The following is a 55,480-nucleotide window of genomic DNA, read 5'->3' on the forward strand; positions in this document are numbered from 1 at the left end:
TCCTGGGCGACGGTTCGGGCAACGGCTTCCGCTTCCAGCGGCTGAAGGACAAGCTCGGCAACCGTTCCAACGCCTCCTCGGAGGTGGAGTTCGTCAATGCGATCGGCGAGATGGTCGGCGACCCGGGCGCCGGCGTGAAGACGATCATGGACATGGTGACGCTGACCCGGCTCGACTGCGCGGTCGCGTCTTCGGCGCTGATGCGGGCAGGGCTCGCCGAGGCCGTGCACCACACGCGCCATCGCCAGGTGTTCGGCTCCAACCTGATCGACCAGGCGCTGATGCAGCGGGTTCTGGCCGACATGGCGCTCGATGTCGCTGCGGCCACGGCCCTGTCGTTCCGGCTGGCGCGCTCCTTCGACGAGGCGGCCAGCGATCGCGGCGAGGCGGCCTTTGCCCGCGCCATGACGCCTGTGGTCAAATACTGGGTCTGCAAGATCGCGCCGGCGCTGCTTTACGAGGCGATGGAATGCCTTGGCGGCAACGGCTATGTCGAGGAAGCGCCGCTTGCCCGCTATTATCGCGAGGCGCCGGTCAACGCGATCTGGGAGGGCTCTGGCAATGTCATGGCGCTCGACGTGCTGCGCGTGCTCGGCCGCGCGCCCGGCCTGTTCGAGGAAGTGCTTGCCGGCATCGACCGTGATCTCGGCACCGGCGGGCGCGGCACCATCGGCGTATTGAAGGCTGCCATGCAGGTCGCCGCGACCGACCAGGGATCGGCGCGGCTGCTCACCGAACAGCTTGCGCTGTCGGCCGCGGCGGCGGAGCTTCGCCGGCTGGGAGCAGGGAGGATCGCCGACGCCTTCGTCGAAACGCGCCTCGGCGGCCAGTGGCGCACCACCTACGGCATGCTCGATTCGCGCCACGACGCGCGCATGATCATCGACACGCTCTACCCGCCGGTGACGTGATCCGGCTTTAAATCAAAGAGCATGTTGCCGAGAACCGCTTCGCACTTTCGGCATCATGCTCCAAAGCTGATTGCCGATCTGTGGATAGCTGTTAACCTTAACAAATGGTTTCCATTGCGGTGGGCTGCTGCAAGGCCCAATCTCCGCCTGCTGGAGTAGGGAAAGGTTAACCATGACGTCCCGGGCTCCGCCAGCGGGAAGCATATGCGGCACGTGTTGAGCTCAGTTCTGGCCTTGCATTGGGCGGTGGTTTTCGCCCTGCTTGCCTATATCTGCATGGACGGCAGCCGCGGCTTAGCGGCGGCACTTGGTGTGCTTGGCCTCCCGGTCCAGGCCAACCGGTTTCCCGGGCTTGAAAATGTTGCCGTGCTGGCGCCGCTTTCGATCGCGCTCCTGACCGTCGCGGTGTTGTTCTGCTGGGCCTTCGTCGAAACGCTGCTGAACGCGGCGGCAAGGCCGGACGCGGGCGAGAGCGTGGCGCGGATCGCCTTCATCGCGGCATCGTTCCTCCTTTCGCTGATCCTCATCGGCGGCGTGGCGCAAGGCATAAACGGCCTGTTCATGATTGTCGCCATCCAGATGACGGCGCTGCTTGCTTCCTACGTCGCCGTGCTGGCCGAACGCCGCTCCACCTTCGCTGCGATGAATTTGCCCGAGGGCGATGTTCGCGCCGCCTCGCGCATGGCGATGGGCGCTGCGCACAGTTCGCTCCTTTCCCGCATATCCGGCCGTCCGGAAAGCAAGCCAGGAGGCAGCCGCTGATGCGCACGATATTCACACTCTGGGCTGCTCCAATGGCCATCTTCTGGGGATGGTTCTTCCTGTCGGCCAACGATATGAATTTCGGCTACGTGATGCTGAGCCGACAGGTGCACGATTTCGCCTTCCAGCTTTATGGCCAGATGCTCGGCATCGATCCGGCTATCATCCCGGGCATGGTGGCGCGGACCTGCGTTTTCGACTTTTTCCTGCTCATGGGGCTCTGGGCCTTCCGCCGCCGGCGCGACATCGCCGCATGGATAAGGCAGCGCCGGCAGGGCGATATCAGTTCCGATCGGCTCGGCCGAGCGACTGAAGCCGGTCCAACGCTCCCTGCAGAATAAAGGCGGCGGCCGCCGAATCGATCTTGCCGGCGCGCTTCCTGCGCGAGAAATCCATCTCGATCAGTGTCCGCTCGGCCGCGACCGTGGACAGCCGCTCGTCCCACAGCACGAAGGGCAGGTCGGAAAGCGGCGCCATGTTGCGGACGAAGGCGCGCGATTTTTGCGCACGGGGTCCTTCCGACCCGTCCATGTTGACCGGAAGGCCGAGCACGATCGCGCCGACATTGTCCTTATCGAGCTGAGCGAGCAGTTGGGCGGCATCGGCTGAGAATTTCTTGCGCAGGATGACCGGGCGCGGGTGGGCGAAGGACAGGCCGCGGTCGGAAACGGCCACGCCGATCGTCTTGTCGCCGAGATCGAGCCCAGCGAGCGTCTTGCCGCCGGCAAGCCGCTCCGGCAGATCCTCGATTGAAATAATGCCCAAACGGCTTTTCCTGACATCCAGGCGCCACACATCCTTTTGACGGTGGAGAGCGCCGCGCTACTTTCAATTTGCAGCCAGCGTTCTATCCTTCGACAACGGAAAAATCGAGGAAGCATTCATGAAACTGACTTGGTATGGACATTCGGCATTCCGCGTCGAGACCAAGGACGCCACCATTCTCATCGACCCCTATCTGGTCGGCAATCCGTCCTGGACCGGCGGCTGGGAAGGGCCGGCGGAAGGCGTGACCCACGTTCTCCTGACCCATGGCCATAACGACCATGTCAGCGGCTCGGTCGAGGTGTTGAAGAAAAGCGGCGCCATGCTGGTCGCCAATTTCGAGATCTGCATGTTTCTCGTCGGCCAGGGCGTCAGCGGCGACAAGATCAATCCGGGCAATATCGGCGGCACCGTCGATTGTGGCTCGTTCACCACGACCTTCGTCCAGGCGCTGCACTCATCCTCTTTCGGCGGCGAAGGCGGCAGCAATACCTATCTGGGGAACCCGGGCGGGCTCGTCCTGCATTTCCCCGAAGACAAGACGCTCTACCATATGGGCGACACCGACATCTTCTCCGACATGGGCCTGATCAACGAGTTGCACGAGCCGAAGGTCGGCATCGTGCCGATCGGCGACCGCTTCACCATGGGCGGCGCGGTGGCGGCCCTTGCCTGCCGCCGCTTCTTCGGCTTCGATACCGTCGTTCCCTGCCATTTCAGGACCTTCTCGATGCTCGACCAGACCGCCGACAAGTTCGTCGCCGGCATGGAAGGCTCGGGCGTCAAGGTGGCGCTGCCGGAGATCGGCAAGGCGATCACCATCTGAGCCGCGCTCTCTGAAAGCGCGTTGCGATCGTTCGATCCGCTTCATGCAGCTCGGGTTTTGGTTACGGATGACTTGTCTCGAAGCCGGCTCCCACTTCAGGAGATCTGCTTCAGGCGACGCTGGGGCTGGCCGCGGCCCCAACATGATCCATGTTGCGCGCCAAGCGCCGCGCCGCTATAGCCCGCACTGGTTTTTCCCGAGGCGATAGAACATGTCCGTTGATCTTCAGACCGTGAAGCGCGTCGCGCACCTTGCCCGTGTTGCGGTGAGCGAGGAGGACGCCGAGCGCATGACCGGCGAATTGAACGCCATCCTCGGCTTCGTCGAACAATTGAACGAGGTCGATGTTTCGGGCGTCGAGCCGATGACCTCCGTCACGCCGATGGAGATGAAGAAACGCCACGATGTCGTCACCGACGGCAACAAGCCCGCCGACATCGTCGCCAACGCGCCGGCAACGGAAGAGAACTTCTTCCTCGTTCCGAAGGTGGTGGAGTAGGCCGTGGCTGTCGAGATCGCCGTCGAAACGCCTTTGCAGGACGACGTGCGCGCGCTGGTCGCCGAGCTCAATGCCGCGCTGCTCGAGCTGACGCCGCCCGAGCACTGCTATCATCTCACTGTCGAGCAGATGGCGGGCAAGGATACGACGGTGTTCATCGCCCGCGACAACGGCCTTGCCGTCGGCTGCGGCGCGCTCAAGCGCCATGATGATGCGGTCGGCGAGGTCAAGCGCATGTATACGCGGCCTTCGCATCGCGGCCGCAAGATCGGCGCCGAGATCGTCGGACGGGTCGAGGCGCTTGCCCGGCAGGAAGGGCTGACGCGCCTGGTGCTTGAAACTGGCGATCGGCACCCCGCCGCCTGGACCGTCTATGAGCGCGCCGGATTCTCGCGTTGCGGACCGGTGCTGGATTATCCCGACTCCGAGTGGTCGGTGTTTTACGAAAAGAGCCTTGCCCGATGAGCGATCTCACACATCTCACCATTTCCGAGGCCCGCGCCAAGCTGCGTGGCAAGGAGATCACCGCGGCCGAGATCACGGAGGCCTATCTTTCGGCGATCGATCGCGCGAATCCCGTGCTCAATGCCTATGTGGCCGTCACAGCCGACAAGGCGCGCGACATGGCGAAGAGTTCCGATGCCAGGCTCACCAAGGGCGAGGGCGGCGCGCTGGAGGGCATTCCGCTCGGCATCAAGGACCTGTTCGCCACCGAAGGCATCCACACCCAGGCCTGCAGCCACGTGCTGGACGGCTTCAAGCCGCGCTACGAATCGACCGTGACCAGCAATCTTTGGGCAGACGGCGCGGTGATGCTCGGCAAGCTCAACATGGACGAGTTCGCCATGGGCTCGTCGAACGAGACCTCCTATTACGGCCCGGTGATCAATCCGTGGCGGCGCTCGCGCCTGCAGACCACGGTCAAGCCGACCATCCATGACGGCGGCGGCGGCTTCGTCGTGCCCGGCGGCGTCGAGCAGAGCCGCACCTACGACAACATGCAGCTGGTGCCGGGCGGCTCGTCCGGCGGTTCGGCAGCGTCCGTAGCCGCTTTCCTGTGCGCCGGCGCAACCGCCACCGACACCGGCGGCTCGATCCGCCAGCCCGCGGCGTTCACCGGCACGGTCGGCATCAAGCCGACTTACGGGCGCTGCTCGCGCTGGGGCATCGTCGCCTTCGCTTCCTCGCTCGACCAGGCCGGGCCGATCGCGCGCGACGTGCGCGATGCCGCCATCCTGTTGAAGTCGATGGCGTCCGTCGATCCGAAGGACACGACCTCGGTCGACCGCCCGGTGCCGGACTATGAAGCGGCGATCGGCAAGCCGATCAAGGGCATGAAGGTCGGCATTCCGAAGGAGTATCGCGTCGAGGGCATGCCCGAAGATATCGAGGCGCTCTGGCAGCAGGGCATCGCCTGGCTAAAGGACGCCGGGGCCGAGATCGTCGACATCTCGCTGCCGCACACCAAATATGCCTTGCCGGCATATTACATCGTGGCGCCCGCCGAGGCCTCGTCGAACCTCGCCCGCTATGACGGCGTGCGCTACGGCCTGCGCGTGCCCGGCAAGGACATCGTCGACATGTATGAGAAGACACGCGCCGCCGGTTTCGGCCGCGAGGTCAAGCGCCGCATCATGATCGGCACCTATGTGCTGTCGGCGGGCTATTACGATGCCTATTACCTGCAGGCGCAGAAGGTGCGCACGCTGATCAAGCGCGACTTCGAGAACGTCTTTGCCGCCGGCGTCGACGTCATCCTAACGCCCGCGACCCCATCGGCCGCCTTCGGCATCGCTGACGAGGACATGGCCTCCGATCCGGTGAAGATGTATCTCAACGATATCTTCACCGTGACGGTGAACATGGCGGGCCTTCCCGGCATTTCCGTGCCGGCCGGCCTGGACGGCAAGGGTCTGCCGCTCGGCCTGCAGCTGATCGGCCGCCCGTTCGACGAGGAAACGCTGTTCCAGACGGCCAACGTCATCGAGCAGGCGGCGGGCAAATTTCAGCCGGAAAAGTGGTGGTAGTGTCGTCCCCTCCGACAAGAGGGTGAGGGATGTTCTACTATCTTTCGAAAATCTTCTGGTTCTTCGGCCAACCGATCAACCTGGCGATCTTCCTGCTGCTCGCCGGCCTGTTGGCAGCGCTGTTCGGACGCCGCCGGCTGGCGGCAACGGGCAGCGTGCTCGGCATCGCGATCCTGGTTCTTTCAGCCTGGACGTCGGTCGGCGCGATGATGCTCAATCCGCTGGAAGAACGCTTCCCCAAGCCGCCACTACCTGAAAAGGTCGACGGCATCGTCGTGCTTGGCGGCGGCTTCGAGGGCGCCATCAATCTCGTGCGTGGCGGCTATGAGCTGAACAGCGGCGGCGATCGCATGGTGGAGACGGCGATCCTCGCAAGGCGCTTTCCGCAGGCGAAAATAGTCGTGTCCGGCGGCAATGGCTCGCTTTTCCTCGACGGCGAGGGCGATGCGGATACGGCACCGCGCCTGCTAAGCGCGCTTGGCGTCTCCGCAGATCGCATGATCCTCGAGGACAAATCGCGCAATACCTACGAGAACGCGGTGTTCTCGCGACGGCTCGTCGAGCCGAAGCCGGGCGAGACCTGGCTGCTGATAACCTCTGCTTTCCACATGCCGCGCGCCAAGGCGCTGTTCGACAAGGCAGGTTTTGCGACCATCCCATGGCCGGTCGATTATCGCACCTCGGGCAAGGAAGGCGTCGGATTCTTCCGCGACAATCCGGTCGACTCGGTGCAGGCGACCACCATCGCTGTCCGCGAATGGATCGGGCTTTTCGCCTACCGGCTCTCCGGCAGGATCGATCAGTTCTTTCCCGGACCGGGCGGCTGACCGAGCACGGCCTGCCGCGCCGCCGAGAAGAATTGGCGGCGCACCAGCACGGCCAGAAGCACCAGCGTCGACACCACGAACACGATCGGGTCGACGAACCAGCCGAGATAACCGATCGAGAAGAAGACGGCGCGCAGGCCGGAGTTGAAGTGCTTGCCGGCGAGCACGTTCATGCGCGTCGCCCGCCACACCGCCGTTTCGCTGACCGGATTGCGCGAAGCCGGGCCATGCGGGGTCGGCACCGCGCCGATCAGGATCGAGCAATAGTTGAACAGCCGGTAGGCCCAGCCGAACTTGAAGAAGGCAAAGGCGAGAATCAGCACCAGGCCGAACACCTTGGTCTGGAAGGCTTCGCGCGACGAAGCCGCGCCGAAGGGCAGGTCGGCCAGAACCTGCAGCACGCGGTCGGAGGCGCCGAGCAGGGCAAAGCAGCCGCCGAGCGCGATCAGGGAAGACGAGGCAAAAAAAGCGGTGCCTTGCTGCAGGCCGCCCATGATGGCGGTGTCGACGATGCGGATTTCGCGCTCGGCCATATTGCGCATCCAGGCCTCGCGCTGGGCGTTCATCGCGGTCGTCAGCGAGACGCGGCTGATCAGCCTGCCGTCAGAGGCCTGCGTATGCAGCACCCAGACGACCAGGAAGAAGGTCAAAGCCGCCAGATCTGCCATTGAAAGGTGGAGTGAGTCGCCCATGCGTTCTTGTAACACGGGCCGAGCCGGCGCTTCGACAGGGGCGTCCAAGCTGTCGGCAGCGATGTCGCTGGCAGAGCAAACAAGGTCGGTAGCCGCCGCGCCGCAATTTGCAAAACAGCGGAAACATCCCGGGAATTCCTATATGTAAGCCTTGATCGGCCTCCAGGAGACAACGGCCCCGTGTTCCTTTCGGTTTTCGACCTGTTCAAGATCGGCATCGGCCCATCGAGCTCGCACACGATGGGCCCGATGACGGCCGCGCGCCGGTTCCTCGACGAGATCCTGACCGGCGATTGGCCACGGCCGGCCGGCGTCAAGGTCGATCGCATTGGCGCCAGCCTGCATGGCTCGCTTGCGTATACCGGCATCGGCCACGGCTCGGACCGCGCTGTCATCCTCGGCCTGGCAGGCCAGACGCCGCAGACGGTCGACCCGGACGAGGCCGACGGCATCGTCGCGCGCATCGGCGCGGAGAAGCGGATTTCACCGCCAGGGCACCCGACATATCGTTTCGATCCCGCCAAGGATCTTGCGCTCGACCGCAAGACACCGCTGACCGGCCATGCCAACGGCATGGCCTTCTATGCCTATGACGCATCCGACCGGCTGCTGCTCAAGCGCATCTACTACTCGATCGGTGGCGGCTTCGTCGTTTCCGAGGAAGAGCTGCAGCGCATCAAGGCCAAAGGCTCGGTGACGACCGAGGGCAAGAAGGTGCCGTATCCGTTCAAGAATGCCGTCGAGATGCTGGCGATGGCGGCAAAGAGCGGGCTTTCGATCGCCGAGATGAAGCGCGCCAACGAAGAAAAGCACATGTCGCGCGAGCAGCTCGACGAAGGCCTCGACGCGATCTGGGGCGCGATGAAAGGCTGCATCGACCGGGGCCTGTCGCAGGACGGCATCATGCCGGGCGGGCTGAAGGTGCGCCGCCGCGCGCGGCAACTGCATGACAAGCTGCAGGAGCAGTGGCAGCAGAACCGCCCCAATCCCTTGCTCGCCAATGACTGGCTGTCGATCTACGCCATGGCGGTCAACGAAGAGAATGCCGCCGGCGGGCGCGTTGTGACTGCGCCGACCAACGGTGCTGCCGGCACGCTACCGGCGGTGCTGCGCTACTGGCTGCATTTCCATCCCGAAGCCGACCAGCCGAGCATCCGCGACTTCCTGCTGACCGCTGCTGCCGTCGGCGGCATCATCAAGTCCAACGCCTCGATCTCAGGCGCCGAAGTCGGCTGCCAAGGCGAGGTGGGTTCCGCTTCGGCCATGGCGGCGGCGGGCCTGTGCGCCGTCATGGGCGGCACGCCCGAGCAGGTCGAGAATGCCGCCGAGATCGCGCTCGAGCATCATCTCGGCATGACCTGCGATCCTGTCGGCGGCCTGGTGCAGGTGCCCTGCATCGAGCGCAACGCGCTCGGTGCGGTGAAGGCCGTGACGGCCGCCTCTTTGGCCATCAAGGGTGACGGCACGCATTTCGTGCCGCTCGACGCCGCGATCGAGACCATGCGCCAGACCGGCCTCGACATGAACGAGAAATACAAGGAAACCAGCCTCGGCGGCCTGGCCGTGAACGTGGTCGAGTGCTGAGGCCTTACCGAGAGCCCAGACTGGCCCTGTGGAGAAGTCGCTCAAGACGTTGACGCGTCGACCCTTGCGGCTAAATCTTGGGGCATGTCACTCAATCTCATCAAACTGTGTGTCGGCTGCGATAGCGTCGAGGACCTCGAGGAGTGGATCGCCTTCCGTCTCGATGAGCGGCGTCGCGCGGGCGAGCCGGCCGAGCATTGGCACACCACGCGCATGGTGCCGACGCGCGGCGGGGAGATCACCGATGGCGGCTCGCTCTATTGGGTGATCAAGGGCAGCGTGCAGTGCCGGCAGCTGATCACCGAGATCAGGCCCTTTACAGACGGCGAAGGCATCGGCCGCTGTCATCTGGTGCTCGATCCCGAGGTGGTGCGCACCGACTGGCAGCCGCGCCGAGCCTTCCAGGGCTGGCGTTATCTCAAGCCCGCCGATGCGCCGGCCGACCTCGGCAAGGGCAGGGCGGCGCTCGCCGAGATGCCGCCGAAGCTCAGGCTGGAACTCGCCGAACTCGGTCTGCTCTAACGCGGCTTGAGTATTGTCCCGGAGCTGGCCCTTCGGCTCGCCCGATGTGGGACTTGCAAGCGCGGGAGCTCGGTCCCATCCTATTCTATGCTCAGTCATTTCCGTGGCAGTGCTAATCGATGGGCGTGATCCTTGTTTTGGCAGCGGTGCTCGTGGTGCTTTTCGGCGCCGCGTTGCTCTTTGTGCGCGCGGATGCGGCAAGGATGGCCGACGGTCTGAGATCGCTTGGCCCTGCCTTCCTTGGGCTGGTCGGCGCGCCCATGCTGATCTTCGGTCGCAGCCTAATCGGCGGACTGCTTCTGCTGGCAGCGCTGGCCTGGGTCGGCTGGATACGCACGAGGCGGCCGGCGGCAAGGGCGGCGGCGTCCAAGCACTCGACGGTGCGCACCGCTGCGCTCGAAATGGACCTTGACCACGACAGCGGCAAGCTCGAGGGGCTTGTCCTGGCCGGACGTTATGAAGGCAAGATGCTGGGAGCAATGGGGCTGACGGACCTGCGCCAGCTTCATGGCGAGCTCAGCCCCGATCTGGAGAGCCGCCAGCTTTTAGAGACGTATCTTGACGGCCGTTTTCCCGTCTGGCGCAAGGACGCGCAGCCGCACGGTGGCGAAGGGCTGGGTGTTGCGCCAGGTGCGGGCGCCATGACTAAGGAGGAGGCCTACAAGGTCCTTGGTCTTGAAGCGGGGGCTGCCGCGGCGGATATCCGCAAGGCGCACCGCCGCCTGATGCAGCGCTTGAACGCCGATGTCGGTGGCACGTCTGTCCTGGCGGCGCGGATCAATGAAGCCAAGGATGTCTTGCTCTCCAATCACGATTAGTCTCCTTCGACGCCGGACCTTCCGGGAGATTTCAACGGCCGCCTACTGCTCGACGGCGTAGCACGAGATTTTCTTCCGCTTCAGCGCATCGCAGGCCTTCCAGGCGGCGTCCTTCGAGCCGAAGCCGCCGAAGCGGGCGCGATAAAAGGTGGTGCCGTCCTTGTCGAAGGCGACGGTGAAGCCCGATGCATCCGCCAGGACCCTCGGCGCCTGCTTGGCTGTCTGGTCGAGAAGGCTCTGAGCTCCAGATTTCGTGGGCGAGGATGCAACCTGAACCACCCAGCCGGACGGCACCGACGACGTCTTGACCGGATCGATCGCCGGCGCGGCAGGCGCCGGCTCGGCATAGGCGGCGACGCTGGTGTCCTCGGATTTGGGAGCCGGCGCCATGGCTGCTACCGCGACAGTCTTGACCTTCCTGGCCTGGAGCACCGGCTTGGTCTCTTCCGCGACCTGCTGGGTGTCGTCCTCGACGTCATCGGCTGAGGCAACGACAGCGTCATCCGTTGCCGGCTTGGCGTCCGGCGTCGGCGCGTCATGCTTGGGCAGGAAAACCTTGGCCAGCGTCTTAATCGGGTTGTCGTTGCCCTTGGCGATGAGATCGCCGCTGCCGCGCGTCGAGGCGCGCGGCAGATAGGTGTTGATCAGCGCGGCCATCTGGTTGTCGCGGCTGCGCCCGGAGGCGCCGCCCATCACCACCGCGACGAGGCGGCGATCGCCATCGGCGACGGAGGAAACGAGGTTGAAGCCCGAGGCGCGGGTATAGCCGGTCTTGATGCCGTCGACGCCCTTGATGCGGCCAAGCAGGCGGTTGTGGCCGTTGATGCGCTGGCGGCCATACAGGAACGAGCGCTGAGAGAAGTAGCCGTAATATTGCGGGTAGTGCTCGCGCAGCGCGATGCCCAGCATCGCCATGTCGTGTGCCGTGGTGAACTGGCCGGGGTCGGGCAGACCGTTGGCGTTGCGGAAGACGGTGCCGTTCATGCCGAGCTGGCGCGCCTTGGCCGTCATCATGCGGGCGAAATTGTCTTCGCTGCCGCCGAGCATCTCGCCGAGCGCAGTGGCCGAGTCGTTGGCCGACTTGGTCACCATCGACAGGATCGCCGTCTCGACCGGAACCGAGCCGCCGGCGCGCACGCCAAGCTTGGTCGGAGGCTGGGCCGCGGCATGCGCCGAGTACGGCACCGGCGTGCTCTTGCTGATCCTGCCTTTCGCCAATGCCTCGAAGGTGAGGTAGAGCGTCATCATCTTGGTGAGCGAGGCCGGATAGCGCCGGCCGTTGGCATCGGCCGAATAGAGCACCTTGCCAGTCTTGGCGTCGACGACAATGGCCGAGGACCTTGCGGCCATCGCTGACGCCATATCGGCGACGACAACCGTCACCGCGAGCGCGGCGATCATGATTGCCTTGAGGGAGAAAGATTTGGAGACAAGCCCCGACAACGCCTGACGCACCGCTACAACCCTGAAATTTTCGTTGCCCCGGAGGCGGCTAACGGAGTGCCCACCTCGCTTCCGGCCAAGCTATCGCGCCCAGCGTTACCAATCCGTTTATGGTAACCGTCGCGTTCACTATTTTTCGGCAAATCGAGCTTCTCTTTAATCGAATTTTATCGGCCGCCGGCCTCGAAGCCCATGCGTGCCAAGGGATTCTTGACTTTTGTGCGTTGCACAATATATTGGAGTGCATTGCACAAGGGCGCCCGGGGCAAAAAGGGCGTTTCAACCAAAGGGAAGTATGAAATGACCCAGACCTATGAGGACTTCGCGAAATACGGCAAGGAGTTCACCGACACCGGGCTGAAGAGCTTTGCGTCGCTCACCAAGGGCGCGCAGGCGATCGCCACCGAAGCCGGCGAATACACCAAGAAGAGCTTCGAGGCCGGCAGCGCCGCCTTCGAGAAGCTGTTCTCGGCCAAGTCGATCGAGAAGGCCGTCGAGATCCAGGCCGATTACGCCAAGCAGAGCTATGAGAGCTTCGTGGCCGAGGCCAGCAAGATCGGCAACCTCTATGCCGAGCTCGCCAAGGAAGCTTACAAGCCGTTCGAATCGGTGGTCGCCAAGGCGAAGTAATTTCGTCCGGCAATAGCCGATACGGCCAGCCGGCCTACGGAAAGGACCCGGTCGCGGAAACGCGGCCGGGTTTTTTCATGCGCGGTCGCAACCCAACGCACCTTGCAGCATTCACGATTGAGAAATTCGCTGAGGTTTGCCCACCTAGCCATATTGTCAGCTAAACAGAAGGGCTTAAAATCGTCCATCGAGAACCTACATGTTGAACTCGCATGAGGATTCGAAAAGGCTGGACTACGTGACGATCGGTTTGACTGCCACGACAGACGTCGTGCGAATGCAAGGTGACGGAGACCGCAACGATCCCGGTCGCGGCACCGCTGTCATCACACGCACCAAAACCAAGACCAAGAAGCCCAGTCTCTACCGGGTCCTCATCCTGAACGACGACTACACTCCGATGGAGTTCGTCGTTCACGTCCTGGAACGCTTTTTCCAAAAGGACCGCGAAGCCGCCACACGCATCATGCTTCATGTTCACAATCATGGAGTGGGCGAGTGCGGCATCTACACATTCGAGGTGGCCGAGACCAAAGTGTCCCAGGTCATGGATTTCGCCCGACAGAATCAGCATCCGCTGCAATGCGTGATGGAGAAGAAGTGAGGTAACATGCCGGCTTTCTCCCAAGGCCTGGAAAAGGCGCTACATCAGGCGCTGACATTCGCCAACGAGCGGCATCATGAGTATGCGACGCTCGAACATCTGCTGCTCGCCCTGATCGACGACACCGAGGCGGCCGCCGTCATGCGCGCCTGCAACGTCGATCTCGACGAGCTCAAGCATACGGTTCTCACCTATATCGACACCGAGCTCGACAACCTCGTCACCGGTTACGACGAGGATTCGAAGCCGACGGCAGGCTTCCAGCGCGTCATCCAGCGCGCCGTGATCCACGTGCAGTCGTCCGGCCGCGAGGAAGTGTCCGGCGCCAATGTGCTCGTCGCCATCTTCGCCGAGCGCGAGAGCCACGCCGCCTATTTCCTGCAGGAACAGCAGATGACCCGCTACGACGCGGTCAACTACATCTCGCATGGCATCGCCAAGCGCCCAGGCGCTTCGGAATCGCGCACGCCGCGCGGCGCCGAGGACGAGCAGGGCGGCCAGAACGGCGCCGAGCCGCAGGAAGAGGGCGGCAAGAAGAAGCAGCAGGACGCGTTGACGGCCTATTGCATCAACCTCAACAACAAGGCGCGCGCTGGCAAGATCGACCCGTTGATCGGCCGCGACAGCGAGATCAACCGCACCATCCAGGTGCTGTGCCGCCGTTCCAAGAACAACCCGCTCTATGTCGGCGACCCTGGCGTCGGCAAGACGGCGATCGCCGAAGGGCTGGCCAAGCGCATCGTCGAGGGCGACGTGCCGGAAGTGCTGCAGGACGCCACCATCTTCGCGCTCGACATGGGCACGCTCTTGGCCGGCACCCGTTATCGCGGCGACTTCGAGGAGCGGTTGAAGCAGGTCGTGAAGGAGCTCGAGGACTATCCGGGCGCGGTGCTGTTCATCGACGAGATCCACACCGTGATCGGGGCCGGCGCCACTTCGGGCGGCGCCATGGATGCGTCGAACCTTCTGAAGCCGGCGCTGTCGTCCGGCGCGATCCGCTGCATCGGCTCGACCACCTACAAGGAGTTCCGCCAGTTCTTCGAGAAGGACCGCGCGCTGGTGCGGCGCTTCCAGAAGATCGACGTCAACGAGCCGACCATTGAGGACGCCATCGAGATCATGAAGGGCCTGAAGCCCTATTTCGAGGAGTTCCACAAGGTCCGCTACACCAGCGAAGCCATCAAGGCCTCGGTCGAGCTGTCGGCCCGTTACATCAGCGACCGCAAGCTGCCGGACAAGGCGATCGACGTGATCGACGAGACCGGCGCCTCGCAGATGCTGGTGCCGGAGGCCAAGCGCAAGAAGACGATCGGCATCAGGGAGATCGAGGCGACGATCGCCACCATGGCGCGCATCCCGCCGAAGACGGTTTCGGCCGACGACGAGAAGGTGCTGCAGGGCCTCGATGTCGAGCTGAAGCGCGTCGTCTACGGCCAGGACACCGCGATCACCGCGCTGACCTCGGCGATCAAGCTGGCGCGCGCCGGCCTGCGCGAACCGGAGAAGCCGATCGGCTCCTACCTGTTCTCAGGGCCGACCGGCGTCGGCAAGACGGAAGTGGCCAAGCAGCTTGCCGCCTCGCTCGGCGTCGAGCTGATCCGCTTCGACATGTCGGAATATATGGAACGCCACACCGTCTCGCGGCTGATCGGCGCGCCTCCCGGCTATGTCGGCTTCGACCAGGGCGGCCTGCTCACCGACGGCGTCGACCAGCATCCGCATTGCGTGCTGCTGCTTGACGAAGTCGAGAAGGCGCATCCGGACCTGTTCAACATCCTGTTGCAGGTGATGGACCACGGCAAGCTGACCGACCACAACGGCAAGCAGATCGACTTCCGCAACGTGATCCTGATCATGACCACCAATGCGGGCGCGTCGGATGCGCAGCGCGCGGCGATCGGTTTCGGTTCGACCAAGCGCGAAGGCGACGATGTCGAGGCGATCAACCGGCTGTTCACGCCGGAGTTCCGCAACCGTCTCGACGCGATCATCCCGTTCGGCTCGCTGCCGGTGCCGGTGATCCATCAGGTGGTGCAGAAGTTCGTCATGCAGCTCGAGGCACAGCTCTCCGAGCGCGGTGTCACCTTCGACCTGTCGCCGGACGCGATCGCCTGGCTGGCCGACAAGGGTTATGACGAGCGCATGGGCGCGCGTCCGCTCGGCCGCGTCATCCAGGAGCACATCAAGAAGCCGCTGGCCGACGAGGTGCTGTTCGGCAAGCTCAAGAAGGGCGGCACAGTGCGTGTCACCGTCGAGAAGAAGGAAACCGGCGAGTCCGGCCTGAAGCTCGAATCGCTCGCCGACGAGTCGCCCGTGCAGCCGAAGAAGGAAGAGCCGGAAGACGCGCCGAAGCCGAAAAAGGCGGTGGCCAAGAAGCCTGCGCCCAAGAAGGCCGTGGCGCAGAAGCCGGAGCCGAAGGGCAAGGACGGCAACAAGCGCAGCCTTGTGCCTCAGCTGCCGCGCAAGGGCTGACAAGCGCTCGCTTGAAATACAAAGGCCCCGGAAACGGGGCCTTTGTCGTTGAAGGGAGCACCGCATGGAAGCCGGACGGATCATCATCCTCAACGGCGCGCCGCGCTCGGGAAAGTCGAGCATCGCCGTAGCGATCCAGGAGACGTTCGAGGGCGTGTGGATCAATCTCGGCGTCGATGCCTGCGCCCATGTCACGCCGCCGCGGCTGCGTCCGGGGATCGGCCTGCGTCCCGGCGGCGAACGCCCGGACATCGAGGCTTTCGTGCCGCTGCTCTACGCCGCGCTTTACGAGGCAATAGCGGCTCACAGCCGGCTTGGGCTCAATGTCGTCGTCGATATCGGTCACCACGACGCCTATTCCCGCCCGCTGAACATCCTTCCCGAATGCGCGCGGCGTCTTGCCGGCCTGCCGGTCCTGTTCGTCGGCGTCCGCTGTCCGATCGAGGAGATCCTGCGAAGGCGCGCCGCAGATGGGGCCAACACGCCATATGTGATGGGCTCGAAGGATGATCCTGTACCGCTGCCCGTCCGCCTCTGGCAGGAGGAAGTGCACAAACCCGGCCTCTATGACCTGGAAGTCGATACGTCGCGGCTCAGCCCGCAGGCATGCGCGGAGGTAATCCGGGAGAGGCTCATTGCAGGACCCGAGCCAACGGCCTTCCGGACATTAGCGGGCCTGTCGACCCGCTGAGCGCGCGGTTCAGCTTCCCAGCGCCGCCCGAATCTTGTTGGCGTTCTCGGCCAGCACCTCCGGCTTCTCCATCTGGCCGGAATGCGGCTTCAACGGTACGCCCTCGAAGCGCGGGACGACGTGGACATGGAGATGGTAGACGGTCTGCCCGGAAGCCGGCTCGTTGAACTGCATGATAGTGACGCCGTCGGCGTCGAAGGCCTTTTTCACCGCGACCGCGACTTTCTGCACGACGCCAAACAATGGTCCGAACGTTGCCGGATCGGCGTCGAGGATGTTGCGCGACGGCGCTTTGGGCACCACCAGCGTGTGGCCCGTGCCTTGCGGCATCACATCCATGAAGGCGACGACTGCGTCATCCTCATAGACGCGCTGCGAGGGAATCTCGCCGCGCAGGATTTTGGCGAAGATGTTGCCGGGATCATAGGCTTCGGCCATGGGGTGACACTCCCAATTGCATTCGCCGTCCGGTGTAGCGAAGCCGCCGACGGGCGGCAAGGCGCTCAGGCGAGATCGACCATGCCCGCTTCGACAAGAGCCCGGTGGAAGCGTTTCTTGCGCAGCGATTCGTTTGCGAAATAGGGTGCGGCACAGTCCGCACTTTGGGCCACATGCACCAGGCCGGCGTCATTTGCTTGGCCATCACTATCGGCGGCTCTCGTACGCACGCGCTGCTATTGCATGGGCATCCAGGTTTGTTGTCTGATGCGGTAACCGGGTGTGTTCCACCGTTTCACAGAAACGGCGAAACGCACTATCTCTTTGTTTTTACGCAATTCCGGACGGAAAACCGCTCACACTTTTCCTGGAATTGCTCTAGGACGGAGCAATCATGAAGTGGGTCGTCGCCGGTTGGCTGATGTTCATCGTGTCGGCGCTGTTCTTCATCGCCGCGGCATGGCGCGCGGGCGATCTGCTGGCGCTTGCCGGCGCGGTGCTATTCCTGGTGGCCTGCTTCTCGTTTCTGGTCCCGATCGCGGCCGGCAGGGCGGACTGACCGCGCGCCCTTATTCGCTTAGATCCTTGCGAAAGGGCGTGTGCTCTTCGAGATATTCGCCCATGCGCTCGACCTCGCGCCGCTCGCGCCTGAGATAGTCTGCGACGGCATTGCGTAGACCGGGATGCGAGATGTAGTGCGCCGAATGCATGGTCACCGGCCGGTAGCCGCGCGCCAGCTTGTGCTCGCCTTGCGCGCCTGCCTCCACCACCTTGAGCTTGCGTTCGATGGCGAAGTCGATCGCCTGGTGGTAGCAAACCTCGAAATGCAGGAAGGGGTGGTCCTCGATGCAGCCCCAGTTGCGGCCGTAGAGCGCATCGGAGCCGATGAAGTTGATGGCGCCGGCAATGTAGCGGCCGTTGCGCTTTGCCATCACCAGCAGAATGTCGTCGGCCATGCGCTCGCCGATCAGCGAGAAGAATTGCCGGTTGAGATAGGGCCGGCCCCATTTGCGGCCGCCCGTATCCATGTAGAAGGCGAAGAAATCGTCCCAGGCGCTTTCGGTGATGTCCTTGCCGGTCAGCCAGTCGATCGAGATGCCGTCGACCAGCGCCTCGCGACGCTCCTTCTTCATTGCCTTGCGCTTGCGTGAGGCAAGCGTGGCGAGGAAGTCGTCATAGCTGGAAAAGTCTTCGTTGAAGAAATGGAACTGCTGGTCGGTGCGATGCAGGAAGCCCGCCGCTTCCAGCGTCGCGACGTCGGGCTCGTTGGCGAAGGTGACATGCGCGGAAGAGACGCCGAGCTTGTCGGTCACGAGCTTCAGGCCTTCCGCCAGCCCGGCTCTCACGGCACCTTCATTCTCGCCTTTGCTGGCCAGAAGGCGGGGGCCGGTGACCGGCGTGAACGGCACCGAGCATTGCAGCTTGGGATAGTAGCGCCCGCCGGCGCGCTCGAAGGCGTCCGACCAGCCGTGGTCGAAGACATATTCGCCCTGGCTGTGCGATTTGAGATAACAAGGCACGGCGCCCAGCAGCTTGCCTTGCACAGTCTCTAGCCTGAGGTGGTGGCCTTGCCAGCCGGTGCGCCGGACAGCACATCCGGAGTCCTCCAGCGCGCTCAGAAAAGCGAATGAAACGAGTGGGTTGTAGCCGTTTTCTTTATCGTCGCGTGTAGTGCCGGCAAGGCCGTCCCATTCCTCGCAGGTGAACGCGCCTATGCCTGCCGCGACGCGGATCGCATAGTCCGCGTTCGCTGCCCGTCCATCATCTTCGTCACCCTGATCCATGGGGCTTATTTAAGCGTCCTCAAGGTGGCTACAAGTCACGTTTCGGGCATTCCTCAGGCGACCTTGACCAGATCGGGCTCAAAGCCCTCGAAGGTCATCTGGTCGGCATATTTGAAGGTGAGGTCGACAGCCGGCTGGTCATGCACGGTCCAGGTGATGACGGGCATCTTCAGCTTCTCGCGCACGAAGCTGACGAAGGGGTTGGGCAGGTCGCCGGCGGCGTAGGAGGTGAAGGCGAGGTCGTGCGCGAGCATGGCGAAATGCGCTTCGATCAACTGATTGTCCCGGCCATAGGCGGTCAGCCCGCCGGGGATGCCCGGCGCGTCCTTGGCGAAGTCGCGGATCAGCCAGTGATCGAACGACATGATCGCCACCTTGCCCGTGTAGCGCTTGAGCAGCCGGCCGACGCTCGCCACCAGGCCCGCGTCATGACCGGGAACGCCTTTCAACTCGACCACCAGCGGCACGCGGCCGTCGATCAGGTCGAGCGCTTCCTTGAGCGTCGGCACGTGGTCCTTGGTGCCGCCGATCCTGAGCGTCGCCAACTCGGCGGCGGTGCGCTGCCAGACAAATCCGTCCTGGCCGGTCAGGCGTTTCAGGTCGCCGTCATGGATGATGACGGGGACGCCGTCGGACGAGATATGAACATCGCATTCGATGGCGTAGCCGCGCTCGGCCGCCGCGGCGAAGGCAGACAGCGTGTTCTCCCAGCGGGTCTTGTTCATGTCGTGGAAGCCGCGATGTGCGACAGGCTGAGCGACCAGCCAGGAAAGATCGGTCATCGTGAACCCTCACTCGACTTCGAAGATCGCTTCGATCTCGACCGCGGCGTTGAGCGGCAGCGAGGCGGTGCCGACGGCGGAGCGAGCGTGCTTGCCGCGCTCGCCGAGCGCTGCGACCAGGAAGTCGGAGGCGCCGTTGGCGACCAGATGCTGCTCGACGAAGTCCGGCGCCGAGGCCACGAAGACCGTGATCTTGACCAGGCGGCGGATCTTTTCGAGATCGCCGAGCGCCGCCTTGGCCTGCGCCAGGATGTTGATGGCACAGAATTTTGCGCCTTCCTTGCCGGCGGCGGTGTCGATGTCGCGGCCGAGCAGCCCGCTTGCCTGCAGCTTGCCGTCCTTCAGCGGCAGCTGGCCGGCGGTGAAGAGCGTGTTGCCGGTGCGGCAATAGGGCACGTAGTTCGCGGCGGGCGCGGCGGCGGCCGGAATAGTGACGCCAAGATCGCTTAGCCGCTTTTCGATTGTTTCGCTCATTGGTTTTCCCTATTGCTGAAAGACGCCGCGTTGGCCGGGCCGAAATTGCTATTTTTGCCTCGCTTCCGCCACGACTTTTTTTAAGCTGGACCATCTTTACCTGCGGCCTGCCTCGCGGCCGCGACGATCGGAGCAACGCATGCGCGCAACGCGCCTTTTCCTCGCCGCCGCCTGTATCTCGGCAGCGTTCCCGTTGGCGCCGGCCTTTGCGGTGCCCGCGCTGCAGGCGCATCGCGCCGTCTACGACCTGACGCTCAACAAGGCCTCCGACCGTTCAGGCATAACCGGCATCACCGGCCGCATGGTCTACGAGTTCAACGGCTCCGCCTGCGAAGGCTATACGGTCAAGTTCCGCTTCGTCACCCAAATCGTCACCAATGACAACACCAGGCTGACCGACCAGCAGACGACCACTTTCGAGGACGCCGAAGGCAAGACCTTTTCCTTCGTGACGAAATCCTTTGTCGACCAGAATCTCGACAAGGAGGTCAAAGGCACGGCCACCAGGGAAGCGAAGGGCCTCAAGGTCGATATCGACAAGCCGGAGAAGAGCAGCCTCGAGCTCGCGGCCACGCAGTTTCCGACCCAGCATCTGGTCGAGCTCATCGGCAAGGCCGAAAAAGGCGAGAATTTCTACCAGACCAACCTGTTCGACGGCTCCGAGGACGCCAACAAGGTGATGACCACCACCGTCATCGTCGGCAAGAAGGCTGAATCCGACAAGACGGATCCGGAAGCGCCGGCGCTGGCCAAGCTCGCCTCCGACAAATACTGGCCCGTCGACATCGCCTATTTCGACGATACAGACAAAAGCGGCGAGGAAGTGCCGGAATACCGGATCAGCTTCAAGCTGCACGAGAACGGCATCACACGCGACCTCGTCATGGACTATGGCGACTTCTCGATGACCGGCAAGCTGGTGAACCTGTCGCTGTTCGACCAGACCAAGCCTTGCCCCGCTTCGAAATAGCAGCGTCCCAACGGTAGGCGATCAGGCTTGCACGCTTCGCTTCAACTCGCCATGTGTCGGGATGACGAAGTGCGGCGAGCCTGATGGCGGTCTATGTCGATGCGGCGATCTGGAAATGGGCCGGCCACCGCTGGTGCCATCTCCTTGCCGACGACACGGATGAGCTGCACCGCTTCGCCACCGAGCTCGGCCTCAAGCTTTCCTCCTATCAAGGCCCGCCCAAGACGTCGGCGCCGCATTACGATATCACCGGCTTCGAGCGCGACCGCGCGGTCCGGCTCGGCGCGATCGAATGCAGCCGCGAGGAGATCGTCGCGATCTTTCGCCGCGTCAGGGTGCCGAACGGCAAGGTAAAACGCTGAGTTTTGGGCGGATCGCCGCAGGCGAGGGCGTTTTCCGGCGCGCGGCTTGCGTTTATGGGACTTCCCCTCTATATGCGCGCTCATTCCACACACGGACTTTGGTGTCTGCCCGGGAGAAATCCGGCTGAAACCTCCGGTGGCATCAGGACATCCCGTCCGAAATGCCTGTGTCCGTGGAGGCCAACCGGAAAGGAACTAAAGAATGGCTCTGCCAGATTTCAGCATGCGCCAGCTTTTGGAAGCTGGTGTTCACTTCGGCCACCAGACCCACCGCTGGAACCCGAAGATGGCGCCCTACATCTATGGCGCCCGCAACAACATCCACATCATCGACCTGTCGCAGACCGTGCCGCTGCTGCACCAGGCCCTGAAGCAGGTTTCCGACACCGTCGCCAAGGGCGGCCGCGTGCTGTTCGTCGGCACCAAGCGCCAGGCGTCCGACATCGTCGCCGACGCCGCGCAGCGTTCGGCCCAGTACTATGTCAACTCGCGCTGGCTGGGCGGCATGCTCACCAACTGGAAGACGATCTCGAACTCGATCCAGCGCCTGCGCAAGCTCGATGAGACGCTCGCCGGCGAGGCCCAGGGCCTCACCAAGAAGGAGCGCCTGAACCTCGACCGCGAACGCGAGAAGCTCAACAAGGCTCTCGGCGGCATCAAGGACATGGGCTCGACGCCGGACCTGATGTTCGTCATCGACACCAACAAGGAAGCGATCGCCATCCTCGAGGCCAAGCGCCTCGGCATCCCGGTCGTGGCCATCATCGATTCGAACTGCGACCCGGACAAGATCGACTTCCCGATCCCCGGCAATGACGACGCGGCCCGCGCCATCCAGCTCTATTGCGACCTGATCGCCAAGGCCGCCATCGACGGCATCGCCCGCCAGCAGGGCGCGCTCGGCGTCGATATCGGAGCCTCGGCCGAGGCTCCGGTCGAGCCGGCGCTCGACACTCCGGCTGCCGAAGCTCCGGAAGCTTGATTATGAAGGCCGGATCCCGGCCTTCATCTTTCCAATAAGTTGGCGCGCTAAAGCGCTTTTGCCGAGCGCATCACCCGAGTCCCGGTTGGTGCGTCGGCGCATTTGAGACAAAGAGGCGACAATGACAATTTCGGCTGCACAGGTCAAAGAACTCCGCGACTTGACCGGCGCGGGCATGATGGACTGCAAGGCGGCGTTGAACGAGACCAACGGCGACATGGAAGCGGCTGTCGACTGGCTGCGCAAGAAGGGTATCTCGAAGGCCGACAAGAAGGCCGGGCGCACTGCCGCGGAGGGCCTGATCGGCGTCGACGCCGGCGTGCGTGAAGCCGCGGTCGTGGAAGTCAATTCCGAGACCGACTTCGTTGCCCGCAATGCGGCCTTCCAGGAAATCGTCGCCAACGTCGCCAAGGTCGCGCTCGCCTACGGCACGACCGAGGCCGTTGCCGCCGCCAAGTATCCGGGCTCCGACAAGTCGGTTACCGACACCATCAAGGACGCGGTCGGCACCATCGGCGAGAACATGGGCTTCCGCCGTTCGGCCAAGCTCACCGTGCCGCATGGCGTGGTGGCGACCTATGTCCACAACGCGGTTGCCGATGGCCTGGGCAAGCTCGGCGTGCTGGTGGCGATCGAGACCACCGGCAACGAGCATGCGGCCAACGCCTTTGCCCGCCAGGTGGCGATGCATGTCGCCGCCAGCAACCCGGTCGCGCTGACCGCCGAGGAAGTCGACCCGGCGCTCGTCGAGCGCGAGAAGGCGATCTTCTCCGACCAGGCGCGCCAGTCGGGCAAGCCGGAGGCCATCATCGAGAAGATGGTCGAGGGCCGCCTGCGCAAGTTCTATGAAGAGGTCGTGCTTTTGAAGCAGGCCTTCGTGCTCAATCCCGACATCACCGTCGAGAAGGCGCTGAAGGATGCCGAAAAGGAGATCGGCGCTCCGGCGAAGATCACGGCCTACCTGCGTTACGCGCTGGGCGAGGGCATCGAGAAGGAAACGACCGATTTCGCGGCGGAAGTCGCGGCCGCGGTCAAGAAATAGCTCCGATCCGGGGAGCGCCTGGCGTTCCCTTAAGGTGAAGAGCTCACGAACTCAGGCAACTCGGCCGGGTGTCCGCATGGATGCCCGGCCGATTTCTTGTGCGGTGTCGATAAAGGCCCTGAGCTTCGGCGCCATCGACGCGCGGCGCGGGAAGTAAAGGAAAAGGCCGGGCTCCTCGATCGCCGTCTGCGGAAGGATCTGGACGAGGCGACCGGCGGCAAGGTCGGCGCGCACCAGCGGCTCGAAGACATAGGCCAGACCGACGCCGGCCAGCGCCAGATCGATGGCGCCAAGCGAATCCGTGACGGTGGCCGTGCCACGCGTTTCGACGACGACGTCCTTGCCTTTGTCGTTCAGGTCCCAGCGGTAAAGCGCGCCTGATCGAACCAGCCGGTAGCCGATGCAGTTGTGATTGGCGAGATCGGCCACGTCGCGCGGACGGCCGTGCTTTGCGACGTAGCCGGGAGAGGCGACGATCACGGCTTTGAACGGCGGCGTCATCCTGACGGTGACCATGTCCTGCGCGATCATCTCCCCCAGCCGGATGCCGGCGTCGAAACCTTCGCCGACGATATCAATAAGTCCCTGGTCGGCAACGATCTCGACCGTCACATCGGGGTAGCGTTCGGCCATGGCTGCGATCACCGGCGTCACCGCTAGGGGGATCGCGATGTTGGAGGCGTTGATCCTGAGCAGCCCAGCCGGCCTTCCCTTCACGCCGCGGATGCGGTCCATCCGCTCGGCGATGTCCTGCAGGGCAGGGGCCGCCGTCTCCACCAGCGCCTTGCCGGCTTCCGTCAGCGAGACGCTGCGTGTCGTGCGGGCAAAGAGCGGCTGGCCGACGCGCTCTTCCACCAGCCGCACCGCATGACTGACGGCGGACGGGCTCATGCCCAGCTCAGCCGCGGCAAGCGCGAAGCCGCCGCGCCGCGCCACGGCGACGATGACCGGCAGGTGTGTGAGCAGATCACGATCCATTCATGAATGATATCGCACAGTCTTTGCGAACAATGCAATCTTATCGATGCCCCTGAGCCAGCTCATATTGGCGTCAACACATTGGCGGCGGGCTGATGCCAAGGGAGAAACGAAATGAACGCGTTGAGACATGTAACTTTTGCAACAGGCATGGCGCTGGCGCCGGTCGATGCCGGCGGCGCCGAACCGGCCGGCTGGCAGGCGCTTGCCGACGAGCGCGCCGTCATCCGCATCGCCGATGCCATCGACCGCGCGGTGGATGCGCAGGATTGGAAGCTGGCGCGCAGCTACTTCGCCGACCGCGTCACCGCAGATTTCAGCAGCTTGTCCGGGCAGCCTGCGGCCAACATCGCCTCCGACGATCTGATCGGCGCCTGGGCGGGCAACCTCAAGGGCAGCAAGACCAGCCTGCATCTGCGCACCAACCATCAGGTCGCACTCGAAGGCGGTGCCGCGACCGTCCGGTCCAACGGCTATGCCTGGAACCGGATGGAAGGCAATGGCGATCCGCTCTGGGAAGTCTGGGGCACCTATGAGCACCACCTGACGCGCTCGGCTGCCGGCTGGAAGGTCGACGGCTTCACCTTCCGCATGACGCATGAGCGGGGCAATCCCTGGGTCAAGGCGACCCCCGGCCAGTGACCGGCAGCAAATCAATTCAGAATCGGAAGACCACCATGACCATGACCTATTACACGCTCGGCAACAGCGGCCTGCGCGTCAGCCGGCTTGCGCTCGGCACCATGACCTTCGGCACCGAGTGGGGCTGGGGCGCGGACAGGGATACCGCCCGCGCAATGTTCGACGCCTATGTCGAAGCGGGCGGCAACTTCTTCGACACGGCCGATCTCTACACCGGCGGCACCGCCGAGACCTGGCTCGGCGAACTCGTCGCCGAGCGCGGCCTGCGCGACAAGGCGGTGATCGCCACCAAATTCACCATGAATTCCGAAGCCGGCAATCCCAATGCCGGCGGCAACGGCCGCAAGAACATCATGCGGGCCGTGGACGCCTCGCTGAAACGGCTCGGCACCGACTATATCGACCTTTACCTTCTGCATGTCTGGGACAGGATCACTCCGGCGGAGGAGGTGCTGCGCACGCTGGACGATCTCGTTCGCGCCGGCAAGGTGCGCCATATCGGCCTCTCCGACGTGCCGGCCTGGTATGCCGGCCGCGCCCAGGCGATCGCCGAACTGCGCGGCTATGAGCCGGTCTCGGCGCTGCAGCTCGAATATTCGCTGGCCGAGCGCGCGATCGAGCATGAGTATGTGCCTTTCGCCACCCGTCATGGCGCGGGCATCATGGTGTGGAGCCCTCTGGCCAGCGGCCTGCTCAGCGGCAAATACAGGCCGACCCAAGCTGGAAACGCCGGTAGGCTTGACGGTTTCCGCAACACCACGCATCCCGGCTTCCAGAAGTTCAGCGACCGCAATTGGGCGATCGTGGCGGAGCTCGAGAAGGTTGCGGCCGAGCTTGGCCGCAGCATGGCCCAGATCGCGCTCAACTGGGTGGCGACGCAGCCAGGCGTCGCCTCCGTCATCCTTGGAGCGACGAAGCTCAACCAGCTCGACGACAATCTCGGCGCGCTCGATCTTTCGATTCCCGCCGAGCTTCGCGCCCGGCTGGAAAAGGTCAGCGCCACGCCCGCGCCGTTCCCGCATTCCTATTTCGGCTCCGAGGTCCAGGTCCGGGTGACCGGCGGGGCCGTCACCGGCGACAAGCCCGCCGGCTATTGGCCACCTGTCATGATCGAAGGCGAGGCGGTCAGCATCTCAAGTAACTGATCAGAAGACGGCAACTGATCAAAAGGCGGCAACCGACCGAAAAAGCCTGGAATTTTGCACGAGGGCGCGGCGTGACATCGCCGCGCCCTTCGTGTATCGGGTCAACCCGTCATGACAGCATCGCCGGATGAAGCGGGGGCGGTTCGCCTCCAAATTTGCCGCGCCGAGATTTCGAGGAATGAGATGACGGTGAAGCCCCTCTATCGACGTGTCGTGCTGAAAGCGTCCGGCGAAGCGTTGATGGGCGAGCAGCATTTCGGCATCGACGTCTCCGTGGTCGACCGCATCGCCGCAGACATCGCCGAGGCGCGGGCGCTAGGCGTCGAAGTCGGCGTCGTCATCGGCGGCGGCAACATCTTTCGCGGCGTGGCCGTCGCCTCCAAGGGCGGTGACCGCGTCACCGGCGACCACATGGGCATGCTCGCCACCGTCATCAACTCGCTGGCGCTGCGCACGTCGCTCAACAAGATCGGCGTCGACGCCATCGTGCTTTCGGCGATCGCCATGCCGGAACTCTGCGAGAGCTTTTCGCAGCGCCAGGCGACAGCCTATATGAACCAGGGCAAGGTGGTCATTTTCGCTGGCGGCACCGGCAACCCGTTCTTCACCACCGATTCGGCCGCGGCCCTCCGCGCCGCCGAAATCGGCGCCGATGCGCTGTTCAAGGGCACGCAGGTCGACGGGGTCTATTCGGCCGACCCCAAGAAGGACCCGAACGCTGTCCGCTTCGACCGGATCAGCCACGCCGAAGTCATCAAACGCGGGCTTGCGATCATGGATACGGCAGCGATTGCACTTGCGCGCGAAAACAACATTCCGATAATCGTCTATTCGATCCACGAAAAAGGTGGTTTCGGCGATATTCTGAGGGGTGGCGGCCATTGCACGGTCGTCACGGACAAGTAACAGGCGTCTGGATCCGTTAAGCGACTACGGACCGCGGACCAACAACGAAGCAGTGAACCCGGCGAACGGGTCGAGGAGATGATCATGAGTGGCGAGTTCGAAGACCTGAAGCGACGCATGGATGGGGCGATCGCCGCCTTCAAGCACGACCTGGCTTCGCTGCGCACCGGCCGGGCCTCCAGCAATCTGCTCGACGCCGTCCAGGTGCAGGCCTATGGCACGGCGATGCCGATCAACCAGGTCGCCAATGTCTCGGTGCCGGAGCCGCGCATGATTTCGGTGTCGGTCTGGGACAAGTCGATGGTCAGCGCGGTCGACCGCGCGATCCGCGAAGCCAATCTGGGCTTTAACCCGATCGTCGACGGCACCACGCTCAGAATTCCGCTGCCCGAGCTCAACGAGCAGCGCCGCAAGGAACTGGTCAAGATCTCGCATGGTTATGCCGAGAACGCGCGCGTCGCGGTGCGCCATGTCCGCCGCGACGGCATGGATTTCCTCAAGAAAGCTGAGAAGGACGGCACCATCAGCGAGGACGACCAGCGCAAGCGGTCCGACCAGGTTCAGAAGCTGACCGACGAGATGATCAGCAGCATCGATCACCTGCTTTCCGATAAGGAAGCTGAAATTATGCAGGTTTAGGGTCGGGTTTTCCGGCTCGAAAGCGAGATCATGACAACGCCCGCGCATGTCGCGATCATCATGGATGGAAACGGACGCTGGGCCAAGGCGCGCGGCCTGCCGCGCCTTGCCGGGCACCGCGCCGGCGTCGAGGCCCTGCGCAAGACGGTCCGCGCCGCGCCAGAGCTCGGCATCTCCTATCTGACCGTCTACGCCTTTTCCTCGGAGAACTGGTCTCGGCCGAAATCCGAGGTCAGCGACCTCATGGGTCTTTTGAAGCTGTTCATCCGCCGCGATCTCGCCGAACTGCATCAGAACGGGGTGCGGGTGAGGGTGATCGGCGACAAAGAAGGTTTGCAGCCCGACATCAGAGGCCTGCTGCAGGAGGCCGAATCCCTGACCGCTGGCAACGAAGCGCTGACGCTGGTGATCGCCTTCAACTATGGCGGCCGCGACGAGATCGTGCGCACCGCGCGCAAGCTGGCGGATGCCGTCGCGCGCGGCGACATGGCGAGCGACGCGATCACGGCCGAAAGCTTCGCGGCGTCGCTCGACACGAAGGGCATTCCCGATCCCGAGCTGGTGATCCGGACCAGCGGCGAGCTCAGGCTGTCGAACTTCCTTCTCTGGCAGGCTGCCTATAGCGAGCTTGTCTTCCTGCCTTGCTATTGGCCAGACTTCAGCCGCGAGCATCTGGCCGACGCCTTGCGCGACTTTGCCGGCCGTGAACGCCGCTTCGGCGGCCTCGCCGCCCGCGATGTCGCGCTTTAGGCGCTGCCGCGAATGAGCAATCTCCAGCAGCGCGTCATCTCGGCAATCGTGATGGCGGCTCTGACGCTTGCGCTCACCTGGCTCGGCGGATTGCCGTTCCGGCTGTTTTGCGGAGGAATCGCGGCGCTGATCTTCTATGAATGGACGCGCATGGCGCGCCGCGGCAATGGCGTGGCGCTCGGCTTCCTGCCGGAAGCGCTGATTCTGATCTTCATCGTCGCGCTGGTCGCCGGCCTGCCGGCCTTGTGGCTGCTCCTCCTTGTCGCGATCCTTGTGGCGGTCGCGGCCATAGCCGCTCGGATCCGGGGGGCTGCGCCGTGGGAAGCCTCCGGAGTGGCCTATGCGGCTCTTTCCGGCTTTTCGCTCGCCTATCTCCGTGACGACAATCATTCCGGGCTGATTGCCATTCTCTTCCTGTTCGCCGTGGTCTGGGCGACCGACATAGCGGCCTATTTCGTCGGCCGCGCGGTCGGCGGCCCGAAGCTCGCGCCATCGATATCGCCCGGCAAGACGCAGAGCGGCGCGCTGGGCGGCGCGGTCGGCGGCGTTATCGCCGGAGTTTTGCTCGCAATCGCGGCCGGCGCCGGCAATCTCGTCCAGCTTGGCCTCGTCGCGCTGACGCTCTCGATCGTTTCGCAGGTCGGCGACCTGTTCGAATCATGGGTCAAGCGCCGGCACGGCGCTAAGGATTCCAGCAATCTCATCCCAGGCCATGGCGGCGTCATGGACAGGGTGGACGGGCTTGTCGCGGCCGCGTTCGCGCTGTACGTCATAGGCTGGATCGCGGCGGGCGCCGAGCATCCGGCATTGGGGCTGTTTCCAAACTGAACGACGCAGCAGTAAGGCGAAAAATGGCCCGGGCCACGGATTCGCCCGGATTGCTGCCACAGTCGCGGTGGAATGTCGCGTGCGGGCGAATTTGAGGGCATGACTTGAACGACATCTTTCACGCGGTCTTCAGCACACAGGGCTTCGTCCTTGGCACGCTCGTGCCGTTTCTGTTCGTGCTGACCGTGGTCGTGTTCGTCCACGAGATGGGCCACTACCTGATCGGCCGCTGGTGCGGCATCGGCGTGAAGGCCTTTTCCATCGGCTTCGGCCCTGAGCTCTTCGGTTTTTACGACCGCCGCGGCACGCGCTGGAAGCTTTGCGCCATCCCGCTCGGCGGCTACGTCAAATTCGTCGGCGACATGAATGCGACGTCGAGCCAGCCGAGCACGGAAGAGCTCGAATCGCTGACGGAAGCCGAGCGGGAGGTCGCCTTTCACACGCAGCCCATCTGGAAGCGCGCCGCCACTGTCGTCGCGGGACCGCTGTTCAATTTCCTGCTGACGATTGCCGTGTTCGCGGTGCTGTTTTCCCTCTATGGCCGTCCGGTCCTGGAGCCGACGGTGGCCGAAGTCACCGCCGGCAGCCCGGCGCAAAAAGCCGGAATCCAGCCGGGCGACCGATTCGTCAAAGTCGACGGCAGCAAGGTGGAGACCTTCGCCGACGTGCAGCGGCTGGTTTCCGGCCGGGCGGGCGACGCCATCACCTTCACCATGCAACGCGACGGCAAGGAAATCGACGTCACGGCGACCCCGGAGCCCATGGAACAGCAGGATGCGCTGGGCAACAAGGTCAAGGTCGCGGTGATCGGCGTCGTCAACAATGCCGAGCTCGGCCAGCCGCGCCTGATCTCCTACACGCCGGCAGGCGCCGTGGTGGCGGCGGTCGAGGAAACCGGGCATGTGATCGAGCGCACCGGCCAGTTCCTGCAGCGGTTTGCGCTTGGACGCGAGGACAAATGCCAGTTGGGCGGCCCGATCAAGATCGCGAAGATGTCGGGTCAGGCAGCCAAGCTCGGCTTCGAGTGGCTGGTGCAGCTTGTTGCATTTCTGTCAGTCGGAATAGGATTTCTCAATCTCCTGCCGATTCCCCCCCTCGACGGCGGCCACCTGTTGTTCTACGGCGTGGAGGCCGTCATAAGGCGGCCCGTTTCGGAGCGGACGATGGAGATGGCCTACCGGACCGGGCTGTTCCTGGTGCTCGGCTTCATGGGCTTCGTCTTTTGGAACGATCTGTTTGGGTGCTGAAATCATGAAGAAATTTGGCTTCAGCGCCGGTCATATTGAGATGCCGTTTACCATGCGTGGGGATATGCGTGACGCGAAAGCCACGCGGTACGGTTAAGTAAATACAAATTAACCGGGAGCCTTGCGTGTAGGGAAAATCCGGTTAATACGGTAAGGGAAAATACCGCACGTCCGGTTTTCTCGCCGTGGGGACTACGAGAAAAAGGTACAAAAGCCCGATGAAGGCAGCATCCAAGTTTCTGAGCGCCGCTTCCGCGGCGGCTTTGTCCGCCGCTCTGGTCGTGCCAGGCGCGCTCGCAGTGCAGTTGACCGCCACATCCGTGGCCGAGGCCGCGGTCATCTCGCGGGTCGAGGTCAGCGGCAACCAGCGCGTCGACGCGGAGACCATCCGCAATTACATCTCGATCAAGCCGGGCAAGCCTTTCTCCAGCTCCGATATCGACGATGCCGTCAAGGCGCTGTTTGGCACTGGGCTGTTTTCCGATGTCCAGATCAACCAGGTCGGCTCTAGCCTTGTCGTCAAGGTTTCCGAGTACAAGGTCGTCAATCAGGTCCTGTTCCAGGGCAACAAGAAGATCAAGGACAACGCGCTCCAGGCCGCTATCCAGTTGAAGCCGCGCGCGACCTTCTCGCAGCAGGCGCTCGATGCCGATGTCGAATCGATCAAGACCGCCTACAAGCGCATCGGTCGCGACGATGCGGCCGTGACCACGCAGATCATGGATCTCGGCGACAACCGCGTGAACGTGGTCTTCAACATCAACGAAGGCGGCCGCACCCAGATCGCGGCGATCAATTTCGTCGGCAACCACGCCTATTCCAGCCGCCGCCTGTCGGACGTCATCAACACCAAGCGCTCGTCCTGGCTGTCCTTCGTGCTGCGCGACGACGTCTATGACGAGGACAAGCTGCGCGCCGACCAGGAGCTGCTGCGCCGCTTCTACTACAATCACGGCTATGCCGACTTCCAGGTCGTTTCGGCCGTCGGCGAGCTCGACGACACCACCAACAAATACACGGTCACCATCACCGTGCAGGAAGGCGATCGCTACACATTCGGCGACGTCAGCGTGGAAAGCACCATCCCCGAGGTCGATTCGAAGTCGCTGGAATCGGTCGTCGAAACCCATAAGGGCGATGTCTACAACGCCAAGGACGTCGAGGATTCGATCGTCGCCTTGACCGAGAAGGTCGCGGGCTCGGGCTACGCCTTCGCCCAGGTGACGCCGCGCGGCGACCGCAATTTCGAGAACCACACCATCTCGGTCGTCTACACCATCGACCAGGGCACCAAGGCCTATATCGAGCGCATCGAGATCCGCGGCAACGACCGCACGCGCGACTATGTCATCCGTCGCGAATTCGATGTCAGCGAGGGCGACGCCTTCAACCAGGTTCTCATCCAGCGCGCGAAGAAGCGGCTGGAAAACCTTGATTACTTCCAGTCCGTCGACATTTCGACCGTTCCTGGCTCGGCTCCGGACCAGGTCGTGCTGGTGGTCAACGTGGTCGAGAAGTCGACCGGTGAATTCTCGGTCGGCGCCGGCTATTCGACCGGCGGCGACACGCCCGGCCCGTCCGTCGAGGGCTCGATCACGGAGCGCAACTTCCTCGGCCGTGGCCAGTACATCAAGCTGTCGGCCGGCGGCGGCAGGCATTCGCGCGACTTCGCCGTTTCCTTCACCGAGCCTTACTTCCTTGGCCGGCGCATCGCCGCGGGCTTCGACATCTACAAGTCGACCCGCCAATACGATCACTATGATACGGACACAACCGGCGCGACCGTTCGCTTCGGCCTGCCGATCACCGACAGCATTTCGACGCAGTTGGCGTATAACATCTCGCAAGAGAAGTATTCTCTCGCCGACGGATGCGTGACCAACGGGATCTACGACCAAACCAAGTGCACCATCTCCCAGGCAATTCGGGATGGCGTTGCAGAAAGCCCTTGGCTCAAGTCATCGGTCAGCCTCGGTCTGGTCTACAACACGATCGACGATATGAAGAACCCACATGAAGGGCTTTATGTCACCGGTACGACCGAGTTTGCTGGTTTGGGCGGCGACGCCAAATGGGTCAAGGTGACCGGGCGCGCAAGCGTCTACCAGACTTTGTCCGAACAGCTCGATGTCGTCGGCCTGGTTTCGGGCGGCGCAGGCTACCTTGCAGGCTACGGCAACGGCGATCTGCGTATCTTCGATCTCTTCCAGAGCAACGATCGCATGATCCGCGGCTTCGAATATGGTGGCATCGGTCCGGTTGCTGGCGACGGCAGCGGTGATCATCTTGGCGGCACGACTTATTTCAATGCCTCCGCAGAAGCCCAGTTCCCACTTCCGGTCATTCCGGAAAGCTTCGGACTGCGTGGCGCCGTCTTTGCGGATGCGGCGACGCTTTATGGCAACAAGCTTGAGGGCGTAAATCCGGATTCGGTCGGCATGAAGCTGCGCGCTTCGGTCGGTGTCGGTCTGATGTGGGCTTCGCCGTTCGGCCCCATCCGCATCGACTATGCGATCCCGGTCAAGAAAGAGTCGACCGACAACGTGCAGGAATTCAACTTCGGTATCGCGACCCGCTTCTAATTTCGTGGTTGCGATGGTTCCGGGCCGGCTGACGGCCCGGAGTGGACTTATCCGACCCAGCTGGATATTGCTTCTGGAATGACCGATCCGGTGTTCTTCGCGCCTTCACGCCGGTATACGGCTGCCGAGGTCGCGAATCTGACCGGCGCCAGCCTGTTCGATTCCGCGCAGGCCGAAATTGCCATCGAGGCGCTGGCTCCCGCCAACGAAGGTGGCAACGGCGCGCTCGTCTTTGTCGACGGCAAGCGCAATTTCGCGCTTATGCCGTCGCTCAGGGCGGCCGCGGTACTGTGCCCAGCCGATTTTGCGAGCAAGGCGCCGCCGGGCATCGCCGTGCTCATGCATCCGCGTCCGCAACAGGCTTTCGCGATGGTCGGACGCCTGTTGTTTCCGCAAGCCGCGACTCCGGGGCCGATGACCAGCGAAACCGGCATATCGGCGCATGCGTTCATCGATCCGTCCGCGCATGTCGAGGAAGGGGCGATCGTCGAGGCCGGCGCCGTGATCGGCCCAGATGCGTCCATCGGCAGCGGCACGGTCATTGCGCCCCACGCCGTTGTCGGCCGTTCGTGCCAGATCGGTCGCGACGGCTACATCGGCCCCGGCGCCAGCATTCAATATGCGCTTGTCGGCAACCGCGTCATCATCCATGGCGGCGCGCGGATCGGCCAGGACGGCTTCGGCTTCGTCGGCGGCGCCAAGGGGCCTGAACGGGTGCCGCAGATCGGCCGCGTCATCATCCAGGACGATGTCGAGATCGGCTCCAATTCGACCGTCGACCGCGGCGCCATGTCCGACACCATCATCGGCCAAGGCACCAAGATCGACAATCTGGTGCAGATCGCCCACAATGTTCGCATCGGCCGCAATTGCATTATAGCCGGGCTTTCGGGTATTTCCGGTTCCGTCGTCGTCGGCGACAACGTCACCATGGGGGGCGGTGTCGGCCTCGCCGATCATCTGACCATCGGGCCCGGGGCCAAGCTTGCTGCGAGAAGTGGATTCATGAACAACGTGCCGGCAGGCGAGGTCTGGGGAGGTTACCCGGCGCAGCCCATGGCGGAAGCCATGCGCGAGATAGCGATGCTGCGCAAAATGGCCAGGACGCGCAAGCAAGGCGACGGAAATGGCTGACATGGTGGCAACGACACTCGAGGCGGTCGACATCATGGGGCTCATGAAGCTCCTGCCGCACCGTTATCCGTTCCTGCTGATCGATCGCATCGTCGATATCGACGGCGACGAGTCCGCCGTCGGCATCAAGAACGTGACCATCAACGAGCCGCATTTCCAGGGCCATTTTCCCCAGCAGCCGGTCATGCCCGGCGTGCTCATCATCGAAGCCATGGCTCAGACAGCCGGTGCGATATGCATCCGCAGCCTCAACACCGAGAAGCCGTCGCTGGTTTATTTCATGACCATCGACAACGCGAAATTCCGCAGGCCGGTGGTTCCGGGGGACCAACTCAGGATCCATGTCAAGAAGATCAAGAAACGCGGCAACCTGCTGAAATTCGCCTGCGAGGCGATGGTTGACGGCGCGAAAGCCGCCGAAGCCGAGGTTTCAGCCATGATGGTTACCGGCTGACGGTACAAAATGCTCATGAAAGTCGAGACATCCATTCATCCTTCCTCGGTCGTCGAAGAAGGAGCCCGGCTCGGCAAGGGCGTCCGCATCGGACCCTTCTGCCATGTCAGCGCCGATGCAATTCTCTCCGACCGCGTCGAACTGGTCAGCCATGTATCGGTGATGGGCGCCACGACCATCGGGGCCGGAACGAAGGTCTATCCGATGGCGACGCTCGGCGCGCCGCCGCAGAACACCAAGCACAAGGGCGGGCGCACCACGCTCGTCATCGGCGAGAACTGCACCATCCGCGAAGGCGTGACGATGCATGTCGGCACCGATTCCAGTCGTGGCGAGACGAGCGTCGGCGACAACGGCAATTTCCTCGCCTACGCCCACATCGCCCATGATTGCGTCGTCGGCAAGAACGCAACCTTCGCCAATGGCGCGACGCTTGGCGGCCACTGCGAGATCGGCGACAATGTCTATATTGGCGGCCTGACCGCCGTTCACCAGTTCGTGCGCGTCGGCGACAACGCCTTCATCGGCGGTTGCTCGGCGGTGGTCGGCGATATCATCCCCTATGCGATCGCCGCCGGCAACCGCGCCAAGTTGCGCGGCCTGAACATCATCGGGCTCAAGCGGTCCGGCCTGCCGCGCGCGGAAATCTACCTGCTGCGCAAGGTTTATCGGTCGATTTTCGACCGTTCCCGGAGCGTCGCCGAAAATATCGAGCTCGCCAGGGCGGAATTCGCCTCCTCGTCTCCCGCCGCCACGAAGATGATCGACTTCATCGCCAGCGGCGGCAAGCGTCACTATGCCATGCCGCCGTTGAAGGGCGGCGGCGATGATGACAGCGGCGATGACGAGGTCTGAGCGAGCCGCATCAGGGTTACAACTCGCGCCGGGCTCCAGGGTCGGCATCATTGCCGGCGGCGGCAGCCTGCCGGTCGAAGTGGCGGAGGGGCTTGCGCGGCAGGGACATTCGCCTTTCATCATCATGGTCGAAGGCGAGGTCGATCGCGAGGCGGATTTCGCAAGGTATGAGCAGGCGACGCTCGCGCTGGAGAATGTCGGATCCCTGGTTCCGCTGCTGAAACGCCAGGATATCAGCCATCTGGTTCTGGCCGGCGAGATCCGGCGCAGGCCACGGCTGGCCAGGATCCGCCCAGCCCTTGGCCTGCTGGCGATAATCCCTTCCGTGATCTTGGCGCTGGCGCGCGGCGATGACGGGCTTTTGAAGGTCATCACACGCGGATTGGAGAGGCGGGGCATCACGGTCGTCGGCGCGCATGAGTTCGTGCCGGAACTCGCCGCCGGCAAGGGCACGCTGACGGTCACGGCGCCAAAGCAATCGGACTGGCGCGACATCGAGGCCGGCCGCGCGGCGGCCAAGGCCATCGGCGCGCTGGACATCGGACAGGCGGCGATCGCGATCGGCGGGCGGGCGATAGCGCTCGAGGGGGTGGAGGGCACGGCCGCGCTGCTCGAGCGGACAAGGGAATTGCGCGGCCACGGCAGGCTAGCCGGCAAGACGCGCGGCGTCCTTGTCAAATGCGCGAAGCCCGGCCAGGAGCTGCGTGCGGACCTCCCCTCGATCGGCCCGCAAACGGTCGAAGCCGCGCATGCCGCCGGACTGGCCGGCATCGCCCTGGAAGCTGGCCGCTCGCTCATTCTCGAAGGCCCGGAAACGCTGGCGCGCGCCAATGCGCTTGGCCTGTTCATCGTCGGCCTGCCCGCAACGGAGTTGGCTGATGGGGAGCCGGCTAATGGCCGCTGACAAGCCGCTCAAGCTCGCGATCGTCGCCGGCGAGGAATCCGGCGATCTGCTCGGCGCCGACATCGTGCGGGCGCTTGAGCGCACGACCGGTCGCAAGGTGCAACTTGTGGGCATTGGCGGCCGGCATCTGCAGCAGCTGGGGCTGACGCCGCTTTTCGAAGGCAGCGAGATCGCCCTGATGGGTTTCAGCGCGGTGCTGCGCGACCTGCCACGGCTGATGCGCCGGATCGGCCAGACGGCGGCGACGATCGCGGCGGAGCGGCCGGATTGCCTCGTCACCATCGACAGCCCGGACTTTTCGCTGCGCGTCGCAAAAAAGGTCCGCGCAACGGCGCCGGCCATCCCGATCGTCCACTATGTCTGCCCAAGCGTATGGGCCTGGCGGCCGGGCAGGGCGGTGGCGATGAAGCCGTATGTCGACCATATCCTGTGCATCCTGCCGTTCGAGGTGAAGGCGCTCGCCCGTCTCGGCGGCCCTCCTGGCACCTATGTCGGTCACCGGCTGACGCAGGATCCGGGCGTGCTTGGCGCCGCCAAGGCCCAGGGCCAGCCGCGCGATCTCTCCGACGACCGCGTCAAGACGGTGCTGGTGCTGCCCGGCTCGCGCCGCGGCGAGGTCCGCCGGCTGATCGAACCCTTCGGCAAGGCGATGTCTGCGCTGCGCCAACGCGGCCACCGCCTGCGCCTCATCCTGCCGACGGTGCCGCATGTTGCCGAGCTGGTGAAGGCGTCGGTCGCAAGCTGGGACGACAAGCCGGAAATCATCACTGAGCCGGAGCGCAAATGGCAGGCCCTCGGCAAGGCCGATGCGGCGTTGATCGCGTCTGGAACGGTTTCGCTCGAGCTGGCGCTTGCCGGCGTTCCGATGGTGTCCTGCTACAAGCTCGACCCGATCGCGCGCCAGCTTCTGCAGCACATGGTGACGACATGGTCGGCGCTGCTGCCCAACCTCATTTCCGATCGCGCGCTGGTTCCGGAATTTTATGACCAGTATGTCCGTCCGGAAAATCTCGCCAGGCAGTTGGAAGCCCTGTTTGCCGATACAGGCATGCGCGCCTGGCAAAAGGCGGGCTTTGCCGAGATCGAGCGACGCATGGCGACCGAACGGCCCTCGGGCGAGATCGCGGCGGAAGTGGTGATGGGGTGTATCAAGAAAGGGAATAGGGAGTAGTGAGTAGTTGGGAGCGACAGCTCACTACTCACTACTGACTTTTTCACTACTCACTCAACGCTTCGCAATCGGCACGTAATCGCGTTCCGTGGCGCCGGTGTAGAGCTGGCGCGGGCGGCCGATCTTCTGGTGCGGGTCCTCGATCATTTCCTTCCACTGGGCGATCCAGCCGACGGTGCGCGCGACCGCGAACAGCACGGTGAACATGGTGGTGGGGAAGCCGAGCGCCTTCAGCGTGATGCCGGAATAGAAGTCGACATTCGGATAGAGCTTCTTTTCGATGAAGTACTCGTCGGTCAGCGCGATCTTCTCGAGCTCCATCGCGATGTCGAGCAGCGGATCGTCCTTGATGCCGAGCTCGCCCAGCACCTCATGCGCGGTTTTCTGCATGATCTTGGCGCGCGGATCGTAGTTCTTGTAGACGCGGTGGCCGAAGCCCATCAGCCGGAACGGGTCGTTCTTGTCCTTGGCGCGGGCAATGAACTCCGGAATGTGGTCGACATGGCCGATCTCGCCCAGCATGTTCAGCGCCGCTTCGTTGGCGCCGCCATGCGCCGGCCCCCAAAGACAGGCGATGCCGGCGGCGATGCAGGCGAACGGGTTGGCTCCGGAAGAGCCGGCGAGGCGAACCGTCGAGGTCGAGGCGTTCTGCTCGTGGTCGGCGTGCAGGATGAAGATGCGCTCCATCGCGCGCGCCAGCACCGGATTGATCTTGTATTCCTCGCACGGCACGGCAAAGCACATGTGCAGGAAATTGGCCGCGAAGCTGAGATCGTTCTTCGGATAGATGAAGGGCTGGCCGATATGGTATTTGTAGGCCATCGCCGCGATGGTCGGCATCTTGGCGATCAGGCGCATCGAGGCGACCATGCGCTGATACGGGTCCGAGATGTCGGTCGAGTCGTGATAGAAAGCCGACAGCGCGCCAACCACGCCGCACATCACGGCCATCGGGTGCGCGTCGCGGCGGAAGCCGGTGAAGAAGCGCGACATCTGCTCGTGCACCATGGTGTGGCGCGTCACGCGATAGTCGAAATCCTCCTTCTGCGCCTTGGTCGGCAATTCACCGTAGAGCAGCAGATAGCAGACCTCGAGGAAGTCGCCATGTTCGGCGAGCTGGTCGATCGGATAGCCGCGGTGCAGCAGGATGCCGGCATCGCCGTCGATGAAGGTGATTGCCGACTCGCAGCTTGCCGTCGACGTGAAGCCGGGATCGTAGGTGAAGGCGCCGGTGGTGCTGTAGAGCGCGCCGATGTCGATCACGTCAGGCCCGGTCGATCCGCTTCGCACCTTGAATTCATGCGTCTTGCCGGCGAGTTCGAGCCTGGCGGTCGACTCGTGCGCCTTGCCGCCAGGTTCCAGTTTTGTCGCAGCTTCGCTCATTCCCAAACTCCTTTATGTTTCCTCATGCCGGCAAGGCAATTCCTGCAAACGACACGTCGAAATCACCGTAAAGGGCGAACTTGCCACCGCATTTTAGGAGGTGCGTGCCAGATTGGGCCAAGGCCTAATGTTGCACTGCGAAACACACCTTTCAATGCCAATCTTCTTGGGCCAGTTCGCTCCTAATCGATTTGATCTCCAATCCTCGCCAGGCTTTCCTGGCGGCCCAGCACGGCCAGCACGTCGAACACGCCTGGCGAAGTGCTGCGGCCGGTCAGCGCGGCTCTGAGCGGCTGGGCCACCGCGCCGAGCTTGTGTCCGCCGGCCTGCGCAAACTCGCGGATCGAAGCCTCCGCCGAAGCGGCGCTCCAGTCGCCTTGGATGGAAGACAATGCGCCATGCGCGCCGCGCAGAATCGCGCGCGCATCCGCGTTGAGCAAGCCCGCCGCCTTCTCGTCGAGCGGCAAGGGCCGCTCTGCGAACAGGAAGGCCGCGCCGTCGACCAGCTCGACCAGGGTCTTGGCCCGCTCCTTGAGGCCGGGCATGGCGGCAAGCAACTGCGCCTTGCGCTTGTCATCCAGCTTTGCCGCGAGCGCCGGGCCGCCTTCGAGATAGGGCAGAGTGGCGACGAAGATGTCGAACAGCGCGCGATCGTCCATCTTGCGCATATGCACGCCGTTCATCGCCTCGAGCTTGGCAAAGTCGAAGCGGGCAGCGCCCTTGTTGACGTCGCCGATGTCGAACCAGGCGATCATGTCCTTGATCGACATCACTTCGTCGTCGCCATGGCTCCAGCCGAGCCGCGCCAGGTAGTTGAGCAGCGCTTCCGGCAGATAGCCCATGGCGCGATAGGCCTCGACGCCGAGCGCGCCGTGCCGTTTCGACAGCTTGGCGCCGTCGGCGCCGTGGATCAGCGGGATGTGCGACATCGACGGCACCTCCCAGCCCATGGCGTTGTAGATCACCGTCTGGCGCGCAGCGTTGGTCAGGTGGTCGTCGCCGCGAATGATATGCGTGACGCCCATGTCATGATCGTCGACGACAACGGCATGCATGTAGGTCGGGACGCCGTCGGAACGCAGAATGATGAAGTCGTCGAGATCCTTGTTCGGGAAGCGCACCTCGCCCTGCACGCGATCGTTGACGATCGTCACGCCCTCGATCGGCGCCTTGATGCGGATCGCACCTTTGACGCCTGCCGGCGCCTCGGACGGATCGCGGTCGCGCCACTGGCCGTTGTAGCGCGGCGGCAGGCCCTTGGCGCGTGCGGCCTCGCGCACCGTCTCGAGCTCTGCCGGCGTCTCATAGGCGTAATAGGCCTTGCCCATGCGCACGAGCTCCTCGGCCACCTCGCGATGGCGCGGCGCGCGCTCGAACTGCGAGACGGCATCGCCATCCCAGGAAAGGCCAAGCCAGGTCAATCCGTCGAGAATGGCGGCCGTGGCGGCTTCGGTGGAGCGCTCGCGATCGGTGTCCTCGATACGCAGGAGCATCGTGCCGCCGGTGTGCTTGGCATAGAGCCAGTTGAACAGCGCCGTCCGCGCCCCGCCAATATGCAGGTAGCCTGTGGGCGAGGGGGCAAAACGGGTGACGACCTTGTCGGACATGGAACTCTCGAAGAAGCACTGAAACAGCATATTCCGCGCGGGCTTCCACGCGATCGGCGTTCATGTAGCATAGGCGGTCTGGGGCGCAAGGGGCAGACCCGATGGCTGTACGTGGCCGGGGCGTGGACGAGGGCGGGGGAACGACAGCTGGCGTCAGCGAGCGCCTGATGTTTACCCATGCCACGCCCGCTGAGACCGCGCCGGTTCCGCTGCCGGAACTTAATCCACCCGTCGAGCTACCGCCGCCCGGTGGCGGTGCGCTGCAGCCAGCCTCGCCAACAGCCATCGTCAGCAGGATACGCAGACAGCTTGGCCGCGTTTCGCTTCCTGTGCTGCGCCGAAGCGTTGCGGTCGCTGCCACCACCGAGCTGGACCGCGGCGTCGGCTTTCTGCTGGTGCCGGTGTTCCTGGCCGCCGGCGTGATCTATTACTTTTCGCTGAGCACCGAGCCGGATCTCTACAGGCCGCTTGCCGCGGTGGCTCTGATGGCTGCCTGCGCGGCGGTGTCGCGCTCCTGGCAGAGAACGCATCTTCTCTTCATGGCTACGCTTTTCTGCGCCTTGGGCTTTCTCGCGGCCAAGGTGGAGACCTGGCGGATGGCCACCCCAATGCTGGGATCCGAAATCCAGACACGGCTGACGGGTCGCCTCGTCACCGCCGAGGCGATGGCCAATGGCCGTGTCCGGCTGACCATCGATCTGATTTCAACGGAGCATCCGAAGCTGCGCTACGCGCCGGACCGCGTCAGGCTGTCGGCACGCAGGATCCCGCCCGGCATGACCGCCGGCTCGATGCTGACCGGCTATGCCAAGCTGCTGCCGCCGACCGGCCCGGTTCGGCCGGACAGCTACGACTTTTCCTTCGACAGCTACTTTGCCGGCATCGGCGGCAGCGGCTTTTTCCTGGGCGATCCGAAACTGATTGCGCCAGCGGAGGCGCCCTTTGGCGCGCGCGTCGCATCGGCGGTCGAAAACGCGCGCGAAGGGATCGCCGATCACATCAGGAGCAGCATCGGCGGGTCCGAGGGTGAGATCGCGGCGGCGCTGATCGTCGGCGTGCGCGCCGGCATTCCGGAAGCGATCAACGAGTCGATGCGGCGCACCGGCATCTACCACATCATCTCGATCTCCGGCCTGCACATGGCGCTGGTCGCCGGCACGATCATGGTGCTTTTGCGCGGCGTCTTCGCGCTGTTTCCCGATTTCTCGTCGCGCCGGCCGGTGAAGAAATATGCCGCTGGAATAGCACTGATCTCGATCGCCGCTTACCTCGTCATCTCCGGCATCGTGGTGGCGGCCGAGCGAAGCTTCATCATGCTGGCCGTGATGCTCGCCGCCGTACTCTTCGACCGCGCGGCGCTCACCATGCGCAACCTGTCGATCTCGGCCATTGCCGTGATCCTTGTCTCGCCGCACGAAGTGGTCGGCCCGAGCTTCCAGATGTCCTTCGCCGCCACAGCAGCCCTGGTCGGCGCCTATGCGGGCTTTGCCGACTATCGCGCCGGCAAAACGACCGCGCCACCGGCAAAACGTTCGTTCCTCGGGTTCCTGTCGCGAAAACTGGCGGTCGGCGTGGGCGGCGCCGCCATGACGTCGCTCATCGCGGGAAGCGCGACGTTGCTGTTTGCGATCTGGCACTTTCAGCGCGTGTCGCCGCTTAGCCTGCTCGCCAATCTGGCGGTCATGCCGATCGTCTCGCTGATCGTCATGCCCTTTGCCGTGTTGAGCGCGCTAGCCATGCCCTTCGGCTTCGATGGACCCTTCCTCTTTGTCATGGGCAAGGGGCTGACGGCGATGATCGCCATTTCGGCATGGATATCCGAGCGCTCGCCGGTCGACGCCGTCGGGCTGATCTCGATCCAGTCGGTGCTGCTGGCCACGATCGCGCTGGTCATCGCGACGATGGCCACCACCTGGCTGAGGCTTGCCGCCGTTCCCTTCGCGCTCGCCGCGCTGCTGGCCATACCTCATGTCCGCACGCCGGATGTGCTCATTTCGGAGGACGCGCATCTGGTGGCGATGCCGATCGGCGGCGGCCAGCTTGCCGTCAATCGCGCACGCTCCAACGAGTTCACCACCGACAATTGGAAACGTGCGCTGAAAGCCGAGGAAATCGTGCCGCCGGAAATGTTCGCCAAAGATGCGCTGGACATCGCCGATCCCGTCGACCTGCCGCCCGGCTCGCCCTTCTATTGCACCGGCGACCTCTGCATCGGCCGGCATCCATCCGGCGCCATCGTTGCGCTCGCCGAAAACCGCGACAGCGCCCGGCCGGCCTGCGGCTTCGCCGACCTCATCATCATCAACGACGCCACCGCCTACAATCCCTGCCGCGATCCGCGCGTGCTTGTCGTCACCAAGCGGCAGCTGGCGCGCGACGGCAGCGCCGCCGTCTTCTTCGATCCGCAATCGGCAACCGCGCGGCCGGCGATCCAATATGCTGTCGAGCAGCCGTACCGGCCCTGGCACGAACAGCGGAAGTATACTCGAGAGGCGAGAGGACTGGCGCCTTATCAAAAGCCTGAGCGGGCGGATGCGAAACCTTCGCAACCGGATCAGTAGCGGCGGATCAGCCCGACGAGCTTGCCCTGCACCTTCACCCGATCCGGTCCGAAGATGCGGGTTTCGTAGGCCGGGTTGGCCGCCTCCAGCGCGATCGAGGCACCCTTGCGGCGGAAGCGCTTGAGCGTCGCTTCCTGGTCGTCGACCAGCGCCACCACGATCTCGCCCGGGCTTGCCGTGTTGGCATTGCGGATGATGACGGTATCGCCGTCGAAGATGCCGGCCTCGATCATCGAGTCGCCTTTGACCTCCAGCGCATAATGCTCGCCGCCGGCGATCATGTCCGGGGGCACCGTGATCGAATGCGTCTGGTGCTGGATGGCGTCGATCGGCACGCCTGCGGCGATGCGGCCCATCACCGGAATGGACACAGCCGAGCCGGCATCGTCGTCATTGCTCGGCGTCGGCGTGCGCGAGGGGGCTGCGGGCTTGACCTGACGGCTGAGATTGCCCTGGCCGCCCTGGATGACGCTCGGCGAGAACTTCCTCGCCGCATTGAGGCCTGGCGCGATCGAGTCGGGCAGGCGCAGCACTTCCAGCGCACGCGCCCGGTTCGGCAGCCGGCGAATGAAGCCGCGCTCCTCCAGCGCCGTGATCAGCCGGTGGATGCCGGACTTGGAGGCGAGGTCGAGCGCTTCCTTCATCTCGTCGAAAGACGGCGGAATCCCGCTCTCCTTCAGCCTTTCGTGGATGAACATCAGAAGTTCATGTTGTTTGCGCGTCAGCATGGCGGCCCCCATGGGTTCTGAAACCAGAATCAGAAAAACAAACCCAGAACAAACACTATCTGTTCCAGTTGTGTTCCGCAACCGTTTAAAGTTTAGTGAATTTGTTGACGTTTTGTTCAGCGTAACATCAGAACGCTGCACTCGGCGCCGGTCTCGGCAGCCGGCGCGAAGGGCTCGCGCACGATCAGGGCGTTGGCGTCGGCGAGCATCCTGAGCATCGAGGAGTCCTGGATGCCGAATGGAGTCGCGACGAGCGTGCCGTCATTGTCTCGCACCACGGCGCGCACATAGTCCTGCCTGAGGTCGTTGGCGTGCATCGCGGCCCCCAGCCGGGCGGTCCGCACGTCCTGCCTGTGGTCGCGGCCGCCGAGCCGGCCAAGCAGCGGCTTCAGGAAGAGTTGCGAGCAGACGATGCTTGCCACCGGATTCCCAGGCAGGCCGACGCAGCGGACATTGCCAAGCCGGCCGAACATCAGCGGTTTGCCGGGGCGCATGGCGATCTTCCAGAAGTCGAGCCTCATGCCTTCGCCGGTCAGCACGTCGTGGATCAGGTCGTGATCGCCGACCGAGGCGCCGCCGAGCGTGACGATGACATCGGCATTCGCCTCGACCGCTTTCCGGACCAGCGCGGCGATCGCCTCCTTGCGGTCGGCGGCGATGCCGAGATCGAGCGCGCGCGCGCCGACCGACTGGGCTGCGGCGACGACGCCATAGGCATTCGATGAAATGATCTGGTCGGGGCCGAGTGTGCTGCCCGGCGGCAGCAATTCATCGCCGGTGGCGATGATTGCGACCAGCGGCCGGCGCACGACGTTCAAGGCAGGGTGGTTGGCCGAGGCCGCCAGCGAAAGCGCTGCGGCATCGAGCACGCGACCCTTTTCGAGCAGAACGTCGCCCTGGACGAAGTCGAGTCCACGGCGGCGCACATTGCGTGCTTCCGCGGTTGGTTCCGTCACCTCGATCCTGCCATTGCCGAGATCGCGCACGTTCTCCTGGATGACGATGGTGTCGGCGCCTTCAGGCAGCGGCGCGCCGGTGAAGATGCGCACGGCCTGGCCTTCGCCGACGGTTCCAGAGAAACCGCGCCCGGCGGGCGCCATGCCTATGACCTGGAGCTCGGCCGGCGCCGAAGCGACGTCGCTGGAACGCGTGGCGTAGCCGTCCATGGCCGAGGCGTTGAAGGGCGGCTGCGTGCGCAGCGCCACGACCGGTTCCGCCAGGACCCGCCCGGCCGCTTCGGCCAGCGGAATGCTTTCGCTGGGCAATGGTGCCGCGCCGTCGAGAAGGCGTTCGAGCGCTTCGGCGACCGGAACCAGGGCCATCAGGCATCCACCTTGTAGTCGCCGGACTTGCCGCCGGTCTTCTCGACCAGCCGGATGCCGGAAATCACCATGCCGCGGTCCGCCGCCTTGGCCATGTCGTAGATGGTGAGGCAGGCGACCGAAGCGGCGGTCAGCGCCTCCATCTCCACGCCGGTCTTGCCGGTGACGCGCGCAAGCGCGGTGACCTTGAGACCGGGCAATGCCTGGTCCGGCTCGATCTCGACGGCAACCTTCGTCAAAAGCAGCGGATGGCAAAGCGGGATCAGCTCGTGCGTCTTCTTCGCGGCCATGATCCCGGCGATGCGCGCGGTGCCCAGCACGTCGCCTTTCTTGGCGTCGCCGGCGAGAATCATCTCCAGCGTTTCAGGCCGCATCGACACAAAACCTTCGGCGATCGCGGTGCGTGTCGTCTCGGCCTTGCGGCCGACATCGACCATGTTGGCTTCGCCTTTGGCGCCAAGATGGGTTAGGGCCATCTCAGATGGCCTCGGCCGGCGCCTTGCCCGTCAGCAGAAGCTCGGTCGCGGCAGCCACGTCGGCCTGCCGCATCAGGCTCTCGCCGACGAGGAAGGTGCCGATCCTGCTCTTCTCCAGCCGGCGGCAATCCTGATGCGTGAAGATGCCGCTTTCGCTGACCAGCAGCCGGTCCGCCGGCACCATGGCCGCCAGCCGCTCCGAAACATCGAGGCTTGTCTCGAAGGTCCGCAAATCGCGGTTATTGATGCCGATCAGGCGCGAAGACAGACCAAGCGCGCGCTGCATTTCCTTTTCGTCATGCACCTCGACCAGAGCGTCCATGCCGAGCTCGAAGGCCGTCGCTTCAAGCTCCCTGGCGAGCGCGTCGTCCACGCTCGCCATGATGATCAGGATGGCGTCTGCGCCCCAGGCGCGCGCTTCGTAGACCTGGTAAGGGTCGAACAGGAAATCCTTGCGCAACGCGGGCAGGGTCACCGCCTTACGCGCATTGGTGAGAAATTCCGGCGCGCCCTGGAAGGACGGTGCGTCGGTCAGTACAGAAAGGCAGGCCGCGCCACCTTTCTGATAGGCTCTGGCCAGCGCCGGCGGATCGAAATCGGCGCGGATCAGGCCCTTGGAAGGGCTGGCCTTCTTGATTTCGGCGATTAGGCCGAAGCTCCCCGCTCTGCGCTTCGCCTCGAGCGCCGCCAAAAAACCGCGCGTCGCATCGGCATCCTTCGCCCGCGCCTTGATCTCGGCCAGCGGTACTTTCGCCTTCGCCGCTGCGATCTCGTCGCGCTTATAGGCTTCGATCTTGCGCAGGATATCCGACAAGGCCTTATCCGTTCGAAATCTCGATGAGCTTGTCCAGCACGCCGAGCGCACGGCCGCTGTCGATCGCTTGCGCCGCCGCCGCGATGCCGTCTGCCAAAGTCGTCACCTTGCCGGCCACGACCAGCCCGGCGCTGGCATTCATCAACACCGTGTCGCGATAAGCACCGGCCGCTCCGCCCAGCATATCGCGCAGTTCCTTGGCGTTGTAGGCCGCATCGCCGCCGCGCAGCTCTTCCTTGGTGTGCCGCTTCAGCTCGACGGCTTCCGGCGTCAGGGTGAAGCTGCGGATCTCGCCGCCAGCAAGCTCCGCCACCTGGGTCTCGCCCGTCGTGGTGATCTCGTCATAGCCGTCGCCATGGACGACCCAGGCGTGATCGGCGCCCAGCGCCTTCAGCGTGTCGGCCACCGGCATGATCCATTCCGGCAGGAAGACGCCGACCACCTGGCGGCTGACGCCGGCGGGGTTCGACAGCGGTCCGAGCAGATTGAAGATGGTGCGCGTGCCGAGCTCGACGCGGGTCGGTCCGACATGCTTCATCGCCGGATGGTGCGCTGGCGCGAACATGAAGCCGATACCGGCCTCGCGGATGCAGCGGCTGATCATCTCCGGCGAGATGTCTATTTTGACGCCCAGCGCCATCAACACGTCGGCGGAGCCGGTCAGCGAGGACAGGCCGCGATTGTTATGCTTGGCGACCGGCACCCCGGCGGCGGCGATGACGAAGGCCGAAGCGGTCGAGATGTTGAGCGAGTGCGAATTGTCGCCGCCGGTGCCGACGATGTCGATGGCGCCGTGCGGCGCCTCGACACGCAGCATCTTGGCGCGCATCGTCGCCACCGCGCCGGATATCTCGCTCACGGTCTCGCCGCGCACGCGCAGCGCCATCAGGAAGCCGCCGATCTGGCCGGGCGTCGCATCGCCCGACATGATGATGTCGAACGCCTCGCGCGCTTCCTCGAAGGAAAGCGGGGTGCCGGCGGCGACCTTGGCTATGTGTGTCTTCAGCGCGCTCATCGTGTCTGTGCTTGCGAAACGGCGTTCGGATCGATGCGAACGTCATATTGCGATTGCAGCTGCGCCACCAGCTGGTCGAGCAGGTCGTCGGACATGCCGGCGCCGAATGATTTCTGCGCGTCGTCCGGGACCGCGCTGCCGTCGGCACCCGCCGGCTCGAAGACCTCGGCGACCTTGAACAGGATCTGGCCGTCGCCGGTGGGCGAGGGGATCAGACCGGTGCCGCCTTCGCCGACGCCGAACATCGCCGCCGCACCCTCCTTGCCGAAATCGGCATCGTCGGCTTCGCGCTTCAGGCCGCGCTTGGTCTGTTTGTCGAGCTTGAGCTCGCCGGCGATGACGTCGAGCGTGGTGCCGGCCTTGAGGCGCTTCTCCAGATCCTGAGCCTTCGCGTCGAGCCGCTTGTCGGTCTCGGCCCCCGTCCAGTCGGCCACGACCTTCTTGCGGACTTCGTCCAAAGTGCGGTCGCGCGCCGGCGTGATCGACTGCACCTCGTAGAAGACAAAGCCATTGTCCGCGGTGGTCAGGCCCTCGTTCTCCGTATTGGGCTCGGCCGCGAACACCGACTTGATGAGCTCGGCCGATTCCGGCAAATCCTTCACGATCGTGCCGTCCGGCCGCTGTCCGGTGCGGTCTATGGCATCGATGGTGACGACCTTGAGCTTCAGCTTGTCGGCGGCCTCGGCAAGCGAGGCGCCCGAGGCGCGGGTGTCCTCATAGCTGTCATGGACGTCGAGCAGGATGCGGCTTGCTTCGCCGAGCGCAAGGTCCTTGCGGATCTGGCCGGACACTTCCGCAAGCGGCTTCACCACCTGCGGCTTGATCTCGGTGACGCGCAAGAGCACGGGACCGAAGGCGCCCTGGACGACATGGCTGACCTCGTTGGCGTTGAGCGAGAAAGCCGCATCGGCGACCGCCTTGTCGGCGATCTTGTCCTTGGACAGCGTGCCCAGCAGCGTATCTGCCGGCGTCTTGCCTTCGGCGGTTATGAGCTTGTCGAAAGTGGCGCCTGCCTTCAGCGAATCGTAGGCGGCCTTCGCCGCATCCGGCGTCTTGAACACCAGCTGCTCGATGGTGCGCATCTCGGGCGTCGTGTAGCGCGCGATATTCTTGTTGTAGTCCTCGCTGACTTGGGCGTCGGTCACCGCGGAAGGATCCGAGATGTCCTGCGGCTCCAGCCGGACATAGGAGAATTTGCGGTATTCCGGCGCCGCATAGTTCTTCTTGTTGGCGTCGAAATAGGCGTTGAGGGCGCTGTCGGACGGCGCCTCGATCGGCTGCACCAGCGTCTTCGGCAGCACGAGATAGTCAATCGTGCGATCCTCGCCGCGGTAGAGCGAGACCGCCTTCAGGAAGGTCTGCGGGACCTTGAGGCCGTCGGAAATCGCCTCGACGATCTGCTGGCGCACGGCAACTTGCGAGCGGTTCTTGAGATAGTCCTCGGGCCGCATGTTGAGCTGGTGAAGCAGGTATTCGAAGGTCCGGCGGTCGAACTGGCCGCTGGGGCCTTTAAAGGCCGGGTCCTCGCGCGTTAGGTCGGCCAGCCGATCCTTGGAGAGGCCGAGGCCGAGCTTGCGCGCCTGTTCGTCGAGCACCGCGCCCGACACGAGCTGCGCCAGCACCTGGTTGTCGACGCCGAGCAGCTTGGCCTGCTCGTGGGTGATGCGCTGGCCATATTGCTGCGACAGAAGGCTGAGCTGGCGGTCGTAAGCGAGGCGGTACTCGTTGATCGAGACCTCCGTGCCGCCGGCGGTGATGACCGCATGATGGCCACCCAGCACACCGCCCACCATGCGGGTGGTGATGCCCCAGGCGGCGAAACTTATCACCAGCAAGGACAGCAACGCCTTCGCGACCCAGGTACCCGCCGCGCTTCTCAATATACCAAGCATGCATACTTCCGATTTTTGCGCATTTTCGCATGCGCCGAGTCTGAAACAAGCGCAATAGCGCCCTTCCGGTCCACTGTCGATTGCTTTGTGACCTGATTTTGGTAGTGAGGGCGCTGCTTAATGTCGCTCGGAGAACGCCCCCATGACCCCTGGAATCCGCCCTCTTGTCGCCGGCAACTGGAAAATGAACGGCACCAGCGCCTCGCTCAACGAGCTGCGGTCGATCGGCAACGGGTTCATGAGCGGACTCGACGCGGAGACCGAAGCCCTGGTGTGCGTGCCGGCGACCTTGCTCCAGCGCGCCGCCGAGATCCTGTCGCGCACGCCGGTGCGGGCTGGTGGAGAAGATTGCCATCCCAAGGAGAGCGGCGCCTTTACCGGCGAGATTTCGGCGGAGATGCTCAAGGATGCCGGCGCAAGCCACGTGATCGTCGGTCATTCCGAGCGCCGCGAGCTGTTCGGCGACAATGATGCGACGGTCCATGCCAAGGCATCCGCCGCCTGGCGGGCAGGGCTTGTGGCCATCATCTGCATCGGCGAGACGCGCGCCGAGCGCGAGGCGGGCGCCACGCTCGATGTCCTGTCGCGCCAGCTCGAAGGGTCGGTTCCGAGCAGCGCTACCGCGGCGAACACCATCATCGCCTATGAGCCGGTCTGGGCGATCGGTACCGGCCTGACACCGACGGCGGCCGACGTCGCCGAGGCGCATGCGCATATCCGCGGCAAGCTGACCGGGTTGCTCGGCGATGCCGCGGCCAGGATGCGCATTCTCTACGGCGGCTCGGTCAAGCCTTCCAACGCGGTGGAGCTGCTCGGCGTCGAGAATGTCGACGGCGCGCTGGTCGGTGGTGCCAGCCTGAAGGCGGCCGACTTCCTGGCTATCGCGGAAGCCTACATGAACATGGCCTAGAGAACGTTTGAAAATTCTACTCCAGCGGTCATCTGGCGGCGTTTTCTGCGCTACTGCAGCGCCGCGCGTCCTCTTGGACGCGCAAAGGACGCTGCAGCAATTTTACTTGGCGCATGATCCTTTCCGAAAATCGATTCCGATTTTCGGGGTCATGCGCAGGCTCACAGACCTGAATGTCCGCTGCGCTCCGGCCTTCGCCGGCCAAAGCCCTCACAAGTGTCTCCATTCCATGAAGGCTACGGCCGGCGTAGGCCGGTTCTTGAAAACCACCACCATATTGCTCGCCGGAGCGAATTTCGAAACGGTCTCTGGGCTTCCGCGGCATAAATCGTTGTATTGGCCGCATTGCTTCCCATATTCCCGGCCACGGGCTTGGAAATGCCGCCAAAGCATTGTAAGGAGCCGCCTCCAAAACACCGGTCATATGCGCGGTCGCGCAAGGCCTCGCCAGGATAAATTATGGAAACCGTACTGATCGTCATCCACCTCATGGTCGTGCTCGCCCTTGTCGGCGTGGTGCTGCTGCAGCGCTCCGAAGGCGGCGGCCTGGGCATCGGCGGCGGTTCGGGCTTCATGACGGCGCGCGGCGCCGCCAACGCGCTGACCCGCGCCACCGCAATCCTGGCGGCGGCCTTCTTCGTGACGTCGCTGGCGCTGTCGATCATTGCCCGCTACGGCGAGAAGCCGATCGATATCCTCGACCGCCCGGCGACGTCGAGCCAGGGCAACGGCGTGCTCAACCAGCTGCCGGGTTCCAATGGGCCGGTGGGTACTTCCAAGCCCGCGGCTCCGGCAGGCGGCACGGCTCCCGCTGCTCCATCGGGCGGCGCAACGACCACCACGCCGCTCGCCAATGGCACCGCCACGCCGGCTCCGGCCCCGGCAACGACGCCCGCTCCGGCTGCGCTGGCGCCCGCGAATCCGGCCACGCCGCCGGCGGCCAATGGCGTCACCTTGCCGGTCACCCCGCAGGTTCCGAACCAGTAGCCGGACAAGCATCGGGCCGCGATCTGTTGTTCTTTGAACACAGTCGCGGCAAATGCGCGCCCGATCACGAAGATTCAACCGGGCGTAGCGCCTGCCTCAGCTTGAGGCGATGACGGCTAATCGATTATAGATTGCGCGCGGCACTTTTCGGCGTCCTTGGGGGGCGCCGGGCGACGCCGTGGGCAACTTGCTTTGAACAATCGGATCTTCGCCATGCAGCTTCGCAGCTTCATCCTCCTGGGATTCTGTGCCGTCCTCGGCATGGGTTCCGCGGCCCTTGCCGGACCGGCAAATCTGGCCACTTCCCCGTCGGTTGAGAAGACCGACGCAATTCCTGTCGCCGCCAAGAGCGACGCGTCGCAGCTGAGGCTTCTCAAGAAGAAGAAAAACCCGACTTCGGAGGATCTTGCGCAGATCAGCAAGCTCGAGGCCAAGATCGCGGCCGACAAGGAAGCCGCCAAGCAGAAGGCGCTCGACGCTCGCAAGATGGCGATGCGCGAGGCGGCCAAGGCCAAGGCGGACGCCGCGCGCCAGGAATGGCTCGCCAAGAAGGGCGGCAGCGCCGCCTCGACTGAAGTCGCCGACGCCAAACCGGCCAAGAAGACCGTCAAGGTGATCGAGCCGCTGACGCCGATCGCCCCGATCCAGACCGCCGAGCCGATCCCGGCTGAGGCGATGAACATCACGGCCACGGGCAACAATGGCGAGCTGCGCAGCGAAAACCCGGGCCAGAAGCAGACGAGCAGCGGCGGGCTGTTCGCCGGCCTCTTCGGCGGCGCCCAGGCGACTTCCATCAGCTATCTGCCCGAGACCCGTGCGCTTGATTCGGCGCTGGCCAAGAAGGACGCCAAGCGGCCGTTCAAGGTGAAGCCGGAATTCGTCCCGCAGGACGTTTCCTTCTCGGGTTACGAGCCGGGCACCATCGTCATCGACACCAGTGCCCGCCGTCTCTACCTCGTCGAGTCGTTTTCTACCGCCCGCCGCTATGCTATTGCGGTCGGCCGCGAAGGCCTGCAGTTCAAGGGCACCGTGGCGGTCGGCGACAAGCAGGAATGGCCGCGTTGGATCCCGACGCTCGACATGCAGAAGCGCGAGCCGAAGCATTACGGCCAGTACAAGGACGGCATGCCCGGCGGTGGCGAGAACCCGCTCGGCGCGCGCGCCATCTACCTCTATGACGGCAAGAAGGACACGCATCTGCGCATCCATGGCACCATCGCGCCGAACTCGATTGGAACCAGCGCCTCCAATGGCTGCTTCCGCATGATCAACGAGCACGTCATGGACCTCTACAGCCGCGTCAGGATCGGCACCAAGGTCGTTATTATCTAAGGTTTTCCATCAAACTGCCGAAAGGGCCGGCATCGCCGGCCCTTTTGTTTTGACTGCCCGTGCGGGCACCGGTGCCATTTTGGGAAAAAGCCTTCGCGGCGGTTTTTTCTCTGGCGGAATCAATCAGGCCGCGTTAAGCGATGACTCCCATGGCGCGATATGTATTCATCACAGGCGGCGTGGTTTCCTCACTCGGAAAAGGCATCGCCGCAGCAGCTCTTGGGGCACTTCTGCAGGCGCGAGGCTATCGCGCGCGGATCAAAAAGCTCGATCCTTATCTCAATGTCGACCCCGGAACGATGTCGCCATACCAGCATGGCGAAGTGTTCGTGACCGACGACGGCGCCGAGACCGATCTCGATCTCGGCCACTACGAGCGCTTCACCGGCCGCTCGGCCAACCAGCAGGACAACATCACCACCGGCCGCATCTACAAGAACATCATCGAGCGCGAGCGGCGCGGCGACTATCTCGGCGCGACCGTGCAGGTGATTCCGCACGTCACCGACGAGATCAAGCATTTCGTGCTGGACGGCAATGATGACTACGATTTCGTGTTGTGCGAGATCGGCGGCACGGTCGGCGACATCGAGGCGATGCCGTTCCTGGAAGCGATCCGCCAGCTCGGCAACGATCTGCCGCGCAACAACGCGGTCTATGTGCATCTGACGCTGATGCCCTACATTCCGACGGCCGGCGAGTTGAAGACCAAGCCGACGCAGCATTCGGTCAAGGAATTGCGCGGCATCGGCATCGCGCCCGACATCCTTCTGGTGCGCGCCGACCGGCCGATCCCGAAGGAAGAGCGCAGAAAACTTTCGCTGTTTTGCAACGTGCGCGAAAGCGCGGTCATCCAGGCGCTGGACGTGCCGCATATCTACGACGTGCCGATGGCCTATCACCAGGAAGGGCTCGATTCGGAAGTGCTGGCCGCTTTCGGCATCGACCCGGCGCCGAAGCCTCGCATGGAGCCGTGGCAGGCGCTGTCCAAGCGCATCCACAATCCGGAAGGCGAGGTGACGATCGCCGTCGTCGGCAAGTACACCGGCCTCAAGGATGCCTACAAATCGCTGATCGAGGCGCTCTCGCATGGCGGCCTCGCCAATCGCGTCAAGGTCAAGCTCGACTGGATCGAAAGCGAGATCTTCGAGAAGGAGGATCCGGCGCCGTGGCTGGAGAAGGTGCACGGCATCCTCGTTCCCGGCGGCTTCGGCGAGCGCGGCTCCGAGGGCAAGATCCTCGCGGCGAAGTTCGCCCGCGAGCGCAAGGTGCCTTACTTCGGAATCTGCTTCGGCATGCAGATGGCCTGCATCGAGGCGGCCCGTTCGCTGGCGGGGGTCGATCATGCCTCGTCGACCGAGTTCGGCCCGACCGACGAGCCGGTCGTCGGCCTTATGACCGAGTGGTTGAAGGGCAACATGCTGGAAAAGCGCAGGGCCACCGGCGACCTCGGCGGCACCATGCGGCTCGGCGCCTACCAGGCGGAGCTCGCCAAAGGCTCCAAGATCGCGGAGATCTATGGCGACACGCAGATTTCCGAGCGTCACCGGCACCGCTACGAGGTCAACATCGACTACAAGCAGCGACTTGAGGATTGCGGCCTGGTGTTCGCCGGCATGTCGCCCGATGGCGTGCTGCCGGAAACGGTCGAATACCCGGATCACCCCTGGTTCATCGGCGTGCAATATCATCCTGAACTGAAGAGCCGGCCGCTCGACCCGCATCCGCTGTTCGCGAGCTTCATTTCGGCGGCGGTGGATCAGTCGCGCCTCGTCTGAACCATCGGCTGGCGAACCAGCTATGCAGACATATGTCGCGTTGCTCTACAGCATTGGCCTCGGCGAAGGCCGGCGCCTCGTCATGTCCGACTTCAAGGCGATGGCCGAAGGCCTCGGCTTCAGAAATGCCCGCACGCTGGTGTCGACCGGCAACCTGGTCTTCGAGGCGCGCGCGACCAAAGTTTCCGCTCTCGAGCAGCGACTGGAGAGGGCGTTCGAAAAGAGCTTCGGCCGCCATGTCGACATTATCGTGCGCGACGCCGAGGATTGGCTGAAGCTTGCGGCTTCCAATCCGTTCCCTGGGGAATCGGCGCAAGCCGGCGACCAGGTCGCGGTTCGGGTGATGCGCCAAGCTGTCGCCGACGAAGCCCTATCGGGACTTCAGGCCCGTGCCGCCGAAGACGAAAAGGTGCTTCTGGTCGGCGGAGATATCTGGCTCGTCTTTTCGCGCGAGCGGCCAAGCTCGCGGCTGCTCGCAGCCTCAAATCACAAGCGCCTCGGGATTGGCACGTCGCGCAATTGGAACACCGTGCGCAGGCTGGCGGAGATGGTGGGCAGTAGGCAGTAGGTGGCATTTTCTATTGCCTGATCCCTACCGCCCACTGCCTTATTTCAGGCCTTCGCCACTTTCGCACCCGCGCCCAACGCCATGCTGCGCAGCACGTAGTAGATGGCGCCCGCGATCGCCACGCCGAAGAACCAGCCATAGACGCCCCACCAGGACGGCAGCCAGTTGGTGAAGTTGGGCAGGATCGAGGAGAAGATCGCGCCGATGCCGGCGGCGATGAAGGCGTTGACGTGCCAGCCTTCCTGGAAGCGGAATTCGCCGTCTTCCCGGTAGAGCGCCTCGACATCGACTGCGCCTTTGCGGATCAGATAGTAGTCGATCATCATCACGCCGAAGATCGGCCCCATCGTAGCGCCGATGACGTTGACGAACGATGCGGCGCTGCCTTCCCAAGGCGCGAAGGGATAGAGCACCAGCGCGATCAACGCCGCGATGTAGCCGCCCTTCTTGAAGTCGATCTGGCGCGGGAAGACGTTGGAGAAGTCGAAAGCCGGCGAGACGAAATTCGCCACGACGTTGATGCCGAGCGTCGCCACCGCGAAGGTCAACGCAGCGAGAGCGGCCAGGAACCAGCTGTCGAACTTGGCCGAGATCTGGTCGGGATGGAGCAGCACCTCGTGGTAGACGTCATATGCGGCAATCGTGGTAACGCCAGCGACGAGCGAGAACAGGATGAGGTTGATCGGCAGGCCCCAGATGTTGCCCTTGCGCACCGCCGCATAGTCCGGGGAGTAGCGGGCGAAGTCGCAGAAGTTGAGGTAGAGCGCCGAGAAATAAGTCACCCAGATCGCCGCCACCGCGAACAATGACGTCCACGAGCCCGGCGTTCCTGGCACGCCCGCGTCCTTGGTCTTTTCGAGCAGCACATCCATCGGGATGTCGCTGGAGAAGGCGAAGGTGCCGGACTTCACGCAAAGATAGACGGCGAGGAGCAGCATCATCACCCACACAGCGGGACCGGCCCA

Annotated in this window: 56 protein-coding genes (2 of these 56 cut by a window edge); 39 read left to right on the forward strand and 17 right to left on the reverse strand. The window is 64.0% G+C overall.

The genetic code is table 11. The annotated features are described in order from the left end of the window. From RFM41_RS19050 to RFM41_RS19060, 3 genes are all read left to right on the forward strand, one after another. Positions 1-911 carry the 3' portion of a DNA alkylation response protein gene (locus RFM41_RS19050; RefSeq protein WP_320245064.1) on the forward strand. It extends 718 nt beyond the left edge of the window, so 911 of the gene's 1,629 nt are visible here — the last part of the coding sequence; the start codon falls outside the window, past its left edge; the stop codon is at positions 909-911. Between the two features lie 204 nt (positions 912-1,115). Then, positions 1,116-1,673: a hypothetical protein gene (locus tag RFM41_RS19055; RefSeq protein WP_320245065.1), complete on the forward strand. Its 558-nt coding sequence runs from the start codon at positions 1,116-1,118 to the stop codon at positions 1,671-1,673. Further along, positions 1,673-2,014 carry a DUF6105 family protein gene (locus RFM41_RS19060; protein WP_320245066.1) on the forward strand — a complete coding sequence of 114 codons (342 nt, stop codon included), beginning with the start codon at positions 1,673-1,675 and terminating at the stop codon, positions 2,012-2,014. The genes RFM41_RS19055 and RFM41_RS19060 overlap by 1 nt, the downstream gene beginning before the upstream one ends. Here the strand turns inward: RFM41_RS19060 and ruvX are convergent. Then, on the reverse strand, positions 1,956-2,438 hold the full coding sequence (gene ruvX, locus RFM41_RS19065; protein ID WP_320245067.1) for a Holliday junction resolvase RuvX: 483 nt from the start codon (positions 2,436-2,438) through the stop codon (positions 1,956-1,958). The two genes, RFM41_RS19060 and ruvX, sit on opposite strands and share 59 nt — an antisense overlap. A 118-nt stretch (positions 2,439-2,556) precedes the next feature. Between ruvX and RFM41_RS19070 the strand changes: the two genes are divergently transcribed. The 5 genes from RFM41_RS19070 (at position 2,557) to RFM41_RS19090 (ending at position 6,617) form a co-directional block, all read left to right on the forward strand. After that, on the forward strand, positions 2,557-3,264 hold the full coding sequence (locus RFM41_RS19070) for a metal-dependent hydrolase (protein WP_320245068.1): 708 nt from the start codon (positions 2,557-2,559) through the stop codon (positions 3,262-3,264). A gap of 211 nt (positions 3,265-3,475) precedes the next feature. Beyond that, positions 3,476-3,763 (forward strand): Asp-tRNA(Asn)/Glu-tRNA(Gln) amidotransferase subunit GatC, encoded by a 288-nt coding sequence (gatC, locus tag RFM41_RS19075; RefSeq protein ID WP_320245069.1) that lies wholly within the window; start codon positions 3,476-3,478, stop codon positions 3,761-3,763. Positions 3,764-3,766: 3 nt separating this feature from the next. Further along, positions 3,767-4,228, forward strand: coding sequence for a GNAT family N-acetyltransferase (locus tag RFM41_RS19080; protein ID WP_320245070.1), 462 nt, complete (start codon positions 3,767-3,769; stop codon positions 4,226-4,228). After that, positions 4,225-5,790: an amidase gene (locus tag RFM41_RS19085; RefSeq protein ID WP_320245071.1), complete on the forward strand. Its 1,566-nt coding sequence runs from the start codon at positions 4,225-4,227 to the stop codon at positions 5,788-5,790. Before RFM41_RS19080 ends, RFM41_RS19085 begins: the two co-directional genes overlap by 4 nt. Positions 5,791-5,819: 29 nt before the next feature. Beyond that, the gene (locus tag RFM41_RS19090; RefSeq protein ID WP_320245072.1) at positions 5,820-6,617 is read left to right on the forward strand and encodes a YdcF family protein; all 798 of its coding nucleotides are present in this window, start codon (positions 5,820-5,822) and stop codon (positions 6,615-6,617) included. Here RFM41_RS19090 and RFM41_RS19095 read toward each other — a convergent pair. Further along, the gene (locus RFM41_RS19095) at positions 6,590-7,309 is read right to left on the reverse strand and encodes a DUF599 domain-containing protein (RefSeq protein WP_320245073.1); all 720 of its coding nucleotides are present in this window, start codon (positions 7,307-7,309) and stop codon (positions 6,590-6,592) included. The genes RFM41_RS19090 and RFM41_RS19095 overlap by 28 nt on opposite strands. 180 nt (positions 7,310-7,489) lie before the next feature. Between RFM41_RS19095 and RFM41_RS19100 the strand changes: the two genes are divergently transcribed. The 3 genes from RFM41_RS19100 (at position 7,490) to RFM41_RS19110 (ending at position 10,233) form a co-directional block, all read left to right on the forward strand. Further along, a complete protein-coding gene (locus RFM41_RS19100) occupies positions 7,490-8,893 on the forward strand; it encodes an L-serine ammonia-lyase (protein ID WP_320245074.1) in 1,404 nt (467 codons plus the stop codon). A gap of 84 nt (positions 8,894-8,977) precedes the next feature. Continuing rightward, on the forward strand, positions 8,978-9,415 hold the full coding sequence (locus RFM41_RS19105; protein ID WP_320245075.1) for a DUF1489 family protein: 438 nt from the start codon (positions 8,978-8,980) through the stop codon (positions 9,413-9,415). 119 nt (positions 9,416-9,534) lie between these two features. Then, on the forward strand, positions 9,535-10,233 hold the full coding sequence (locus RFM41_RS19110) for a J domain-containing protein (protein WP_320245076.1): 699 nt from the start codon (positions 9,535-9,537) through the stop codon (positions 10,231-10,233). Positions 10,234-10,275: 42 nt separating this feature from the next. Here the strand turns inward: RFM41_RS19110 and RFM41_RS19115 are convergent, their stop codons facing one another. Further along, a complete protein-coding gene (locus tag RFM41_RS19115) occupies positions 10,276-11,688 on the reverse strand; it encodes a D-alanyl-D-alanine carboxypeptidase (protein ID WP_320245077.1) in 1,413 nt (470 codons plus the stop codon). A 288-nt stretch (positions 11,689-11,976) separates the two neighbouring features. Between RFM41_RS19115 and RFM41_RS19120 the strand changes: the two genes are divergently transcribed. The 4 genes from RFM41_RS19120 to RFM41_RS19135 all read left to right on the forward strand — a co-directional run bounded on the left by RFM41_RS19120 (position 11,977) and on the right by RFM41_RS19135 (position 16,073). Beyond that, positions 11,977-12,306, forward strand: coding sequence for a phasin family protein (locus RFM41_RS19120; RefSeq protein WP_320245078.1), 330 nt, complete (start codon positions 11,977-11,979; stop codon positions 12,304-12,306). A gap of 277 nt (positions 12,307-12,583) precedes the next feature. Continuing rightward, positions 12,584-12,910: an ATP-dependent Clp protease adapter ClpS gene (gene clpS / locus RFM41_RS19125; RefSeq protein WP_246674561.1), complete on the forward strand. Its 327-nt coding sequence runs from the start codon at positions 12,584-12,586 to the stop codon at positions 12,908-12,910. 6 nt (positions 12,911-12,916) lie between these two features. Beyond that, positions 12,917-15,382, forward strand: a complete 2,466-nt coding sequence (clpA, locus tag RFM41_RS19130) for an ATP-dependent Clp protease ATP-binding subunit ClpA (RefSeq protein WP_320245079.1) — start codon at positions 12,917-12,919, stop codon at positions 15,380-15,382. 64 nt (positions 15,383-15,446) lie between these two features. Beyond that, positions 15,447-16,073 (forward strand): chloramphenicol phosphotransferase CPT family protein, encoded by a 627-nt coding sequence (locus RFM41_RS19135; protein ID WP_320245080.1) that lies wholly within the window; start codon positions 15,447-15,449, stop codon positions 16,071-16,073. 9 nt (positions 16,074-16,082) lie between these two features. Here RFM41_RS19135 and RFM41_RS19140 read toward each other — a convergent pair whose 3' ends face one another. After that, positions 16,083-16,511, reverse strand: coding sequence for an HIT family protein (locus RFM41_RS19140; RefSeq protein WP_320245081.1), 429 nt, complete (start codon positions 16,509-16,511; stop codon positions 16,083-16,085). Between the two features lie 394 nt (positions 16,512-16,905). Here RFM41_RS19140 and RFM41_RS19145 point away from each other — a divergent pair, with 394 nt between their 5' ends. Further along, positions 16,906-17,070 carry a hypothetical protein gene (locus tag RFM41_RS19145; RefSeq protein ID WP_320245082.1) on the forward strand — a complete coding sequence of 55 codons (165 nt, stop codon included), beginning with the start codon at positions 16,906-16,908 and terminating at the stop codon, positions 17,068-17,070. Between the two features lie 10 nt (positions 17,071-17,080). Here the strand turns inward: RFM41_RS19145 and RFM41_RS19150 are convergent, their stop codons facing one another. The 3 genes from RFM41_RS19150 to RFM41_RS19160 are packed head-to-tail and all read right to left on the reverse strand — an operon-like array spanning position 17,081 to position 19,551. Next, on the reverse strand, positions 17,081-18,295 hold the full coding sequence (locus RFM41_RS19150; protein WP_320245083.1) for a GNAT family N-acetyltransferase: 1,215 nt from the start codon (positions 18,293-18,295) through the stop codon (positions 17,081-17,083). A gap of 53 nt (positions 18,296-18,348) precedes the next feature. Then, the gene (locus RFM41_RS19155; protein WP_320245084.1) at positions 18,349-19,077 is read right to left on the reverse strand and encodes a glycerophosphodiester phosphodiesterase; all 729 of its coding nucleotides are present in this window, start codon (positions 19,075-19,077) and stop codon (positions 18,349-18,351) included. 9 nt (positions 19,078-19,086) lie between these two features. Continuing rightward, positions 19,087-19,551, reverse strand: a complete 465-nt coding sequence (locus RFM41_RS19160) for a RidA family protein (RefSeq protein WP_040994991.1) — start codon at positions 19,549-19,551, stop codon at positions 19,087-19,089. A gap of 139 nt (positions 19,552-19,690) precedes the next feature. Between RFM41_RS19160 and RFM41_RS19165 the strand changes: the two genes are divergently transcribed. From RFM41_RS19165 to tsf, 4 genes are all read left to right on the forward strand, one after another. Next, entirely contained in the window at positions 19,691-20,521 is an 831-nt protein-coding gene (locus RFM41_RS19165) for a cell envelope integrity EipB family protein (RefSeq protein WP_320245085.1), read from the forward strand. An 83-nt stretch (positions 20,522-20,604) separates the two neighbouring features. Continuing rightward, the gene (locus RFM41_RS19170) at positions 20,605-20,883 is read left to right on the forward strand and encodes a DUF4031 domain-containing protein (RefSeq protein ID WP_040987257.1); all 279 of its coding nucleotides are present in this window, start codon (positions 20,605-20,607) and stop codon (positions 20,881-20,883) included. A gap of 202 nt (positions 20,884-21,085) precedes the next feature. Beyond that, on the forward strand, positions 21,086-21,865 hold the full coding sequence (gene rpsB / locus RFM41_RS19175; protein ID WP_040994986.1) for a 30S ribosomal protein S2: 780 nt from the start codon (positions 21,086-21,088) through the stop codon (positions 21,863-21,865). Positions 21,866-21,986: 121 nt separating this feature from the next. Beyond that, entirely contained in the window at positions 21,987-22,907 is a 921-nt protein-coding gene (tsf, locus tag RFM41_RS19180) for a translation elongation factor Ts (RefSeq protein ID WP_040987261.1), read from the forward strand. Positions 22,908-22,958: 51 nt separating this feature from the next. Here the strand turns inward: tsf and RFM41_RS19185 are convergent, their stop codons facing one another. Then, positions 22,959-23,885, reverse strand: coding sequence for a LysR family transcriptional regulator (locus tag RFM41_RS19185; RefSeq protein WP_320245086.1), 927 nt, complete (start codon positions 23,883-23,885; stop codon positions 22,959-22,961). Positions 23,886-23,999: 114 nt separating this feature from the next. On the opposite strand from RFM41_RS19185, the gene RFM41_RS19190 reads away from it, so the two are divergent. The 13 genes from RFM41_RS19190 to lpxB all read left to right on the forward strand — a co-directional run bounded on the left by RFM41_RS19190 (position 24,000) and on the right by lpxB (position 37,142). Then, on the forward strand, positions 24,000-24,527 hold the full coding sequence (locus RFM41_RS19190) for a nuclear transport factor 2 family protein (RefSeq protein WP_320245087.1): 528 nt from the start codon (positions 24,000-24,002) through the stop codon (positions 24,525-24,527). Between the two features lie 35 nt (positions 24,528-24,562). After that, the gene (locus RFM41_RS19195) at positions 24,563-25,672 is read left to right on the forward strand and encodes an aldo/keto reductase (protein WP_320245088.1); all 1,110 of its coding nucleotides are present in this window, start codon (positions 24,563-24,565) and stop codon (positions 25,670-25,672) included. Between the two features lie 183 nt (positions 25,673-25,855). Then, positions 25,856-26,578: a UMP kinase gene (gene pyrH / locus RFM41_RS19200; RefSeq protein WP_320245089.1), complete on the forward strand. Its 723-nt coding sequence runs from the start codon at positions 25,856-25,858 to the stop codon at positions 26,576-26,578. An 84-nt stretch (positions 26,579-26,662) separates the two neighbouring features. Next, positions 26,663-27,217 carry a ribosome recycling factor gene (gene frr, locus RFM41_RS19205; protein WP_320245090.1) on the forward strand — a complete coding sequence of 185 codons (555 nt, stop codon included), beginning with the start codon at positions 26,663-26,665 and terminating at the stop codon, positions 27,215-27,217. Between the two features lie 30 nt (positions 27,218-27,247). Further along, positions 27,248-27,967 carry an isoprenyl transferase gene (locus tag RFM41_RS19210; protein ID WP_320245091.1) on the forward strand — a complete coding sequence of 240 codons (720 nt, stop codon included), beginning with the start codon at positions 27,248-27,250 and terminating at the stop codon, positions 27,965-27,967. A 12-nt stretch (positions 27,968-27,979) separates the two neighbouring features. Further along, a complete protein-coding gene (locus RFM41_RS19215) occupies positions 27,980-28,795 on the forward strand; it encodes a phosphatidate cytidylyltransferase (RefSeq protein WP_320245092.1) in 816 nt (271 codons plus the stop codon). 104 nt (positions 28,796-28,899) lie between these two features. Further along, positions 28,900-30,042, forward strand: a complete 1,143-nt coding sequence (gene rseP, locus RFM41_RS19220; RefSeq protein WP_320245093.1) for an RIP metalloprotease RseP — start codon at positions 28,900-28,902, stop codon at positions 30,040-30,042. A gap of 218 nt (positions 30,043-30,260) precedes the next feature. Further along, entirely contained in the window at positions 30,261-32,624 is a 2,364-nt protein-coding gene (bamA, locus tag RFM41_RS19225; protein ID WP_320245094.1) for an outer membrane protein assembly factor BamA, read from the forward strand. Positions 32,625-32,702: 78 nt separating this feature from the next. Continuing rightward, positions 32,703-33,758: a UDP-3-O-(3-hydroxymyristoyl)glucosamine N-acyltransferase gene (gene lpxD / locus RFM41_RS19230; protein WP_320245095.1), complete on the forward strand. Its 1,056-nt coding sequence runs from the start codon at positions 32,703-32,705 to the stop codon at positions 33,756-33,758. Then, positions 33,751-34,212 carry a 3-hydroxyacyl-ACP dehydratase FabZ gene (fabZ, locus tag RFM41_RS19235; RefSeq protein WP_112102106.1) on the forward strand — a complete coding sequence of 154 codons (462 nt, stop codon included), beginning with the start codon at positions 33,751-33,753 and terminating at the stop codon, positions 34,210-34,212. Before lpxD ends, fabZ begins: the two co-directional genes overlap by 8 nt. A 15-nt stretch (positions 34,213-34,227) precedes the next feature. Continuing rightward, complete coding sequence (gene lpxA / locus RFM41_RS19240; protein ID WP_320245096.1) at positions 34,228-35,067, forward strand: acyl-ACP--UDP-N-acetylglucosamine O-acyltransferase; 840 nt, start codon at positions 34,228-34,230, stop codon at positions 35,065-35,067. Further along, on the forward strand, positions 35,054-35,971 hold the full coding sequence (locus RFM41_RS19245; RefSeq protein ID WP_320245097.1) for an LpxI family protein: 918 nt from the start codon (positions 35,054-35,056) through the stop codon (positions 35,969-35,971). The genes lpxA and RFM41_RS19245 overlap by 14 nt, the downstream gene beginning before the upstream one ends. Then, on the forward strand, positions 35,961-37,142 hold the full coding sequence (gene lpxB / locus RFM41_RS19250) for a lipid-A-disaccharide synthase (RefSeq protein WP_320245098.1): 1,182 nt from the start codon (positions 35,961-35,963) through the stop codon (positions 37,140-37,142). The genes RFM41_RS19245 and lpxB overlap by 11 nt, the downstream gene beginning before the upstream one ends. A gap of 54 nt (positions 37,143-37,196) precedes the next feature. Here lpxB and gltA read toward each other — a convergent pair whose 3' ends face one another. Beyond that, positions 37,197-38,525: a citrate synthase gene (gene gltA, locus RFM41_RS19255; protein ID WP_320245099.1), complete on the reverse strand. Its 1,329-nt coding sequence runs from the start codon at positions 38,523-38,525 to the stop codon at positions 37,197-37,199. A 182-nt stretch (positions 38,526-38,707) separates the two neighbouring features. Next, complete coding sequence (gltX, locus tag RFM41_RS19260; RefSeq protein ID WP_320245100.1) at positions 38,708-40,132, reverse strand: glutamate--tRNA ligase; 1,425 nt, start codon at positions 40,130-40,132, stop codon at positions 38,708-38,710. A 101-nt stretch (positions 40,133-40,233) separates the two neighbouring features. Here gltX and RFM41_RS19265 point away from each other — a divergent pair, with 101 nt between their 5' ends. Further along, positions 40,234-42,693, forward strand: a complete 2,460-nt coding sequence (locus tag RFM41_RS19265; protein WP_320319287.1) for a ComEC/Rec2 family competence protein — start codon at positions 40,234-40,236, stop codon at positions 42,691-42,693. Here the strand turns inward: RFM41_RS19265 and lexA are convergent. The 6 genes from lexA to RFM41_RS19295 form a co-directional block, all read right to left on the reverse strand. After that, complete coding sequence (gene lexA, locus RFM41_RS19270; protein ID WP_320245102.1) at positions 42,687-43,421, reverse strand: transcriptional repressor LexA; 735 nt, start codon at positions 43,419-43,421, stop codon at positions 42,687-42,689. The genes RFM41_RS19265 and lexA overlap by 7 nt on opposite strands. 116 nt (positions 43,422-43,537) lie before the next feature. After that, positions 43,538-44,743 carry a molybdopterin molybdotransferase MoeA gene (locus RFM41_RS19275; RefSeq protein WP_320245103.1) on the reverse strand — a complete coding sequence of 402 codons (1,206 nt, stop codon included), beginning with the start codon at positions 44,741-44,743 and terminating at the stop codon, positions 43,538-43,540. Further along, positions 44,743-45,219 (reverse strand): cyclic pyranopterin monophosphate synthase MoaC, encoded by a 477-nt coding sequence (gene moaC, locus RFM41_RS19280; protein WP_320245104.1) that lies wholly within the window; start codon positions 45,217-45,219, stop codon positions 44,743-44,745. Before moaC ends, RFM41_RS19275 begins: the two co-directional genes overlap by 1 nt. A 1-nt stretch (position 45,220) precedes the next feature. Next, the gene (trpC, locus tag RFM41_RS19285) at positions 45,221-46,033 is read right to left on the reverse strand and encodes an indole-3-glycerol phosphate synthase TrpC (protein ID WP_320245105.1); all 813 of its coding nucleotides are present in this window, start codon (positions 46,031-46,033) and stop codon (positions 45,221-45,223) included. A 4-nt stretch (positions 46,034-46,037) separates the two neighbouring features. Then, positions 46,038-47,048, reverse strand: coding sequence for an anthranilate phosphoribosyltransferase (gene trpD / locus RFM41_RS19290; protein ID WP_320245106.1), 1,011 nt, complete (start codon positions 47,046-47,048; stop codon positions 46,038-46,040). After that, positions 47,045-48,940, reverse strand: coding sequence for a peptidyl-prolyl cis-trans isomerase (locus RFM41_RS19295; RefSeq protein WP_320245107.1), 1,896 nt, complete (start codon positions 48,938-48,940; stop codon positions 47,045-47,047). Before RFM41_RS19295 ends, trpD begins: the two co-directional genes overlap by 4 nt. A gap of 142 nt (positions 48,941-49,082) precedes the next feature. Between RFM41_RS19295 and tpiA the strand changes: the two genes are divergently transcribed. From tpiA to RFM41_RS19320, 5 genes are all read left to right on the forward strand, one after another. Next, complete coding sequence (gene tpiA, locus RFM41_RS19300) at positions 49,083-49,850, forward strand: triose-phosphate isomerase (protein WP_320245108.1); 768 nt, start codon at positions 49,083-49,085, stop codon at positions 49,848-49,850. 459 nt (positions 49,851-50,309) lie between these two features. Then, positions 50,310-50,837 (forward strand): preprotein translocase subunit SecG, encoded by a 528-nt coding sequence (secG, locus tag RFM41_RS19305; protein ID WP_320245109.1) that lies wholly within the window; start codon positions 50,310-50,312, stop codon positions 50,835-50,837. A 213-nt stretch (positions 50,838-51,050) separates the two neighbouring features. Beyond that, on the forward strand, positions 51,051-52,169 hold the full coding sequence (locus RFM41_RS19310) for a L,D-transpeptidase (protein WP_320245110.1): 1,119 nt from the start codon (positions 51,051-51,053) through the stop codon (positions 52,167-52,169). Positions 52,170-52,309: 140 nt separating this feature from the next. Then, entirely contained in the window at positions 52,310-53,947 is a 1,638-nt protein-coding gene (pyrG, locus tag RFM41_RS19315; RefSeq protein WP_318528182.1) for a CTP synthase, read from the forward strand. Between the two features lie 22 nt (positions 53,948-53,969). Then, the gene (locus RFM41_RS19320) at positions 53,970-54,515 is read left to right on the forward strand and encodes a DUF1697 domain-containing protein (RefSeq protein ID WP_320245111.1); all 546 of its coding nucleotides are present in this window, start codon (positions 53,970-53,972) and stop codon (positions 54,513-54,515) included. A 44-nt stretch (positions 54,516-54,559) separates the two neighbouring features. Here the strand turns inward: RFM41_RS19320 and RFM41_RS19325 are convergent, their stop codons facing one another. After that, positions 54,560-55,480, reverse strand: partial view of an NCS1 family nucleobase:cation symporter-1 gene (locus RFM41_RS19325; protein WP_320245112.1) — the 3' portion only. Its footprint extends 537 nt past the window's final position; 921 of the gene's 1,458 nt are visible here — the last part of the coding sequence; its start codon lies off the right edge, out of view; its stop codon occupies positions 54,560-54,562.

This window comes from Mesorhizobium vachelliae, from assembly GCF_033977325.1.
Classification (GTDB): Bacteria; Pseudomonadota; Alphaproteobacteria; order Rhizobiales; family Rhizobiaceae; genus Mesorhizobium; species Mesorhizobium vachelliae.

Coding starts and splice junctions, on each gene's coding strand:
- RFM41_RS19055 (WP_320245065.1), top strand. CDS start 1,116: ATGCGGCACGTGTTGAGCTCAGTTCTGGCCTTGCATTGGGCGGTGGTT.
- RFM41_RS19060 (WP_320245066.1), top strand. CDS start 1,673: ATGCGCACGATATTCACACTCTGGGCTGCTCCAATGGCCATCTTCTGG.
- RFM41_RS19070 (WP_320245068.1), top strand. CDS start 2,557: ATGAAACTGACTTGGTATGGACATTCGGCATTCCGCGTCGAGACCAAG.
- gatC (WP_320245069.1), top strand. CDS start 3,476: ATGTCCGTTGATCTTCAGACCGTGAAGCGCGTCGCGCACCTTGCCCGT.
- RFM41_RS19085 (WP_320245071.1), top strand. CDS start 4,225: ATGAGCGATCTCACACATCTCACCATTTCCGAGGCCCGCGCCAAGCTG.
- RFM41_RS19090 (WP_320245072.1), top strand. CDS start 5,820: ATGTTCTACTATCTTTCGAAAATCTTCTGGTTCTTCGGCCAACCGATC.
- RFM41_RS19095 (WP_320245073.1), bottom strand. CDS start 7,309: ATGGGCGACTCACTCCACCTTTCAATGGCAGATCTGGCGGCTTTGACC.
- RFM41_RS19105 (WP_320245075.1), top strand. CDS start 8,978: ATGTCACTCAATCTCATCAAACTGTGTGTCGGCTGCGATAGCGTCGAG.
- RFM41_RS19110 (WP_320245076.1), top strand. CDS start 9,535: ATGGGCGTGATCCTTGTTTTGGCAGCGGTGCTCGTGGTGCTTTTCGGC.
- RFM41_RS19120 (WP_320245078.1), top strand. CDS start 11,977: ATGACCCAGACCTATGAGGACTTCGCGAAATACGGCAAGGAGTTCACC.
- clpS (WP_246674561.1), top strand. CDS start 12,584: ATGCAAGGTGACGGAGACCGCAACGATCCCGGTCGCGGCACCGCTGTC.
- clpA (WP_320245079.1), top strand. CDS start 12,917: ATGCCGGCTTTCTCCCAAGGCCTGGAAAAGGCGCTACATCAGGCGCTG.
- RFM41_RS19135 (WP_320245080.1), top strand. CDS start 15,447: ATGGAAGCCGGACGGATCATCATCCTCAACGGCGCGCCGCGCTCGGGA.
- RFM41_RS19140 (WP_320245081.1), bottom strand. CDS start 16,511: ATGGCCGAAGCCTATGATCCCGGCAACATCTTCGCCAAAATCCTGCGC.
- RFM41_RS19145 (WP_320245082.1), top strand. CDS start 16,906: ATGAAGTGGGTCGTCGCCGGTTGGCTGATGTTCATCGTGTCGGCGCTG.
- RFM41_RS19150 (WP_320245083.1), bottom strand. CDS start 18,295: ATGGATCAGGGTGACGAAGATGATGGACGGGCAGCGAACGCGGACTAT.
- RFM41_RS19155 (WP_320245084.1), bottom strand. CDS start 19,077: ATGACCGATCTTTCCTGGCTGGTCGCTCAGCCTGTCGCACATCGCGGC.
- RFM41_RS19160 (WP_040994991.1), bottom strand. CDS start 19,551: ATGAGCGAAACAATCGAAAAGCGGCTAAGCGATCTTGGCGTCACTATT.
- RFM41_RS19165 (WP_320245085.1), top strand. CDS start 19,691: ATGCGCGCAACGCGCCTTTTCCTCGCCGCCGCCTGTATCTCGGCAGCG.
- RFM41_RS19170 (WP_040987257.1), top strand. CDS start 20,605: ATGGCGGTCTATGTCGATGCGGCGATCTGGAAATGGGCCGGCCACCGC.
- rpsB (WP_040994986.1), top strand. CDS start 21,086: ATGGCTCTGCCAGATTTCAGCATGCGCCAGCTTTTGGAAGCTGGTGTT.
- tsf (WP_040987261.1), top strand. CDS start 21,987: ATGACAATTTCGGCTGCACAGGTCAAAGAACTCCGCGACTTGACCGGC.
- RFM41_RS19185 (WP_320245086.1), bottom strand. CDS start 23,885: ATGGATCGTGATCTGCTCACACACCTGCCGGTCATCGTCGCCGTGGCG.
- RFM41_RS19190 (WP_320245087.1), top strand. CDS start 24,000: ATGAACGCGTTGAGACATGTAACTTTTGCAACAGGCATGGCGCTGGCG.
- RFM41_RS19195 (WP_320245088.1), top strand. CDS start 24,563: ATGACCATGACCTATTACACGCTCGGCAACAGCGGCCTGCGCGTCAGC.
- pyrH (WP_320245089.1), top strand. CDS start 25,856: ATGACGGTGAAGCCCCTCTATCGACGTGTCGTGCTGAAAGCGTCCGGC.
- frr (WP_320245090.1), top strand. CDS start 26,663: ATGAGTGGCGAGTTCGAAGACCTGAAGCGACGCATGGATGGGGCGATC.
- RFM41_RS19210 (WP_320245091.1), top strand. CDS start 27,248: ATGACAACGCCCGCGCATGTCGCGATCATCATGGATGGAAACGGACGC.
- RFM41_RS19215 (WP_320245092.1), top strand. CDS start 27,980: ATGAGCAATCTCCAGCAGCGCGTCATCTCGGCAATCGTGATGGCGGCT.
- bamA (WP_320245094.1), top strand. CDS start 30,261: ATGAAGGCAGCATCCAAGTTTCTGAGCGCCGCTTCCGCGGCGGCTTTG.
- lpxD (WP_320245095.1), top strand. CDS start 32,703: ATGACCGATCCGGTGTTCTTCGCGCCTTCACGCCGGTATACGGCTGCC.
- fabZ (WP_112102106.1), top strand. CDS start 33,751: ATGGCTGACATGGTGGCAACGACACTCGAGGCGGTCGACATCATGGGG.
- lpxA (WP_320245096.1), top strand. CDS start 34,228: ATGAAAGTCGAGACATCCATTCATCCTTCCTCGGTCGTCGAAGAAGGA.
- RFM41_RS19245 (WP_320245097.1), top strand. CDS start 35,054: ATGACGAGGTCTGAGCGAGCCGCATCAGGGTTACAACTCGCGCCGGGC.
- lpxB (WP_320245098.1), top strand. CDS start 35,961: ATGGCCGCTGACAAGCCGCTCAAGCTCGCGATCGTCGCCGGCGAGGAA.
- gltA (WP_320245099.1), bottom strand. CDS start 38,525: ATGAGCGAAGCTGCGACAAAACTGGAACCTGGCGGCAAGGCGCACGAG.
- gltX (WP_320245100.1), bottom strand. CDS start 40,132: ATGTCCGACAAGGTCGTCACCCGTTTTGCCCCCTCGCCCACAGGCTAC.
- RFM41_RS19265 (WP_320319287.1), top strand. CDS start 40,234: ATGGCTGTACGTGGCCGGGGCGTGGACGAGGGCGGGGGAACGACAGCT.
- lexA (WP_320245102.1), bottom strand. CDS start 43,421: ATGCTGACGCGCAAACAACATGAACTTCTGATGTTCATCCACGAAAGG.
- RFM41_RS19275 (WP_320245103.1), bottom strand. CDS start 44,743: ATGGCCCTGGTTCCGGTCGCCGAAGCGCTCGAACGCCTTCTCGACGGC.
- moaC (WP_320245104.1), bottom strand. CDS start 45,219: ATGGCCCTAACCCATCTTGGCGCCAAAGGCGAAGCCAACATGGTCGAT.
- trpD (WP_320245106.1), bottom strand. CDS start 47,048: ATGAGCGCGCTGAAGACACACATAGCCAAGGTCGCCGCCGGCACCCCG.
- RFM41_RS19295 (WP_320245107.1), bottom strand. CDS start 48,940: ATGCTTGGTATATTGAGAAGCGCGGCGGGTACCTGGGTCGCGAAGGCG.
- tpiA (WP_320245108.1), top strand. CDS start 49,083: ATGACCCCTGGAATCCGCCCTCTTGTCGCCGGCAACTGGAAAATGAAC.
- secG (WP_320245109.1), top strand. CDS start 50,310: ATGGAAACCGTACTGATCGTCATCCACCTCATGGTCGTGCTCGCCCTT.
- RFM41_RS19310 (WP_320245110.1), top strand. CDS start 51,051: ATGCAGCTTCGCAGCTTCATCCTCCTGGGATTCTGTGCCGTCCTCGGC.
- pyrG (WP_318528182.1), top strand. CDS start 52,310: ATGACTCCCATGGCGCGATATGTATTCATCACAGGCGGCGTGGTTTCC.
- RFM41_RS19320 (WP_320245111.1), top strand. CDS start 53,970: ATGCAGACATATGTCGCGTTGCTCTACAGCATTGGCCTCGGCGAAGGC.